Origin of the sequence: Streptomyces parvulus, from assembly GCF_014648855.1 — a bacterium.
In the GTDB taxonomy this organism is placed as follows: domain Bacteria; phylum Actinomycetota; class Actinomycetes; order Streptomycetales; family Streptomycetaceae; genus Streptomyces; species Streptomyces parvulus.
Genome location: NZ_BMRX01000007.1, coordinates 399,809 through 441,010, shown reverse-complemented (window position 1 = coordinate 441,010; position 41,202 = coordinate 399,809). Strand labels below are relative to the sequence as shown.

The window sequence follows — 41,202 nt, the reverse complement described above, 5'->3', positions numbered from 1 at the left end:
GGGAAGTTGTGCCCGGTGTCGACGTGCAGCAGCGAGAACGGCACCGGCGCCGGCGCGAACGCCTTCAGCGCGAGGTGCAGCATGAGGATGGAGTCCTTGCCGCCGGAGAACAGGATCACCGGCCGCTCGAACTCACCCGCCACCTCACGGAAGATGTGCACCGCCTCCGACTCCAGAGCGTCGAGGTGGGAGAGGGCGTAAGGGCTGTCGGTGCCCTCCGCCCGGGTCGCCACGGTCGTCGTCATGCCAGTCCCCTTTCGGTGAGCAGGGCGTGGACCGCCGCGGCGGACTCCTGAACGGTCTGGTGCTGCGACTCGATGCGCAGGTCGGGCTTGGCGGGCTCCTCGTACGGGTCGTCGACGCCGGTCAGCCCGGTCAGCTCACCCGCGGCCTGCTTGGCGTACAGGCCCTTGACGTCCCGCACCGAGCACACCTCGACCGGCGTGGCCACGTGCACCTCCACGTACGGCGTGCCGTTCGCCTCGTGACGGGCGCGGACCGCGTCCCGGCTGTCCGCGTACGGGGCGATCACCGGCACCAGCGCGGTGACGCCGTTGCGGGCGAGCAGTTCGGCGACGAAGCCGATGCGCTGCACGTTGGTGTGCCGGTCCGCACGGTCGAAGCCCAGGCCCGCGGAGAGGAACTCGCGGATCTCGTCGCCGTCGAGCAGCTCGACGCGCCCGCCCTCCTCGCGCAGCCGGCCGGCCAGCTCGTGGGCGATGGTGGTCTTCCCGGCGCTGGGCAGGCCCGTGAGCCAGACGGTGGCTCCGGTCGTCACGTGGTTCTCCCTGAAACTCGATGGTCCGGTGGTCGTCATGTCAGCCGTGCAGTCCGCACTCGGTCTTGCTGCGTCCCGCCCAGCGTCCGGCGCGGGCGTCCTCGCCCTCCAGCACCCGGCGGGTGCAGGGCGCGCAGCCCACGGAGGCATAGCCGTCCATCAGCAGCGGGTTGGTGAGGACGCCGTGCTCGTCGACGTACGCTTGCACATCTTCCTGTGACCACTTGGCGATGGGAGAGATCTTCACCTTCCGCCGCTTCTCGTCCCAGCCGACCACGGGCGTGCCCGCGCGGGTCTCGGACTCGTCCCGGCGCAGGCCGGTCGCCCAGGCCTGGTAGCCGGCCAGGCCCTCGTCCAGCGGCTTGATCTTGCGCAGCGCGCAGCACAGATCGGGGTTGCGGTCGTGCAGCCTGGGCCCGTACTCGGCGTCCTGCTCGGCGACGGTCTGCCGCGGGGTGAGCGTGACGACGTTGACGTCCATCACGGCCTCCACCGCGTCCCGGGTGCCGATGGTCTCCGGGAAGTGGTAACCGGTGTCGAGGAACACGACGTCCACGCCGGGCAGGGCGCGGGAGGCGAGGTGGGCGACGACGGCGTCCTCCATCGAGGAGGTCACGCAGAAGCGGTCGCCGAAGGTGCCGGCCGCCCACTGGAGGATCTCCAGGGCGGAGGCGTCCTCCAGTTCGCGGCCCGCCCGCTCGGCCAGGGCCTTGAGTTCGTCGGTCGTGCGCTCTTCCCGAACCGGGGTCATATCGGTTCCCCTCCCGTGGAGTTGGGCTGAAGTCCCCGGGTCAGCAGCCCGAGGAACTTCAACTGGAATGCGCGGTTGCACGCCGCGCATTCCCAGGCGCCGTGTCCCTCCTCGTGCGGACGCAGGTCCTCGTCGCCGCAGTAGGGGCAGTAGAACGGCGCGGCACGCTCGCTCATGACAGGGCCTCCTCGGAGGCGCGGGCCGCCCAGGTGGCGAAGCGCTCGCCGTCCTCGCGCTCGGCCTCGAAGCGCTTGAGCACCCGCTCCACGTAGTCCGGCAGTTCCTCCGCCGTGACCTTCAGGCCGCGCACCTTGCGGCCGAAACCGGGCTCCAGGCCGAGGGCGCCGCCCAGGTGCACCTGGTAGCCCTCGACCTGCTCGCCCCGGTCGTTCAGGACCAGCTGGCCCTTGAGACCGATGTCCGCGGTCTGGATGCGGGCGCAGGCGTTGGGGCAGCCGTTGAGGTTGATGGTGAGGGGCTCGTCGAAGTCCGGGAGGCGGCGCTCCAGTTCGTCGATGAGGGAGGCGCCGCGCGCCTTGGTCTCGACGATGGCCAGCTTGCAGAACTCGATGCCGGTGCAGGCCATGGTGCCGCGCCGGAAGCTGGAGGGCCGGGCGGTGAGGTCGAGCGCGTCCAGGGACTCCACCAGGGAGTCGACCCGGCCCTCCTCGACGTCGAGGATGATCATCTTCTGCTCGACCGTGGTGCGGACCCGGCCCGAGCCGTGCGCCTCCGCCAGGTCGGCGACCTTGGTCAGGATCGTGCCGTCCACGCGGCCGACGCGCGGGGCGAAGCCGACGTAGAAGCGGCCGTCGCGCTGCCGGTGGACGCCGATGTGGTCGCGCCAGCGGCTGGTGGGCTCGGCGGGGGCGGGACCGTCGGTCAGCTTCCGCTCCAGGTACTCGTCCTCCAGCACCTGGCGGAACTTCTCCGGGCCCCAGTCGGCGACCAGGAACTTCAGGCGGGCGCGGTTGCGCAGGCGCCGGTAGCCGTAGTCGCGGAAGATCGAGATGACGCCCTCGTAGACGTCGGGCACGTCCTCGATCGGCACCCAGGCGTTCAGCCGCACGCCCAGCTTCGGGTTGGTGGACAGGCCGCCGCCGACCCACAGGTCGAAGCCCGGCCCGTGCTCGGGGTGGACCACGCCGACGAACGCCACGTCGTTGATCTCGTGCACCACGTCGAGGACCGGCGACCCGGAGATCGCGGTCTTGAACTTGCGCGGGAGGTTCGAGTACGCGGGGTTGTTCAGGACGCGGCGCTTCATCTCCTCCAGCGCCGGCGTGCCGTCGATGATCTCGTCCTCGGCGATGCCCGCCACCGGGGAGCCGATCATCACGCGGGGTGTGTCGCCGCAGGCGGTGACCGTGGACAGGCCGACGCCCTCCAGGCGGTTCCAGATCTCGGGCACGTCCTCGATCCGGATCCAGTGGTACTGGACGTTCTGCCGGTCGGTGATGTCGGCCGTGCCGCGCGCGAACTCCTGCGAGATCTCGCCCACGACCCGCAGCTGCGCGGTGGTCAGGGCGCCGCCGTCGATGCGGACGCGGAGCATGAAGTAGCTGTCGTCCAGCTCCTCCGGCTCCAGGATGGCCGTCTTTCCGCCGTCGATGCCCTGCTTGCGCTGGGTGTAGAGACCCCACCAGCGCATACGGCCGCGCAGGTCGCCCGGGTCGATCGAGTCGAAACCGCGCTTGGAGTAGATCGTCTCAATACGTGTCCGTACGTTGAGACCGTCGTCGTCCTTCTTGGTCTGCTCGTTGGCGTTGAGCGGGGTGAAGTGACCGGCTGCCCACTGGCCCTCGCCGCGGTGACGGCTCACCTTGCGGCGGGGGGTCGCGGCGGCAGGCTTCGGCGGGGTGGCGGCCATGGTGTGACACGTCCTTCAGGGCAGACGGAAAGCGGCTCTGGCCCGCGCGGGGGCGCATGGGCAGGCATGCGCGGCGGTGCGCGGGCGGAGGCTTGTGCGGGGAGATCCGGTAGTGCTGGAGTGGGGCTCTCAGCGGCCCGGACAGATGGCGCTGGACATGCGGCCGAGGTCGACGTGCCGCCGACTCACCAAGGCAATTCCAGTTCCAGGCATGACGGAAGACTGGCACGGCGTTCTGGACACAGTCCAGCTTAATCCAGAATGTGGACACCCCTGTCTCGTCTGACGAGACAGGGGTGTTGTGGATCACAGCGGCGGCCCGTCCGGGCCGCGGCCGGCGCTCAGGCGGGGAAAGCCCCAGGCCACGGGCCCGGGGTGGCCACGTCGGCCTCCTCCTCGACCTTGGTGTCGAAGAGGCGGAAGCCCCGGCGCCGGTAGTTGTCCATGGCGTGCTCGCCGTCCTTGCTGCACGTGTGCAGCCACACCCGTTCGGTCGTGGCCAGCCCGGGCCAGCGCTCCGCCAGGTCCCACGCGCGGGCGGTGCCGAGGGAGAGGAGGTGGCCGCCGATGCGCCGGCCGCGGAACGCGGGCAGCAGGCCGAAGTACTCGATCTCGACCACTCCGTCGTCGCCGGCCGCCAGCTCCACGAAACCGGCGGGCGTACCCCGGTCGTAGGCCACCCAGGTCTCGACGCCGGGCCGCTCCAGGTGTTCCCGCCAGCGGGCGTGGCTCCAGCCGAGCCGGTCCGTCCACCGGATGTCGCCGCCGACCGAGGCGTAGAGGAAGCGGCTGAACTCGGGGGAGGGCACCGCGGAGCGGACGATCCGCACGTCCCCCTCCGGGGCGGCGGCCGGCAGCAGGTCGGTGGGGGCCGTCTGCTCCAGGGACCACGTGGTCACGGCGATGTTGGTCATGCCGGTCAGGGAACCATCCGGCCCGCGGGTCTGTCGATCCCGGCCCCGGCGGCGCGGACCCGCCGGTCCCGGCCCCGGGTGGCGCGGACCCGCCGGTCCCCGCCCGGGTGGCGCGGGGCCGTCGCCACCGGCCCCGCCGCGCGGATCAGTCCAGCGCGTCCTCGATCGAACGCAGCGGCAGGGCGAACAGCATGCTGCCCGACTGCGACCAGACCTCGCCGGTCCGCGCCCAGTAGGACAGGGAGCCCGCCTGCCCGCTCCAGCAGCGCTGCGAGCCGTCGGAGCCGCACTCGGTGGCCCGGGCGCCCTCCGTGTCCTGGCGCCACAGGGTGCCGCGTCCGTCGTGGCCGCCGGCCGTGCGGTCCAGGTACCAGTCCGCGCGCGCGGCGCCCGCCGGGCGGTGCGACAGCACGCCTCCGACCTCGGCCGCCCCGGTCTCGTACGCCTCCACCGCGTCCACGTGGCCGGCCGTGTCGGTGGCGGGCAGGCCGCCGCGGTCCGGGTCCGTGCTCAGCGGGTAGCGCCACAGCCGGGTGGGCCGGTCGCCGTCCGCGGCCACCCGTTCGCTCGCCACCAGGGTGGCGGGGGTCGTGCCGCGGTCCAGGGAGATCGCGCCGGGCCGCGCGGCGCCGGCGGTGTCGGGCAGCCGGTACGAGGCGACCGCGGGCAGCACGTACCGGTGGCCGGCCGCCGCCCAGCCGCCCGGCACCCGCCCGACGGCACTGGCCGCGGTGGTGGCGCGCTGGACGCGGTCCATCTCGTACACGTACAGCGCGTCGCGGTCCCCGGCGGCGGTGGTGACGAGCAGCTTGTCCTGGTACCAGACCATGCCGGTGACCGGGGAGGCGAGCCCCCGGTAGTCGTGGCCGCCGTCGACCGGTACGGCGAGGAGCGCCGAGGTGTAGGAGAGCCGGCCGGGGTCGTCGGCGTCCACGAAGGAGACCCGGGCGAGACCGCCCTGGGGGGTGCCGTCGTCGCGGCTCCAGGCGGACAGGACGACGCGGTGGGCGCCCCAGGTGCCGTCCTCGTCGGCGTCCCCGGAGGTGGTCACCGCGCCGGGGAGCCAGCCCTCGGTGTCCGCCCGGTCCCAGCAGTAGGCGCGGGTGGCGGCGGGGGAGACGGGCAGCGCCTCCCGCTCGCCCGCGGTGCAGTCGGCGGCGTCACGCAGGGTGCGGTCCGCGGAGTCGAGCACGGCGTCGACACCGACCGGTTCGCCCATGGCGCCGGAGAGCCGTTCGAGCCAGGGTGCGGGTACTCGGTGCTCCGTCAGCCGCAGGGCGTCGGTGTCGGCGGCGGAGGTGAGGGGCTTGAGGGAGCCGGGGTCGTCGGCGACCGTGGCCTGCGAAGCGCTGATCAGCGTGGCGGCGCCGGTCAGGGCGAGGGCCGCCCCGGTCAGGGCCGCGCGCAGCGCCCTGCCCCGCCTGCGCCTGCGGTGTCTGCCGCGATGCTTCATGGAACCTCCACGGACACCGGACCAACTGCGCTCGGCGATGGACGCGTTGACCGACGAGCGGATGGGACGGTCCGTAGAGGATGCTACGGCAGCCGGCGGGTTCCGCGGACGCGGACGCTGCAAATATGCGAAATCGCCCCGCGTTTGCGGCCAACCGGGCGCCGTGCCGGGCTCGTAGGGACGCGGGCGCCGGCCGGAAGGGGCGGTCGCACCCCCCAAGGGGCGGTCGCACTCCCCCCAAGTCACCCCCGGGTCAAGGCACGCCCAGCGCCGCCCGGCCCTCCCGCACCGCCGGTGCCGTGGAGTGGGGGAGCAGGTCGGCGGGGTCGGCGGGGAGTAGGACCTCCACCTCCGCGTCCTCGCAGAAACGATACGGCCGGTGCTCCAGGTACGGGCCCAAGTACCTGCGCACACGCGACATCTCCGCCCGTACCGTCACCGTACGGGCCGGGTCGCCGAACACGTCCTCGGCCAGGCCCGCCGCGCTGCGGCCACCGCGCTGGACGGCCAGCAGGTACAGCAACTCGGCGTGCCGGGGGCTCAGTTCCCGGGTCCACTCGCCCGCCCCGCCCAGCACCCGCACCGACCAGCGGCGCGCCCGGCCGAGGTCCAGCACGATCCGGGCGGCACCCGGCGGCACCCGCCCCTCCGCGGCGCGCACCAGCCAGCCCCCGGCCAGCGGCTCCACGGTGCACGTCCCCACCGCCGGCAGCCACCGCGGCTCCGGCCCCGGCGACCTGGGCAGCGCCACCCGGTCCACGTACGGCATCCCCGTGACCGCCGCCGTCCAGCCGTCCCCGTCCGTCACCAGCGCCCGCCCCTCCAGCCGGGCCAGCACCGGCGCGGCCACCGCCCGCAGCCGCTCCAGCGAACGCACGTGCAGGTCCCGCAGCCGGGCCTCGGCGAGCCTGGCCACCGAGGCGACCCAGGCGAGCGTCGCCGGGTGCATCGTCTCCAGCGGCCCGCTCACGTCGACCACGCCGAGCAGCCGCCCGCTGCGCGGATCGTTGATCGGCGCCCCCGCGCAGGTCCAGTTCGCCTGGGACCGCACGAAGTGCTCGGAGGCGAAGACCTGTACGGGCCGCCCGGTCACCGCCGGCGTCCCCACGCCGTTGGTGCCGACCACCTCCTCCCGCCAGTCCGCGCCGAGTTCGAACCCCAGCCCGTCGGCCCTGCGCAGCACCGGCGCGCTGCCCTCGCGCCACAGCACCCGGCCGTCCTCGTCGGCGACCACCATGATGTGGTGGGCGACGTCCGCCACCGAGAGCAGTCCCTCCCGCAGGACCGGCAGCACATGCCGCAGCGGCGAGGCCTCCCGGCGCCGCCGCACCTCCTCCGGTGCCAGCAGCCCGGAGCGGACGTCGTGCTCGGGATCGACGCCGCGGCGCAGCAACCGCTCCCACGACTGCTCGATCACCGGCCGGGGCGCCACCGGGGCCTGTCCGCCGGAGAGCCTGGCGGAACGGACCTCGCTGAGCATCCGGGCCGCCCGCGCCGTGTCCACGGCGGCGAACTGCGTCACGTCCATCGGCGAGAGCGCCACAGATCCTCGTCCTCCCGGAAGGCGGATGTCCTCCCTCTCATGGTGACCGCTTGCCCGCCGCCGCGCGGGCACAGTCCGCACACGGCCGACCGCGAGTTGCAACCCCCTGCAACCCTGGTGGACGGCCGCGCCGGTGTCCAAACTTGAACCACGCCGCTCCGTGCGGCGTACGCGGCCTGAACAGGCCCGTGTGGCGGGGGTGGTGCCGTGTCGGCGCAGCACCACCTCCGCGCCGCGTGACCCGATCAGGCCGCGGGCCGCGCCCGTCGCACCACCGACGCCAGGTCCAGGGTCGGCGGCAGCGTCCCGAAGGCCGCGCCCCCATCGCCGCCCAGCCGCGCGGCGCAGAACGCGTCGGCGACCTCCGGCGGCGCGTACCGCACCAGCAGCGAGCCCTGGAGCACCAGCGCCAGCCGCTCGGCCAGCAGCCGCGCCCGCCCCTCGGCGGACGCCAGGTCCGCCAGCTCCGTCAGCAGGCCCCGGATCGCCGCGTCCAGGCGGTGGTCGGCGCCGCGTGCCAGGCCGACCTCCGTCAGGTAGGCGTCCATGGCCAGCGGCTCCCGCCCCAGCGCGCGCAGCACGTCCAGCGCCTGCACGTTGCCGGCGCCCTCCCAGACCGAGTTGAGCGGCGACTCGCGCACCAGCCGGGGCATGCCCGACTCCTCGACGTAGCCGTTGCCGCCCAGGCACTCGGCGGCCTCCACCACCAGCGGCGCGCACCGCTTCGTCACCCAGTACTTCGCCGCGGGCACCGCCAGCCGCAGCAGCGCCCGCTCCCGCTCGTCGCCCGCCTCCGCCGCGTCCTGGGCCGCCGCGAGCCGCAGCCCGAGCGTGGTCGCCGCCTCCGACTCGACCGCGAGGTCGGCGAGGACGTTGCGCATCAGCGGCTGGTCGGCCAGCTTCGCGCCGAAGGCCTCCCGGTACTCGCAGTGGTGCACCGCCTGCGCCACGGCCTGCCGCATCAGCCCCGCCGAACCGAGGACGCAGTCCAGCCGGGTGGCCGCCACCATGTCGATGATGGTGGGCACCCCGCGCCCCTCCTCGCCCACCCGGCGGGCCCAGGTGCCGTCGAACTCGACCTCGGCCGAGGCGTTGGACCGGTTGCCCAGCTTGTCCTTGAGGCGCTGGAGCAGGAAGACGTTGCGGGTGCCGTCCGCCAGCACCCGCGGCACCAGGAAGCAGGTCAGCCCGCCCGGGGCCCGCGCCAGCACCAGGAAGCCGTCCGACATGGGCGCCGAGCAGAACCACTTGTGCCCGGTCAGCGTGTACGCGCCGTCCTCGGCCAGCGGCCGTGCCGACGTGGTGTTCGCGCGGACGTCGCTGCCGCCCTGCTTCTCCGTCATGGCCATCCCGAACAGCGCGCCGGCCTTCAGCCGGGCCGGCCGCAGCCCGCGGTCGTACACCTGCGAGGTCAGCCGCGGCTCCCACTCGGCGGCCAGCTCCGGGTCGGTGCGCAGGGCCGGCACGGCGGCGTGGGTCATGGACAGCGGACAGCAGGTGCCCGCGTCCACCTGGTTCCACATGAGGAAACCCGCCGCGCGCCGCACGTGCCCGCCCGGCCGGGTCCAGGCCGCGGTCAGACCGGCCGCCACGCCCTTGCCGAGGAGCCGGTGCCAGGCGGGGTGGAAGTCCACCTCGTCGACGCGGTGGCCGTAGCGGTCGTGGGTGCGCAGCACCGGCGGGCCGGCGTCGGCCTGGACCGCCCACTCCCGGGACTGGAGCGAGCCGCAGCTGCGGCCCAGGCCCGACAGCTCGGCCAGCGCCTCCTCGCGCAGCTCGGGTGCCAGGTGCCGCTCGACCGCGGCCGTGAGGACCCGGTCGCCGGTGAAGACGTCGTGGCCGACCAGCGGCGGCGCCTGATTCGTCACGGTGTGGGTGCTGCCTGCCATGACGGTGAACCTACCGTGCCGGGGACCCGGGCGGAGCCGGCACCGTCCTGCGGGGCTCCGCGGATGAGTGCCGCCCCCGGCGGCGGATACCTTTAGGTCGTGCAGCCAGCAAGTGAATCCCCCGAACGGCCTTCCGGCCGGCTTCATCGTGCCCGGGTCCTGTACCGGAACGTCTCCAAACGCAGGACCGCCTGGCTGCTGCTCAAGGACACGGTCAACTCGTGCATGGAGTACCGCATCCTCGGCCTGGCCGCCGAGGCCGCGTTCTTCACGCTGCTGTCGGTGCCGCCCCTGCTGCTGAGCCTCCTCGGACTGCTCGGCTACGTCGACTCCTGGATCGGCGCGGACACCACGGAGAGCCTGCGCAACAACATCCTGGACGCCTCCCGGGCGGTGCTCTCCGAGAAGGGCGTCAAGCAGATCACCGAGCCGATCCTGGACGACGTGATGAAGGGCGGCCGGCCCGACGTCATCTCCATCGGCTTCCTGTTCGCCCTGTGGTCGGGCTCCCGCGCGGTGAACGTCTTCATCGACACCATCACCGTGATGTACGGCCTCGACGGCGTCCGGGGCATCGTCAAGACCCGGCTGATGGCCTTCCTGCTCTTCCTGGTGGCGCTGCTGATCGGGTCCGTCGCGCTGCCGCTGATGGTGGCCGGGCCGGACGCGGTGGTGCGGATCGTGCCCTGGTCGACGACGGTCGTGCAGGTCCTGTACTGGCCCGTCGTGATCCTGCTGTCCGTGGCCTTCCTGACGACGCTCTACCACGTGTCCGTTCCGGTGCGCTCCCCGTGGATCGAGGACGTGCCCGGCGCCCTGGTGGCCCTCGCCATGTGGGTGCTCGGCAGCTTCCTGCTGCGTATCTACCTCACCAGCACCGTCGAGGGGCCCACGATCTACGGCTCGCTGGCCGCGCCCGTCGCGGTGCTGCTCTGGATCGGTGTGTCCGCCTTCGCGGTGCTCGTCGGGGCCGCGGTCAACGCCGCCATCGACCGCGTCTGGCCGGCCGCGGCCACCGCCGCCGCCCGCGAGGCCAACGAACGGCTGCGCCAGGCCCAGGTCGCCGACTACGTGGCCCGCGCCGCCGCCAACGGCGAGTCCGACCCCGACATGCCCTCGGAGTTCCCGGAGCGCTGGTCCCGTTTCCTGCCCCCGGAGGACGTCACGGCCCGCCTGCGCACCCACGGGAAGAACCCGCCCCCGGCCAACCACGACAAGCCCGAGGCCTCGTGAGCGGTGCCGGGTGCGGGCATCCCGTCACGGGCGGCCGTGCGGTCACTCCGCCGCCGGGAAGGCCTGCTCGGTCCAGATGGTCTTGCCGGACTGGGAGTAGCGGGTGCCCCACCTCTGGACCAGTTGCGCCACGATGAACAGGCCGCGCCCGCCCTCGTCGTCCTCGCCGCTGTGACGCAGATGCGGTGACGTGTGGCCCGCGTCGGCGACCTCGCACAAGAGGGTGCGGTCCCGGATGAGGCGCACCTGGATCGGTCCCTCGGCGTATCTGACGGCGTTGGTCACCAGTTCGCTGGCGACCAGCTCGGTCGTGAAGGACAGGTCGTCGAGGCCCCAGTGGTGCAGTTGCCGGGTGGCCAGGTCCCGGACCCGGCCCGCGGCGACCGGTTCGGCGGGCAGTTCCCACTCGGCGACCTGCGACGTGTCGAGTTCGCGGGTGCGGACCAGGAGCAGGGCCGTGTCGTCCGCCGTCGAGCCGCTCGGCACCAACTCCGCGAGGGCGCGGTCGCACAGCTCTTCGAGGGGCGCGTGCCGGTCGCCGAGTACCCGTCCCAGGGTGTCGAGGCCGTGATCGATGTCGTGGTCGCGGGCCTCGACCAGGCCGTCGGTGAAAAGGGCCAGCAGGCTGCCGACCGGGAGTTCGGTCTCCAGGGACTCGAAGGGGAGGCCGCCGAGCCCCAGGGGCGGTCCGGCCGGCAGGTCCGGAAAGGCCACCCGGCCCGCCGGGTCGACGACCGCCGGCGGCAGGTGCCCGGCCCTCGCCATGACACAGCGTCGCGAGACCGGGTCGTAGACCGCGTACAGGCAGGTCGCCCCCGTGGTCACATCCGCGTGGTCGCCGGCCGGCCCGCCCGGCCCGCCCCCCTGCTCCTCCGCCGACTGCGCCACCAGGTCGTCGAGCCGCGACAGCAGCTCGACCGGATCCATGTCCATCTGGGCGAACGCGCGCACGGTCGTACGCAGCCGTCCCATGGTGGCGGCCGCCTGCAGGCCGTGACCGACCACGTCCCCGACCACGAGTCCGACTCGGGATCCGGAGAGCGGGATGACGTCGAACCAGTCACCGCCGACGCCTGTCACGTCGTCCGTCGGCAGGTACCGGTGGGCCAGGTCGACGGCGGACGTCTCGGGCAACTGCTGCGGCAGCAGCTGGCGTTGCAGCGCCAGGGCGGCGATGCGTTCACGGGTGTACCGGCGGGCGTTGTCGACGGAGACCGCCGTGCGGGCGACCAGCTCGTCGGCGAGCGCGACCTCACCACCGTCGAAGGTGGCCGACTCGGCGTCGCGGACGAAGGTGACGAGGCCCAGCAGGCCGTTGCCGGCCCGCAGCGGTACGACGAGGGTCGTGTTGTCGAGCACGAGCCCGCCCGAGGAGAGGCTGCGGTCCTGCGGCGAACCCGAGGGGTACTCCACGGGCGAGCGGGCGGTGCCGGCCTCCCCGGCGCCCGCCCCGTCGGCCGAGCGGCTGGAGACCCGCACCAGAGGCATGGCCGCGGTGCCGCTGGTGGCCGGTACCTCGCCCTCCAGGACCATCCGCGCGAGGTCGACCGTGACCGTGGAGGCGAACGCCGGTACCGACACCTCGGTGATCTTCTCGGCGGTGACCACCACGTCGAGGGCGGTTCCGATCCCGCGGCCCGCCTCTACGAGCAGCGCCAGCCGCCGCTGCGCCCGGTACCGGTCGGAGATGTCGAAGGCGTCCTCGCACACGCCGACGACTCGGCCGTCGGCGTCCTGGAGCCGGTAGTAGGCACAGGACCAGAGGTGCTCCGTGTCCGGATCGCTGGGCGGGCGGCCCTGGAAGTGCAGGTCGAGATAGGGCTCACCGGTCTCCAGCACGTGACGCATCACCGCGTCGAGCGTGGGCGGATGCCCCTTGGTCACGAATCGTCCGTCGGAGTACAGCTCGTCGGCCCGCAGGCCGCGGAACTCGGCGAACGGTCGTCCGATCTCCCGTTCGAAGGCCGTGTTGCACCAGGTCAGGCGGAGATCGGCGTTGTAGATGGCCAGGCCGACGGGGGACTGGGTGGCCAGTCCGTGCAGCAGCGCCAGCCGTGAGTCCCAGAGCCGGAGATCCTTCAGCTCGGTCGCGACGAGGACGCGCACGGCCGTTCCGGCGCCGGGCAGCGGGCACTCGTCGACGGCGACGATCGTCTCCGTGCCGTCCCGGCGCAGGGCGACGCGTACGTCGTTGCCCCGGTACTGGGGCAAAGGAGACGGAGGAGGGGGAGGCGGGGGAGGGGACGGCGTCGGGCCGGGCGGCAGGAACGTGGTCAGGGGACGGCCGACGATCTCCCGCGACCGGTAGCCGAACAGCCGCTCCGCGCCGAGGCTCCATCCGATGACCGTGTTCCGCGCGTCGGTGACCACCGTGGCCGCCCGGGTGACGTCGAGAGGGCCACGAAAGTCAGCACCCTGGTCCGTATTCCATGCGCTCATGGCGCCACACCAGCCCCGTTCGTCCCCTACAGAATCCGCCGTCTCCCCGGCCGGCACAACCGCAGCACCCAGCTCCGGGGAAGGCGTACGGCGTCGGCCCGCAGGTGCACCGCACCGCGGCGTAACCTGGCACCCGTGTACGCGGAACGCGCTTCGCGGCTGGCCGGCGCGGTGGTGTGGACGAACACCCCCGCGGGACCGCGGCCGGGACGGGTGCTGCCGGACGGTTGCATGGACCTGCTCTGGCACGACGGCCGGCTCCTGGTCGCCGGACCCGACACCCGCGCCCACCTCACCGAGGCCTCCCCGGCCCCCTGGGCCGGCGTCCGCTTCCCGCCCGGCACCGCGCCCGCCCTCCTCGGCGTCCCGGCCGTAGAGCTGCGCGACCGGCGCGTCGACCTGACCGACCTCTGGCCCGCCGCCCGGGCCCGGCGCCTGGCCGCCCTGGTGAACGCGGCCGGCGACCCGGCCGAGGGCCTGGAGCGGGCCGCGCTGTCCCGGGCCGCCGAGACGGCACCCCCCGATCCCCTGCTGCGCCGGATCGCGGCCGCCCTCGACGCGGGGCGCCCGGTCGCCGCCACCGCCGACGAACTCGGCATCGGCGCCCGCCTGCTGCACCGGCGCTCCGTGGCGGCCTTCGGCTACGGTCCCAAGACCCTGGCCCGGGTCCTGCGCCTGCAGCGCGCCCTCGCCCTGGCCCGCGCCGGCACCCCGCTCGCCGAGACGGCCGCCCGCACCGGCTTCGCGGACCAGGCCCACCTGACCCGCGACGTACGGGAACTGACGGGCGTCACACCCGGCGAACTACTCGGCTGAGGCGGCGGGCCCCAGCGGCGCGAACAGGTCCACCCCGTGTCCGTCGGGGTCCCCCAGTACGGCGTACCGCTGGCCCCAGTCGGCGTCCCACGGCTTCTTCTCGCCGTGGCAGCCGGCCGCGGTCAGCTCGGCGTAGAGGGTGTCGACCTCGGCGGGGGTTTCGCACAGCAGGGCGAGGGAGTGGCGCCCGCCCCCGGCCGGCGGCTCCCAGCCCGGCATGAAGGAGCGGACGGACTCCTCGGTGTCCAGCAGCAGCCTTACGCCGCCCGGCAGTTCGGCCTCCGCGTGCGGCTGCCCCTCGCAGCCGTCGGGGAACGCGAAACCGAGCCGGCGGTAGAAGGCCACGGAGGCGGACATGTCGGAGACGACGAGGCCGATGGCGTTGAATCGTGCGGTCATGACGTCACCGTAGGCGCGGGGCGCAGCCCGGGTCTTGAAGGAATCGGACACGGCGGGACACGGCCCCGTTGGCTCAGGAAGTCCTCAAGCCGCTTGATCCGGACGGGCCGTGGCGTCGACGATGACCGCATGTTCGGACGCGGCAAGACACCGGAACTCAACGTACTCGTCCTGCGGGACGCCGACGTCGTCGCCCACGGGATCCGCCAGGCCCTGGCCACGGCGACGCCCGAGGAGCGGCCCGGCCTCGAGGCGGCCGTCGCCGTCGCCGAGCGGGCAGCCGCCGCCTCCGATGCGGAACTGCGCGCCCGCTGGGTCCACGAACGCCTCGCCGAGGCCGGCCACGAGGGCCCCGTCGACTCCGTGGGGGCCGTCAAGACCCTGCGCGAGGCGGCCCCCGGCCTCTCCCTGCTCGCCGCCGTGCAGCTCACCAAGGACGCGGCGGCGCACCGGCCCTGAGGGGTGGCCGGTGCGCCGGGCGGGCGCGGTTCAGTCGTCCTGCCGGACCACGCACAGCGCCCAGATGATGAACGCCGACATCGCGATCACCACGATCGACCAGACCGGGTAGTAGGGCAGCGACAGGAAGTTCGCGATGAGGACGAGCGCCGCGATGCCCACGCCGACCACCCGCGCCCACAGCGAGGCGCGGAACAGGCCGAGCGAGACGAGCACCGCGGCGATGCCCAGCGCGAGATGGATCCAGCCCCAGCCGGTGAGGTCGAAGCGGAACACGTACTCGGGCGTCGTGACGAACACGTCGTCCTCGGCGATCGCCATGATGCCCCGGAAGATCCCGAGCAGGCCCGAGATCATCAGCATCACGCCCGCGAAGGCGGTCAGCCCGCCGGCCATCGCCCCCCGGGTCGTGTGCGCGCGTGCGCCGTGGGTCGCGGTCATCGTGCCTCCTCGCGTCCGGCCGGGCCGGAGCCGCTGAGCACCAGCTCCTTGGCCCTGCGGAACTCCTCGTCCGTGATGTCGCCGCGGGCCCGGATCTCGGAGAGCCTGGCCAGCTCGTCCACGCTGCCGCTCCGCCCGCGCCCGCCCCCCGCCGTCTTGCGGATGTAGTCGTCGATCTCCTCCTGCCGCGCCCGCGCGTGGGCGTGCTCACGCCGGCCCATGCCCTTGCCCCGGGCGATCACGTACACGAGGACCCCGACGAACGGCAGGACGATGACGAACACCATCCATCCCGCCTTGGTCCAGCCACCCAGTTCGTCGTCGCGGAAGATGTCGGTCACGATGCGGAAGAGCAGGATGAACCACATGATCCACAGGAAGAACCACAACAGCGACCAGAAGACGCTGAGCAGCGGATAGTCGTACGCCAGAAACACCTGTCCGTCCATGTCCACAGTCTCGGAGCGGCGCGGGCCCCCCGGATCACCCGCCGCGGGTGATCCGGCACGGCAGCCGCCGGCGGTGTGATGGCAGCGTGGACGAACCGGTGAACGAGGGGACGGGCCCCGGCCCGCCCACGGGGCCGGAGCCCCGGCGCAGGCGGGCGACGGCCGTGGCCCTCGCGCGGGCGGCGGGCGTGACGACGGGCCTCTTCCTCGCCTACTACCTGCTGCCCCTGGACGAGCGGCCCACGGCCGCCACCTGGGCGGCGTTCGTGTGCGGCCTCGTCGCGGTCGTCCTGGTCTTCCTGTGGGAGCTGCGGGCCATCCTGCGCTCCCCGCACCCCCGGCTGCGAGCCGCCGAGGCGCTGGCCGCCACGGCCGTGCTCTTCCTGGTGCTGTTCGCGGCGTTCTACTACCTGCTGGAGCGGGCCAGCCCCGGGACGTTCAGCGAGGCCCTGACCAAGACCGACTCGCTGTACTTCACGCTGGCCACGTTCGCCACCGTCGGGTACGGCGACATCGTCGCGCGCTCGCAGACGGGCCGGCTGGTGGTCATGATCCAGATGGCGGGCGGCCTGCTCCTGGTGGGTGTGGCCGCCCGGGTGCTGGTGGGCGCCGTGCAGACCGGTCTGCGGCGGCAGGGCCGGGAGACACCGCCCGACTGACCCGGGCGCCGATCGCAGGAGGGAGGCGGGGCGATGCGCTACGAGATCCGCGTGGACGGCCATCTGTCGACCGCGCTGGCCGGGGCCTTTCCCGAGCTGGAGCACGTGGAGATGGGCGGCCAGACGGTGCTGTACGGAGCCGTCGTGGACGAGGGCGAGCTGTACGGGCTGCTCGACCGCTGCCAGTCCCTCGGCCTGCGGGTGCTGGAGCTGCGCCAGCGCCCGGTGTGACGGTCCGGCTCACAGCAGGTGCAGCTCCCGCGCCCGTCGTACGGCGTCCGAGCGCCGGTTGACGGACAGCTTCCGGTAGGCGTTCTTCAGGTGGGTCTTGACCGTGTTCACCGAGATGAACAGGTCGGCCCCGATCTCCTCGTACGACATCAGCCGCGCGACCCCGCTCAGCACCTCCCGTTCCCGCAGGCTGAGGTCCGGGACGACCGGTGGGGCGGGCGGCGGCGCGGGCGCCGGGTCCAGCAGCGGGCGTATCCACGGGCCGGTGTCGAGCAGCGGGCGCCGCAGCCGCTCGCGGCGCGCCTCGCGCACCGCGTGTTCGACGAGCCGGCGCGCGGTGCCGGTGTCCCCGGCGGCATCGGCGGCCCGCGCCCTGAGCAGCGCGGCCCGCACCCGCACCGCCGGACCGGGGCCGCCCCGCGCGGGGAGCGCGTCGAGCCGTCTGAGCGCGGCCTCGGGGAAGCCCGCGGCGTACTGGACGCCCGCCGCCTCCACCGCGCACATCGCCGGGGACGGCGGCACCCTCCGCAGCAGGGCGCAGGCCGCCCCGCGGTGCCCCTCGGCCTGGTGCGCGGCGGCGGTCAGCACGGTGCGGTGCGCCTCCAGCCACGGTGAGGCGGTCACCCCGGGCACCGGCCGCCGCAGCGCGTCGAGGGCGGCGCGGGGCCGGCCGCGGGCCAGCAGCAGCCGGGCCCGGGTGGTGGCCCCGAAGCCCGCGCACACCGGGTCCCGCACCGCCTGCTCCCCGCCGTCCGCCGCGTCCAGCCACGCCTCGGCGCGTTCGAGTTCGTCGCGTTCCACGGCCACCGCGGCGAGCACCACCAGGGCGATGCCCGATCCGCACCCCGCCGGCAGGCTGAACCGCCGCCGCAGCGCCGTGGCCGCCAGCGCCCTGTTCTCGGCGGCCGAGGGGCGGCCGTCGAGGTAGTCGAGCAGGGCGAGGTGGCCCAGCGCGTCCTCGCGGGCCGGGGCCGTCGCCGCCCGTTCGCCGCCGCCCGCCACGGCCGCGAGACCGGCGCGCGCCTCGTCCAGGTGCCCGGCCCACAGCAGGGTGCAGCCGACGTGCGCCCGCAGCAGCGCCGGCACCTCGGGATGTTCCTCCCGCAGCCCCTGCGGCACCTCGGCCAGCAGCCGCCCGGCGTCCCCGGCCGCGGTGGCCGCGTCCCCGGGCGAACCGGTGAGCCGCGCCGCCAGCGCCCGGAGCAGCGCGCCGCACATGCGGGTGGCGGCCGGGGTGTCCACGGGCAGCGCCCGCTCGGCGTGGCGCAGATGGGCGAGACCGCCCTCGGGGTCGGAGCGGGCCAGCCGGCTCGCCGCGCGGACCAGCTCGGCGGCCGGATCGGTGGCCGTGGCCGGCATCCGCGCGAACAGCGCCGCGAGGTCGGGGGAGCGCAGCCCGGTGAAGAACTGGCCGACGGCGAGGTCCCCGAGCAGGGCCCCGGCGGTGAACTCCCAGTCGTCGGCGGCGGCCCCGTGCCGCAGGGCCTCGGTGAGCCGCCCGTGCCGCCGCAGCCAGCCCGCGGCCCGCCGGTGCAGCTCCGCCTCCAGACCCGGCAGCCGCTCGCGCAGGTGGGCGCGGAGGATCTCCCCGAACAGCGGGTGGAGCCGGTACGAGACGTCCCCCAGGTACTCGACGAACGCGTTCTGGCGCCGCAGCCCGGCCAGTACGGACTCGGCGTCGCGGCGCCCGGTCAGCGCGTCGGCCAGCCCGGGCGGGAAGTCGCCGAGCACGCTGACCCGCAGCAGCAGGCCCCGCGTGCCGGGACTCTGCCGGTCGAGCACCTCCGCCAGCAGGAAGTCCGCGACGGCCGAGTGCCCGGCCTCGAACTCCTTCAGGTACCGCTCCGGGTCCGCGCTGTCCCGGGCCGCCAGCGCGCACAGCCGCAGCCCCGCGGCCCAGCCGCGCGTGTGTTCCACCAGCCCGAGCGTGGCGTGCCGGGGGAGCTCCAGGCCGTGCAGGCCGAGCAGTTCGGCGGCCTCGTCGGGGGTGAAGGCCAGGTCGGCGTTCCTGATCTCGGTCAGCTCACCGGAGGCCCGGTAGCGGTGCAGGGGCAGGCGGGGTTCGTTGCGGGTGACCAGGACGAGGCGCAGCCCGGGGCCGGCGTGCCGCAGCACGAACTCCAGCTGCGCCGAGATCTCGGGGTCGCTCACGCGGTCGTACTCGTCCAGCACCACGGTCACCGGCCGGTCCCGCTCGCACAGCGCGCCGGCCAGCCGCGCGGGGAACAGGGCGTCGGCCCGGTCCCCGCAGGCGGGCGCCCCGACCTCCGGCGGCACGGACTCCCCGGCGCCGTGCAGCGCCTCCAGCACGTACGCCCAGAACGTCCCGCTGCCCTGGTGTCCGGCGTCGTTGGTGAGCCAGGCGACGGGCCGCTCCGCCCGGGCCGCCCAGTCGGCGGCGAGCAGGGTCTTCCCGGCCCCCGCGGCACCGCTCACCAGCGTCAGCGGGGTGTCCAGGCCCGCGTCCAGCCGCCGGGTCAGGCGCCCGCGGCGCAGGAACGTGGGGGGAAGCGCGGGCACCGCCGTGCGGGTGCGCAGGAACGGGGCCGCGCCAAGATCGTGCGCCGGCGCCACCGGCTCGCGACCACTCCGCCTCTCCCAGGCCATGGCCAGCACCACCTTCACCGCTCCGCGAGAAGCGCGTCCGCCTCTCAGCATCGCAGCGTTCCCACGGTGCGGCGCGCCGAGGGAGGAGCCGCGGCGGGCGCTATCCGGCCGGCACGCCGCTCTGCTCCGCCCTGCGGATGCCGGCCGCCACGCGGGAGCCGGACTCCCGGCGGGCGGCCCGGCGCAGCAGGGGCACGGCGAGCAGGAAGCCGAGGACGGCCCAGGCGCTCAGGACGAGGGCGACCATGGGCAGCTCCCAGGAGCCGGCCGCCTCGGCGGCGCGGGCGCTGTCCGGCAGCAGCGCCGAACGCAGGCCCTGCGCCATCCACTTGAGCGGGAAGACGGAGGCCGCCTGCTGGACCGGCACCGGCAGCGAGGTCAGCGGGAAGACCGCACCGGAGGTGAACAGCAGCGCCATCGCGGGCAGCATGATCAACGCCAGTGCCTCGCGCGGGTTGGGCAGCACCGCGCCGATCGCCGCGCCCAGCGGCACGACGGCGAGGAGCCCGAGCATGGTGACCCACAGCAGCGTCACCCAGCCCGCCGGGCCCTGCGGCAGCGGCCCGTCCACCAGCAGCGCGGCGAGCGCCAGGAGGACCGCCAGGGTGGCGACGGTCGTGACGACCACCAGCAGGGACTTGGCCACCAGGTAGGCGTGGATCCCGCCGGGCGTCGCGCGCAGCCGCAGCAGGGCACCCTCCTCCCGCTCCGTCACCAGCATCTGCGGGAGGTTGAGCAGCCCCACCTGGAAGATCAGGTACGCCGCGAAACCGGCGAGCACCAGGTGGGCCATCGGCGTCCGCGTGCCGGGCACGTCGTCGCCGACGAGACCGGCGACGACCAGCGCCACCACCACGTTGCCGAGGTGGCCGGACATCTCCTTGGGGTTGCGCAGCAGGTGCCGCAGTTCGATGCCGCCGCGCAGGAGCCCGGCCCGCCAGGGGGTGCGGACGGCGCGGCGCTGGCCGTCCTGCGCCGGGTGCGTCTCGGTCATGCGGCCCGTTCCTCGCTGTTCGTGTTCCCTTCGGTGCCCGCGGCCGCGTCGTCCGGGCGGTGCACCATGTGCAGGTACGTGTCCTCCAGCGTCGGCCGGCGGACCTCCAGGCCGGCGATCGGGCCGCCGGCGTCGCGGTGCAGCTCCCAGACCAGCCGCGAGGGATCCGCGGTGCGTTCGCGGCGGGGCGTCCCGTCGGCGGCGGTCCACCGGACCTCGGCCCGCGCGGCGGCCCCCCGGGCCAGTTCGGCGGGCGTGCCGTGGGCCCGGATGCGGCCGCCGACCAGCATGGCGATCCGGTCGGCGAGCCGTTCGGCCTCGACCAGGTCGTGCGTGGTCAGCAGGACGGTGACGCCCTCCTCACGGGCGAGCCGCTCGACCAGCAGGTGGAATTCGTGGCGGGCCTCGGGGTCGAAGCCGGTGGTGGGCTCGTCCAGGAACAGCAGCTCGGGGCGGCCGACGATGCCGAGCGCGACGTCCAGCCGTCGGCGCTGGCCGCCGGACAGCCGCTCCACCTGCCGGCCGGCCTGCTCGGTGAGGCCGACCAGGTCCAGCAGCCCGGCCGGGTCGCGCGGGTCGGCGTAGTACGCCGCGAAGTGCGTCAGCAGTTCGGCGACCCGCCAGCGGCGGTGGTCGCGCCAGGACTGGAGGACCAGCCCGATCCGCGCCCGCCAGGCGTCGTCGCCCCGCTCCGGGTCGCTGCCGAGCACGCTGACCTCGCCGCCCGAGCGCCGCCGGAAGCCCTCCAGGATCTCGACGGTGGTGGTCTTGCCCGCGCCGTTGGGCCCGAGCAGGGCGAGGACCTCGCCGCGGTGCACGTCCAGGTCGACGCCGTGCAGGATGCCCACGGCGCCGTAGGCCATGGTCAGGCCGCGGGCGCGGACCACGGGGGCGGACGACGCGGTCATCGGGCCGCCTCCGCCGGACGGGAGTCCCGCCTCTCCGCGCCGTCCCCCTGCGGCCCGGCGCCCTGGACGATGGCCCGGAGGGCCGCCACGTGCCCCTCGAAGGCGGTGCGCCCCCGGTCCGTCAGCCGCACCCGGGTGCGCCGCTTGCGGCCGGCACCCTCCTTCTGGATCTCCAGGTACTCGGCCTCCTCCAGCGTGTGCAGCTGCTTGGAGAGCGCGGAGTCGCTGAGCGAGAGGCTGTCGCGGACGAACGCGAAGTCCGCCCACTCGGTGGCGGCGAGCAGGGCGACCACCGACAGCCTGGTGGCGGGGTGGATCAATTCGTCGAAGCCGCTGGGTACGCTCATCGGCCCGCCTCCGCGCCCGCGCCGCGGCCGCGCAGCGTGCCGGTCGCCCAGCGGTTGGCGGGGCCGACGAACAGCACGAAGACGGCCGCCGCCGCGGTCGCCTGGATCACGCTGCCCGCCAGCGGCTCCAGCGGCCGGGCCAGCCGCCCGGTCAGCACCGTCACCCCGCCGACCAGCACCGCGCCCCCGGCGAAGGTGGCCAGCGAACGCCAGTCGTAGCGGGAGTGGTGCAGCCGCACCCGGCCCCGGTTGGTGTGCGTCACGACCATCCACGCCAGCAGCGCGAGGTACGCGACGGCCGCGAGCGCGACGCCCCACGGGGGCGGCTCCAGGCCCTGGGCGGCGAGGAAGAGCCACATGAGCCCGGCCGTGCCGTACGTCGTGCGGGGCCCGCCGGACGCGGATCGCTCGACCTCGTCGTACACCCGCTCCTGCGGCACCCGGATGCGCTGGAGGTCCCGCCATGCCTGTTCCGCGTTCACCGGTGCGCCCACGGCCACCGCCTCCCCTTCCACGTCCACGCTTTACTTTCCTGCCGGGAAAGTTACTCTTGACTTTCCCGGCGGGCAAGTCGGGAGAGGACGGAGGGAAGAGGCCATGCAGAAGGACCCGCTCATCGTCGAGGACCTGACGCTGCTGATGTTCGACGACGCGTCGGGCGCCATCGCGGGCGCCGGGACGGTGTACTACACCCAGGGCGGCGCCGTGCTCGTCGAGCTGGCCCAGGCCGGGCGGCTGCGCGTCGACCGGCGCGACGTGGGCATGGACGGCGTGCGCGTGCACGCCGTCGCCGGGGCCCCGCTGTCCGACCCGGTGCTCCGCGAGGCCCACCGGAAGGTCTCCGCGCGCACCCGGGGCGTCAACACCCTCCTCATCGAGATCGGCACCGGCCTGCGCGAGACGGTCCTCGACCGGCTCGTCGAGCGCGGGATGGTGCGCCGGGAGCGCAAGAAGGTACTGGGCCTGTTCCCCACGACGTCGCTGTCCGCGGCCGACACCCGGCACAAGCAGGCCGTGCTGGAGCGGGTGCGCGCCGTCCTGGTGGACGAGGAGGAGCCCGACGCGCGCACGGCCGCCCTGATCGGCCTGCTCTCCGCTAGCGGGACCCTGCCGAGCCTGCACCGGGTGATCCCCTGGTCGGGCAAGGTCTACCAGCGGGCCAAGCGGCTGGAGCAGGACAGCTGGGGCGCCGAGGCGGTGAACACGGCCGTACTGCGCACCCTGGCCGCGGTCACGGTGGGCACCGTCACGGCCGCCACGACCAACTGAGGCCGCCCGCCGCCCAGCGGCGCATCACTCCGCGTAGGTGACCACGGTGTCCAGACCCGCCTGGCGCAGCACCCGGTGGACGGCCGGGCGGGCACCCCGGACCGTCAGGCTGACCGGCTCGGGCGCTCTGGTCACCGCCCGCATCAGCGCGTACGCGGACGCCAGGTCGATGTTCTCCAGGCCGCTCATCTCCAGGGTCCAGTCCGTGGGCTCCCGCAGCCGCGGGTCCATGACCAGTTCCTCCAGGACCTGGAGCGCGTGCGAGTCGAGGGTGCCGGCGAAGGCCAGCACCGCGTGGTGCCCGCCCGCCTCGGCGATCCATACGGGCGCGTTCTGAGTGGAGCGATGAGGGTCGAGGGTCACGACGGCCTCCTGCGCAGTGCGGCGTGCGTGGCCTCCATTGTCCCCCAGCCGCGCCGAAGCGGAGGGTCCGGAATAGACACGGCCGCGGTGACGCTGTGCCATGAGCGGTACGGGAGTGCGGCGAAGGGCTGGTGGGCACATGACGGCAGACCGGACGAAACCCGAGGTCAGCACGGTGTACGGGGCCGTGCGGGGCCGGTACGAGAACGGGATCGCCGTCTTCCGCGGCATCCCCTACGCCGCCCCGCCCTTCGGTCCGCTGCGCTTCCGCCCGCCCGCTCCGCCCGAGCCCTGGGACGGCGTGCGCGACGCCGGATCCTTCGACCCCACGGCCCCGAAACCGCCCTACTCCGAGGCCTTCGCCCAGTACCTCTCCGACCCGGCGATCCCCGGCGAGGACTGCCTCAACCTCAACGTCTGGACCCCCGAGCCCGGCCCCGGCGCCCGGCTGCCCGTCCTGGTCTGGCTGCACGGCGGCGCCCTGACCAGGGGATCCTCCGCGGTACCCGTCTACGACGGCGCCACCTTCGCCCGGGACGGCGTGGTCTGCGTCTCGGTCAACTACCGCCTCGGCGTCGAGGGCTACGGCCTCTTCCCGGATGCCCCCGCCAATGCCGGCCTGCGCGACCAGATCGCCGCCCTGGAGTGGGTGCGGGCGTCCATCTCGGCCTTCGGCGGCGACCCCGACCGCGTGACCGTCGCCGGTCAGTCCGCCGGCGCCATCAGCACCGGCGCCCTGCTCGCCGCGCCCCGGGCCCGGGGCCTGTTCCGCCGGGCGGTGCTCCAGAGCGGCGCGCCCGAGGCCGCCGACCGCGACAAGGTGCGGCGCATGGTCCGCCGGATGGCCGCCCGGCTCCGGATCCCCGCCACCGCCGAGTCCTTCGCGGCCGCCGACCGCGCGCAGTTGCTGCGCGCCCAGGCCGAGGTGGGCCGGTTCAGCAGCCCCGTGCTGGGCGGCCCCGCCTTCGGCATCGTCGTCGACGGCGACGTGATGCCCCACGACCCGCTGGACGCGCTCGTCGACGGCGACGCGGCCCGCGACGTCGACCTCATGATGGGCTGGACCCGCGACGAGTACCGCCTCTGGCTGGTCCCCGGCGGCCTCCTCGAACGCGTCGACCGCCTCGGCGCGGTGGCCCTCGCGGGCGCGCGCGCCCGCTGCCACTGCGGCAACGAGGTCGTCCGCGGCTACCGCGCGGCCCGCCCCGACGCCGGTGCCGCCGAGACGGTGGGGCAACTGGTCACCGACCACCTGCTCCGCGTCCCGCTGCACCGCGTGGCCGACGCGCGGCCCGGCTCCTCGTACGTCTACGAGTTCGCCTGGCCGTCCACCCTCCCCGGCCTCGGCGCCTGCCACGCGCTGGAGCTGGGTTTCGTCTTCGACTCGGGCGACTCCCCGGACTCCCGCAAGCTCGCGGGCGAGGGCGCCCCGCAGGCCCTCGCGGACGCCATGCACGGCGCGTGGGTCCGCTTCGCGGAATCCGGCGACCCGGGCTGGCGCGCCTGGGACGCGACACACCCCGTCCAGGTCTTCGGCGAGGGCGAGCCCTACGTGGCGTACGGGCCGCGCGACGCGGAGTTCGACCTGTGGAAGGCGGACGTCACCATGCGAGGAATGCGGACCAGGCGGTTGGTGCGACGGTGAGGTGCGGGTTGGTGTCGTCGGGGGACGTTTTGGAGTCGCGGATGTGGATGGCGGTGGGCTCGGTGGCGACCTCTACGCAGTTGCCGCCTTCGTCGCCGCTGTAGCTCGACTTGAACCACCGAAGTGCGGTGCTGCTCATGGCTCCCCCAGGAGACGGTCCAGCAGATCCCTCGTGTCCTCGGGTGTGAGGGCCTGTGACCGCAGCATCGCACATTTCTGAGTGAGGATCCCCACCTCGTCGGGGTCGGCGATCAGTTGGCTGCCACGCTGGTTCTCCGTGTAGGCAAGCCGCTGGTGATCCGGGGTCTCCAGCAGTACGAACGAGCCGTTCAGGCCCGCGTGGCTTGTGCGGTCCTGAGGAAGGACCTGGAGCATGAGGCCCGGCAACTCCGAGCATCGTCGGAGATGTCGAAGTTGCTCGATCCAGACCTCTCGGCCGCCGATCGGCGCCCGCACGACCGGCTCCCAGACAACGAAGCACGTGATCGGAGGGACCTTGCGGTGCAGGATGCCCTGTCGATCGATACGTGCCGCCGCAAGGCGGGCGATCGTGTCCTCGTCATAGAACGGCACGCGACTGCGGAACACCGCCCACGCGTACGCCTCCGTCTGAAGCAGCCCCGGCAACACCTGGTTCTCGTAGGACGAGATGACGATGGCCTCGCGCTCCCGGTCCAGGAACTCCTCCGCCCACAACGGAACGAGGTCCACCTCGGGCATCTTGCTGAGGGCGATGGACAACGCGCCTTTGGTGTCGAGGAGTTGGTCCAGTTGCTCGGCGAGATCCGGCTTCAGCGGGCGTCGGCCCTGCTCGATCGAGGCGATCTGCTGCTCACCGATGACGAAGCGCTCGCCCAGTGACCTCTGGGTGTGGCCCGCGGCCTGCCGGTAGAGGGCGAGCAGCGCACCCACCATCTTCATCGCGGAGGCGTTCCTCCGTGTCGTCGTCCCCATGAGGTCGAACTCCCCACCCACGCCCGTACGTCCACCGTCGCGCGCCCGTACAGACCGGCCGTACGGCCCTGCGCACTGTCCCAGTGTGACCACGGAGCGTGACCCTCGTCACGTGAACACCGAAACTCACCCCCCGTCCCCACGCGAGCGCTTCTACCGCCGTGAGCGCCGTTCCGTCCCGGCCGCGAGGGCGTTCGCGAGGCAGGCACTCGCGGAGTGGGGTGTGGACGAGAGGGCGGACGACGTGCTGCTGTGCGTGAGTGAACTGGCGACCAACGCGCTGGTGCACGGCGCGCCGCCCGGCCGGGGCTTTCTGCTGCGGCTGGAGCGCTGCGGAGACGGCGTACGTGTAGAGGTCCACGACAGCGGGGACGGCGTGCCGGCGATCCCGCGGTCGGAGGTGCGGGAGCCTGGCGAGGGCGGGCGCGGCCTGCTGCTCGTGTCGGAGCTGGCGGACAAGTGGGGGGTGGGGGAGCGGGATCCCGGCAAGGTGGTGTGGTTCGAGGTGGGGGCAGGGCAGGGCGGGTCAGGCGGCCTGGTCCCAGTCCTCGGCCGGCAGGTCGTTGTGCCCGTCGCCGGGCGGCCGGCCCCTGCCCTTCTCACGCAGACGCAGGATGCCCCAGGCGAGCGCGGCGGCAGGGGTGAGGCACCAGGGGGCGGGCCAGGCGAGGGACCACCATGCGGCGCCCGGCTGGAAGAGCGCTTCGACGCCGGCGGTGACCATGGCGAGACCAAGGCTGCAGCACATCAGCAGACCGGCCCGCTGGACGGCGGTTCTGCGTCTTCCGGGCGCGCTCATGGCGATGGGGTCCTTTGCAGCGGGGGCGGTTGCCGCGGGCTGGGGGACCACGCATGCGGGGCGCGGTAAGTGTGCATGGTGTGAAGGCGGGTTCGCAGCAGTGTTTGGCGCTCAACCATTGCTCTTGGACAACTTTCCAGGCGCGGCAACGGGCAGTGACGGACGCGAAGCCCTTGGCTACCGGGGTGAGTGGGGAGATCGAATCAGGTCTGAACCTGGCCGAAATACGACTACAGCGGACCGCTTCTTGCGGCAAAGAGTCCACTTCGTTCATTTCCAGCCAGGTTCTCCCCGAAATTCGACGACGGAGCCGTGAATTCCGCCCCAGAGATGAGGGGTTGACCCACTTTCGTCCCGATATGTCGATGTGAAGCGGCGGGGCTCATTGCGGCCGGAATGGATATGCGTTTCGGGGAGAGAGTCGGCTGGCTCCCAGGACTGCCTGCCCTACTCGCTGCCAAGGGGTTGGAGCCGGTCGCGCGGGGGCACCGGGGAGGACGGTCGGGATCGCGCCGCGCCTCGTAGGATCAACGCATGGTGGCCTTTGTACCGTCGTTCATCTGCTTCATCTTGTTCTGTGCCGGCCTGGTCAGAGATCGCCGCCGAGTGAGCAACGCGGTCCTGCTGGGCCTGTCCGCCGTCTTCGCCGTGCTCGCGCTCCTCTGGCATGTGGCCTCCGAGCGGCCCCAGTTGGGCCGCGACCTGGCCGTCGCGCTGCTGACCCTGGCGGGCGTGGGGGTCGTCACGCTGGCGTGGTTCCTCATCGCCAACGGGGTCAGCATGGTCCGCAAGGAGGGCAGGAGCCTGGCGAACCTGCTCTCCCTGGGGGCCGGCACAGCCCTGGTCGCCCTGCTCGCGTTGCTGATCACGGCGCTGGTGCTGCACACGCACACGCTCGTGGTCGTCGCGGCGACGGCGGTGGCGCTCGCCGGATACGTCGCCTTCCTGTTCCTCTGTTTCCTCGTCTACGGAAGTCTGTACGGGCGTCTGCGCATCCGGCGCCGGGCGGACTACGTGGTGGTCCTGGGCTCGGGCCTGACCGGCGGCACGACCGTGCCCCCGCTGCTGGCCGGCCGCCTCGACCGGGCCCGGAAGGAACACGCACGGCTGTCCCGGAGGGGCCGGCGCCCGGTCCTGATCACCTCGGGAGGCCAAGGTCCCGACGAGAAGCTGCCCGAGTCCCACGCGATGGCGGACTACCTGGTCAACCAGGGTTTCCCCGCCGACCTGATCGAACGCGAGGACCGCTCGACGACCACGGACGAGAATCTGACGTTCAGCAAAGCCCTGATGGAGCGGGGGAATCCGGACTACCGGTGCGTGATCGTCACGAACAACTACCACGTCTTCCGCGCGGCGATCACCGCCCGCCGCACGGGCGTCCGGGGCCACGTGATCGGCGCCCCGACCGCCGCGTACTTCTGGCCGAGCGCCATGATCCGCGAGTTCGTGGCCCTCCTCGTCGCCTACCGCCGCACCAACGCCGCACTCTTCCTGCTCGTCCTGCTGAGCGGCCTGTTCATCTGGTGGCTGGGGTGGCCGTCGCCGGGGGCCGTCACGTAGGAGTCGAGGCCGAGATACAGCACCCTCGGCCCAGCGCCGCTGTCGGACGTCACCTCATCGGCCACGCGCTGTGCCGCGGGCAGAGCACGGGCTCATGGTGCGGGCTGCTCTTCGAGCCCACCGAGCCGGAGGAGTTCCCGGAGATCGCCAAGCTTCGCCGGCGACAGTGTTCCCGCCCGTTCGACCAGGTCTTTCCGGTGCAGGGTGACCAGCCACGTGCAGGGGATGAGCCCGGGGCGGGGGAGCGCGACCCGCAGCACGCCTTCCACGGGCAATCCCTCAGGGGCACCTACTGCCAGCTCGGCGGCGACTCCGCCGAGTTCGACGCCGGCGGGAGCGACGACCTGCATCGCCCGGAACTCCGGCCCTTCTCGCGAGAGCAGTACGACGGGCCGCCGCCCGTCGACCTCCGCCCACCAGACTTCGCCACGCTGCACAGGTCCTCCTGTCATAGAGCGGTGGATGGGCTCTGCGAGGCATCCCCGTTCGACGGCCTCGGCGCACCCACTGTGCCTTGGCCTGATGCCCACCAGGTCATCACCCGGTAGGCCATCGCTTGCGGCTCTGATGGATGAGGGGAGAGTCCGAAGTGATCCTCCAGCTCATGCCGCAGGAACTCGCCGATCTCCACCTGGGCTGCGCCGCCCCGGAGGCGCTGAAGGAGAGGAGCGAGCATGCAGTCGTACTCGTCCTGAACTGCATCGGCGACGCCGATCGGATCCCACTCATTGAGCAGATGCCGCAGGCCGTTCTCGGTGACGTCGGTCTCAGGTCGCATCGCTCCAGGGTGTCACCCCGCAACATTGCGGTGCCGCCTGAATCGAGGTGGGTCGGTGAGAACGGCGCATCACTACAGTCAGGAGCCGCGCAGCGTCCCTGTTATCGTGCGCCGATGCCGACCATCAGACAGATCCAAGTGACCTTCGACTGCGCGGAACCCGCGCGTCTCGCCGCCTTCTGGTGCGAGGTGCTGGGGTACGTCGTGCCGCCGGTCCCGGAGGGCTTCGCCACGTGGGAGGAATACCACCAGTCGCTGCCGCCCGAGGAGGAGCTCTACTTCGCGATCACCGACCCCTCGGGTGTGGGTCCCCGCCTGCTCTTCCAGCGAGTCCCCGAAGGCAAGGTCGTCAAGAACCGGGTGCATCTCGATGTGCGGGCCGGCACAGGGCTCGTGGGTGACGAGCGCCTGGCCACGCTGGAGGCCGAATGCGCACGGTTGATGGCGCTCGGCGCGACACACGTGCTGACCCAGCGCGCCGACGGCGTCAACGAGTCGTGCATCACGATGCAGGACATCGAGGGCAACGAGTTCTGCCTCGACTGATTCTTCTCCGCGGCCACGCGCTACGCGCATCGCGGTGTTCCTGCTTTTCCTGGTCGCTCTCGCGGCGTTCGTCACCCTCTGGTGGCGCGAACGCAGAAGTGCCTCTCGCTGACGGGACGTTCCGCGGGGAGGGTTGAACGGGCGCGGCCCCGGCGACGCGCGCACCGCCCCCGCCCGGTGGACCGGGCGGGGGCGGTGTTCAGGGCCGGTGGCGGAGCCGCCGGGCCGGGGCGAGGGAGCAGAGGACTCAGATGATGCTCACGCCGTAGGCGGCGAGTGCCTCGGTGACCGGCTGGAAGAACGTCGTGCCGCCGGAGGAGCAGTTGCCGCTGCCGCCCGAGGTCAGGCCGAGCGCGGTGCTGCCGGAGAACAGGGCGCCGCCGCTGTCGCCGGGCTCGGCGCAGACGTTGGTCTGGATCAGGCCCGAGACGATGCCGTCGGCACCGTAGTTGACGGTGGCGTTGAGGCCGGTGACGCTGCCGCCGTGCAGGCCGGTCGTGCTGCCGCTGCGCTGGACCGACTGGCCCACCGAGGCGTTTCCGGCGCCGGTGATCTCCTGGTAGGAGCCGTTGTAGAGGTAGACACGGCCGTCGGCGGCGGCACCGTTGGAGTGCCGGATGATGCCGTAGTCGTTGCCCGGGAAGCTGGACCCGGCCGTGGTGCCGATGGACCAGGAGCTGCCGATGTTGGTGCAGTGACCGGCGGTCAGCGCGAACTTGGTGCCGGCGCCGTCCTGCACGTTGAAGCCGAGGGAGCAGCGGGCTCCGCCTGTGGTGATGGCCTCGCCGCCGGCGATGAGCTTCGAGAACGTGCCGGGCGTGTGCTTGACCACGAGCGCGTCGGCGTTCTCGCCGGCCTCACTCCTGATCTTGGCTATCTCGGCCTTGCTGACCGTGCTGTCGACCGTGACGACGACCTTGCCCGACTTGGCGTCGGTGTACCACGCGGTGCCGCCGACGTCGGCGGTGCGCACGGCGGCGGTCGTCTGGTTGAGCTCGGCGGCGCTGAACGTCTCCGGGGCCGGCTGCGCCGACGCGGTGGCGGCGGGGACCGCCAGGGCCGCCGCGGCGGCGAGGCCGGTGGCCATGGCGACCAGTCGTGCGCGTCTCGGAAGGCTGTGGGGGTGGGAGAGTCGCACTGTGAATCCTCCAGGTTGTGGGGAACCGGGGAGAAGGCGCTGGGTGGGCGCCTCATGACACACCATCAGGACACACCGCGATCACTGGCGTGGCCCTGACAAGCGCTTGCACCCCATGCTGTAGAGAGCGACGCGTCTGCGCAAGACCCCCGGACGGGACCGGCCCGCGGCAGGAGTGCGGCGAGACGAGATTCCGTGGGCGTGTCCCCCGTGGATCGGGGGCATGCGCAGGACAAGGCAGCCAACCGTCCGGGTCAAGGGGTGGCTGTGCCGAATCCACGTGCGGAGGTGCCGCGATGACGCATGCCCTGGTGTTGAAGACGTTCCCCGCGGGCTCGCCCCGCGGCTCCTGGCCGGCCGAGGAATTCGCCTCGCACCTGCGGGCGCAGGGCCAGACGGCCGAGGTCGTCATGGACCTCGCCGCCGACGCCTTCCTCGTCGTCGCCCCCACCTCCACGGCCCGCTCGGACACGCGCGGGGACGAGGCGGAACCCCTGCGCTCCGCGGCCTGACAGGCCCCCGGCGGCACCGGTCGGCCCGTCCGTCCGGCCCGGGGATCCGGCCCCTGCGCGGGTACAGTGTGCCGGTGGAGAGGATTGTGTGAAGGAACGTACCCATGAGACGCCCGGTGCGCCGTCCGGCTGGTGGCGCCACCTGCACGAGCTGTGGCTCGCGGCCGTGCGTGCTCAGGACGTCACCATGCTCGCCACGCGCGTCTACTCCGCCCTGTCCGAGGTGCCCGGAGCCGCCGCGGTCGTCGGAGCACGCTGGGCGGGGCGCGAGACGAGCTACCTCCGCCGCTGGACACCTGACTCCGACGAAACCGTCACCTGGTACCCCGCCGCCGCCGACTGGCCCGGAGGAGCCGTGCCGCCCCCCGTCGGAACGCCCGGCGAGCCGCCCCGCGTGCGCCGCCGCGATCCGGACACCGTCGCACCGCTCGTCGCACCCGCCCTGCGCGGGACCGGCGCGGTCACCGTCCTGGAGTGCCTCTTCCCGCTCGGGACCGACGACACCGCGGGCCTGTGGATGGCCCTGGACCACTCGCCGTCCGAGGACGAGGAGCGGGAGCTGCGCGAGCGGCTGCACCAGGTCGCCGACATCCTCATGGTCAGCAACCGGCGCATCCTGGAGGACGAGGTCCACGAACGGCGCCAGGCCCGCGACGCCTTCCTCGCCGAGGCCTCCCTCCAGATGGACGAGAGCCTGGAGGTGGAGGAGACGCTGCGCCGGGTGGCGCGCCTGGCCGTGCCCGCCGTGGCCGAGGGCTGCGCGGTCCACCTCCTGCGGCCGGACGGCGGCCTCGAACCCGTGGCCACCGCCCACGTCGCCGCCGACGCGCAGGCCTGGCTCGGGGAGGTCGCCCTGCACGACGCCTGGCTCGCCGAGCGGCTTCGGCAGGTCGCCGGTCAGTCCCGGGGGCGGGTACTGCGAGGCGGCGACCTCAGCGGCGGTCCCTTCGGGCCGGACGCCGTGGGCGACGGCAAGACCATCCGGGCGCTGAGCGTCAGCCCGCTGCGCGCCCGCGGCCGCGTCCTCGGCACGCTGACCTTCCTCTACCACCGCGACGACACCAGCCTGGCCGACCTGCCGACCCTCGCCGACCTGGCCGGCCGGGCCGCGCTCGCCATCGACACCGCCACCCTCTACGCCCAGCGGCGCCAGCACGTGGAGACCCTGCAGCGCCAGCTGCTGCCCCGCGTCCTGCCCGAGGCGCCCGGGGTGCTGCTGAGCGCCGCCTACGAGGTGGGCGACCCCAGCCTGGACGTCGGCGGCGACTTCTACGACGCGGTGGTGGCCGGCGACCGGATCTCCCTGTTCATCGGCGACGTCTGCGGCCGCGGGGCCGAGGCGGCGGCGTACACCGCGCTGGCCCGGCACACCCTGCGCACGCTGCTCACGGACGGCATGGCTCCCGAACGGACCCTGGAGCGGCTCAACGGCGCGCTGGTCGAGGAGGGCGCCGCCCGCTTCGTGACCGCCCTGGTGGTGACCCTGACGCCCGCCGCCGGGGGCGGCTGGGACGCCGACATCGCCGGCGCCGGGCACCCGTGGCCGCTGGTCCGGCACGCCGACGGAACCGTGGAGGAGCTGCCCGCCCGAGGACTGCTCCTCGGCGTCGTGCCCGGAGCCGAGTACGCCCCGCACCGGGTCCGGCTCGCGGACGGCGACGCCCTGGTGCTGTTCACCGACGGACTCACGGAGGCGAGGGCGGCGGACGGCACCTGCTTCGAGGATCTGCTGCACGACGCCGTGCGGGGGATCGGACCCGTCGACGAACTCTCGGCGCGGCGGCTCGTCACCGCCGCCTCCGACTTCCGCGAGATGGGCGACGACGACACCGCAGTACTGATCGCGCACCTGAGGGGACGACCGTGACGCAGGCACACGCACCGGGCAAGCGGCTGGACAACGGCCGGGTCCTGGTGGTGGAGGACTCGCAGGAGGACGCGGAGGCGATCGAACGGGCCCTCACGCGCAGCCATCCCCAGCTCCGCCTGGAGTTCCTCGACCGCGGCGACGGAGTCGTGGACCGCCTGCTGGCCGAGGACGAGGTGCCCGGCATCCTGCTGCTGGACCTGAACATGCCCGGCCTGAGCGGTCACGCGGTGCTGCGGGCCATCCGGGCGCGGACGGAACTGGCCGAGGTCGCCGTGGTGGTCTTCACCTCGTCGACCGCGCCGCCCGAGGTCGACGCCGCCTACGCGGCCGGAGCCGACAGCTACATCTACAAGCCGCTCAACTTCCACCTGTTCCGTACGGTCCTCAAGGGCGCGCTCGACTACTGGCTGGAGGCCAAGGGTCAGCCGCCCGCACCGCCGGCGGGCTCCTCGCCCAGCGTGAAGTAGAACGCCGAACCCTCGCCCGGCTCGCTGGTCAGCCAGAGCCGGCCGCCGTGCCGTTCCACGATCCGCTTGACCACCGCCAGCCCCACACCGGTGCCGCCGCCGCGCTCCCGCGGCCCGTGCAGCCGGCGGAACAGGTCGAAGACCTCCTCCTGCCGGTCGTGCGGGATGCCGATGCCGTTGTCGCGGACCACCACCGCCGGCCCGGCCCGCCCCGACCCCGGGGGCACGACGTCCTCGACGCCCACCTCCACTGTGCGGTCCGGCCGGTCGGCCGCGTACTTCGCGGCGTTGACCAGCAGGTTGAGCAGAATGTCCTGGAGCCGGTCCGCGTCGGCGTGGACCCGCGGAAGGGCCCGTGGCCGCACGACCCGCACCCTTTCCTCCTCCAGGCGCGGACCGGCCACCTCCAGCACCGCGTCCAGGACGTCGTCGAGGGCGACGTCCTCGCGTCGCAGGCCGGCGCGGCCCATCCGCGCGTAGTGGAGCAGCGAGTTGAGCAGGTCGTCCATCCGGGCGGCGAGCCGCTGCATGGTCTCCAGCCGGCGCACGCTGGTCCCGTCGAGGTCCTCCCCGGCGTCCTCCAGGGTGAAGGTGGCGGCGTTGGCGATGCCGCGCAGCGGCTCCTTGAGGTCGTGGGCGGCGACGTGCGCGAAGGAGTCGAGGTCCAGGTTGGTCATCCGCAGCTCGTCGTTGAGCTTGTCCAGGTCGTCGGCGTGGCGCAGGACCAGCTCGGTGAGCAGGCGGCCCATCTCCACCGCCGCGGCCCGCTCCCGCGCCGTCCACGGCAGACTGCGGCCCCGGATCATCGAGCGGTAGACGGCGCCCGAACCCCGCGGCGTCAGGCGCTCGCCCTGCGGACCGACGAGCACCGGGTGCGCGGGGTCGGCCGCCCACTCGCGGGGCGTCGGGCGCTCCCGCCGGAACCAGGCCAGGTAGTCGCCGCCGCGTCCGACCGGCAGCAGCAGCACACCCGCGGGGCAGCCCTCCACCGGCGGGGCGTCGTCGCCGGCGGCGAGCAGCTCCGGCAGCCGGTCGGTGGACCACACTCCGTCGGGCGTCGCGTGGGCCGCGTAGGCGCCGAGGGTCCGGACGACCTCCTCGGGGACGGGCAGGCCGCCCGTGGAGGCGCGGCCGGCGCGCATGAACAGGACGCCGTCGGCGCCGACCAGCTCGCGCACCGCGCTCTCGTGGCGCAGCAGGGACGCGTCGACGTCCTCGTCGAGCAGCCCGGCGACCGCGGCCACGTCCCGGCCCGAGCGCTCCAGCGCGTCGGCGCGGTGCCGTTCCGCGATGGCGGCCAGCTGCATGGAGAAGGCCGTGCCGAACAGCTCGCACGCCGACCGCACCTCCGGGGCCAGCGTGCGCGGCTCCGCCCCGTGGCAGGCGATCAGACCCCAGAGGCGGCCCTCGCGCATCAGGGACACCGACATGGAGGAGCGGACCCCGATGTTGCGCAGGTACTCCAGGTGGAAGCCGGAGACCGTGCGCAGCGCGGCGCCGGACAGGTCGAGCGGGGTGCCCGTGGCCGGGCGGCGCTCCGGACGGAGCCGCGCCGTGGGATCGTCGACGTCCCGGATGACGCGGATCCAGTTCTCCTCGTACAGGCGCCGGGCCTGGGGCGGGATGTCGGTGGCCGGGAACCACAGGCCGAGCCACGGCTCCCAGCCCTCCCGGACGTCCTCGGCGACGACCTCGCCGGGGCCGTCGGTGCCCTCGAAGCGGTAGGCGACGACCCGGTCGTATCCGGTCAGCCGGCGCACCTCGGCCACCGCCGCACGGCAGCAGTCGAGCACCGTCTCCGCGGAGCGCAGGCGGCGCAGGGCGCGGCGGACCTCCTGGTAGAACGCGGCGAACCGGAAGGCGTCCTCGGCGTCGCGCGGCTCGAACTCCAGCACCACCAGGCCCTCGCGGCGGTGCACCGACAGGTCGAAGCCCGCCCGGTGCCCGGCGGCACCGGCCGTCACGGGCAGCGTCACGGCGACGGAGTCGCCCTCGGCCGACGCCGCCACGGCCTCCGCCCAGTCGTCCTCCTCCAGTACGGCGGTGACGTGCCGGCCCACCAGGCCGTCGGCCGGCGCCCCCAGCAGGCTCCCGGTGTTCTCGGCGGCGGTGTCCACCAGACCGCTCTCCGGGTCCGCGGCCAGCAGGGTGCCGTGCGACTGGACGCCCCCCAGCTGGTGGATCCGCTCCCGCACGCACACCGAGAGGTCGAACCCCGTCCCCGCCGACGCCTCAGCCGATTTGGCCCGATTCGACAACCACTCGTCCGTCATGACTCGATCATGCCCTACGGCCCGGCCACGCAGCCCGAGGCGGTACGCCACCCCCCCGCCCCCGGACGGGCCGCCCGTCACCCCACCGCCAGCGCCCCCGCGACGGACGCGATCGTGCCGGGCCCCACCCGGCAGCAGCCGCCGACCAGACGGGCGCCGGACGCCTGCCAGGACCGCACCCGCTCCGGGGCGAAGGAGGAGCGCCCCCGCCAGGACCGGGTGCCGGCGTCCCAGGTCTCCCCGCTGTTGGGATAGGCGACGACCGGCTTGCCGGTGACGCGGGCGGCGGTCTCGACGGCACCCGGCACGTCCTCGGGGACGCAGCAGTTCACGCCCACCGCGACCACCTCGTCCGCGTCGGCGGCCGGTGCGAAGGCCTCCTCCAGAGGCTGCCCGGCGCGGGTGCGGCCGCCGGCAACCGTGTACGACAGCCAGGCGGGCACGCCCAGACCGCGCACCGCCCGCAGCAGCGCCGCCGCCTCGTCGGCGTCGGGGACCGTCTCCAGCGCGAGCACGTCCGGGCGCGCGGCGGCCAGCACCTCGAGCCTCGGGCGGTGGAAGCGCTCCAGCTCGTCCCGGGTCAGGCCGTACCGGCCACGGTACTCGGAGCCGTCCGCGAGCATCGCGCCGTAGGGTCCGGCGGAGGCCGCCACCCAGAGCGGGCGGTCCGTGCGCGCCCGGCGTGCCGCGTCCCGGGCCAACTCCACCGACAGCGCCATCAGTTCGGCCGCACGGTCGCGGTCGAGGCCGCGCCGCCCGAAGGTCTCGAAGGTCGCCTGGTAGCTCGCCGTGATCGCCACGTCGGCGCCCGCCTCGAAGTACGCGAGATGCGCCTCGGTGATCGCTCCGGGCGCCTCGGCGAGGAGCCGCGCCGACCACAGCCCGTCGCTCAGGTCGTACCCGGCGGCCTCCAGCTGATTGGACATCCCGCCGTCGAGCACGAGCGGGCGGCCGGAGGCGAGGGCGGCGGCGAAGGGGCTGGTCATGTCACGAGGCTAGGGGGTGTGTGACGGCGGTGCCTGTCCCCCGTGCGAGCTACGGCCAGGTGTCCACCCCGGGGGGACGATCCGGCGTCGCCGGATCCGTAGCGTCCTGAGCGGCCCGGGACGACCCGGTCGCGGGCCTCTGCGAAGGAGTCCCCGTGAGATTCGTCCGGCAGTTCCTGACCGCCCTGGCGGTGTACGCGCTGGGCGGGTTCGCCGTCGGCGCCGTGCGGGAGAACGACTGGCTGATGCTCGTCGTCGGCCTGGCGGCGGCGGCGTGCGCCGTGCTCGGGTACGCCTGGGTGGTACGGCGCACCGAGCGCCGGCCCGCCCTCGACGTCGCTTGGGAGGGTGCCGCCGCCAGGGCCGGCTGGGGCACGCTGATCGGCGCGGGGATGTTCGGCGCCGTCATCGTCAACCTGTTCGCCTCCGGCCACTACGAGGTCGACGGCCTCGGCTCGGTGCGGGGCGCCCTCGGCCTGGTGGGCTTCATGGCGGCCGCCGCCGCGATGGAGGAAGTGGTCTACCGCGGCGTCCTGTTCCGCGTCATCGAGGAACACGTCGGGACGTACGTCGCGCTGACCCTGACCGGCGTCCTCTTCGGCCTCTCCCACCTGCTCAACGAGGACGCCACCCTCTGGGGCGCCGTCGCCATCTCCATCGAGGCCGGCTTCATGCTCGCCGCCGTCTACGCCGCCACCCGCAGCCTCTGGCCGGCGATCGGCGTGCACTTCGGCTGGAACTTCGCCGCGGCCGGCGTCTTCAGCACCGAGGTCTCCGGCAACGGCACCAACCAGGGACTTTTGGACGCCGCCACGGACGGACCGAAGCTGCTCACGGGCGGCGCGTTCGGGCCCGAGGGCAGCGTCTACGCGGTGGGCTTCGGAGCGCTGCTGACCCTCGTGTTCCTGTGGCTGGCGCACCGGCGCGGGAACGTCGTGCCGCCCGGCGCCCGGCGGGCGGCACGCGTCGACGCCGCCGCTACACTGCCCCGGTGATCGCTCGCCGAGGGGTGCCGGAGCTGCCGGAACGGTGGCGGCGCCTGGACGTCATGGTCCGCGATCTGCCGTTCGCGGTGCTCCTCCTGATCGCGTCCCTGCTGCCCGCCCTGCGGGGCAACGGCACCGAGATCGGCGGCCTGCCCACCCGCCCCGCCGACGTGCTCGCCGGTGCGGCGGCGCTCCTCCAGTGCCTCCCGCTCGCCGTGCGCCGCAGGTGGCCGCACGTCTGCCTCGCCCTCGTGTCGGCCGGTTTCGCCCTCGACCAGATCCGCGGCTACCACCTCTTCGCCGGCACCGCGCTGCCCGTGGCCCTGCTGAGCGCCGGCTCCTACCTGGAGCGGTACCGGCGCACGACCCTGGCCCTCGCCTCCGCGGCGTTCGTCGCGCTCTCGGTCGAGCTGTACCGGCGCGGGCCGGGCGAACCGGCCGCCGAGTTCGTCACCTTCTACCTGGCCCTGGCCCTCGCCTGGGGCATCGGCACCTGGATGCGCTCCGCCCGGGCCGCCGAGGCCGAACGCCGGGTGCGCGTCGCCGAGGACGCCCGCGACGCCGAACGCGCCCGCATCGCCCGCGAACTGCACGACGTGGTCACCCACCACGTCACGGCGATGGTCGTCCAGTCCGAGGCGGCGCGGTACCTGACCGCCGACCCCGACCGGCTCGACCGGACGCTGGCCGCGGTCGGCGACACCGGCCGCCGGGCCATCACGGACCTGCGGCACCTGCTCGACCTGCTCGACCCGGACCACGGCACCGACCGGGGCACGGAGCCCAGGACACCGCCCGTCGGCCGGGTCCTCACCCTCGTGGAGCAGACCCGGCGGGCCGGGCAGCCGGTCGAGTTCACCGAACGGGGCACACCGGCGGCCGCCACCGGCAGCGCCGACCTGGTGGCCTACCGCGTCGTGCAGGAGGCCCTGACGAACGCGCTCAAGTACGACCACGGCGGCCGGACCTCGGTCCTCGTCCACCACGGCGAACGGGAGATCACGGTGCGGGTCGGCACGGACGGCACGGGCACGGGCGCCGCGTCCCCCGGCGGCGGCGGACGCGGCCTGGCCGGACTGCGCGAACGGGTCGGCGTCCTCGGCGGCGACTTCAGCACCGGCCGGCCGGCGGGCGGCGGATTCGTCGTCGAGGCCCGCATCCCGGCCGGGAGTCCCTCGTGAGCACCCCGGTCCGCGTCCTGATCTGCGACGACCAGGCGATGATCCGCGCCGGCCTCGCCACGATCGTCGACGCCCAGCCCGACCTGGAGGTGGCGGGCGAGTGCGGCGACGGCCGGGCCGCCGTCGACCTCGCCCGCGAAGTACGCCCGGACGTCGTCGTGATGGACGTGCGGATGCCGGTCATGGACGGCATCGAGGCCACCCGGCTGCTGGCCGGCGCCGGGGTGGAGCACCCGGTGAAGGTGCTCGTGGTGACCACGTTCAACCTCGACGAGTACGTGTACGAGGCGCTGCGGGCGGGCGCCAGCGGGTTCCTGCTCAAGGACGCGCCGCCGGACCGTCTGCTGCACGGCATCCGGACCGTGGCCCAGGGCGCGGCGCTCCTCGACCCCGACGTGACGCGCCGCCTCGTCGGCCGGTACGCCGCCCGCATCCGGCCCGTCGGCGGCCCCGCCGGGAACCTCCCGCTCACACCCCGCGAGACGGAGGTGCTGCGCCTCGTCGCGGACGGCCTCTCCAACGGCGAGATCGCCGCGGCCCTGGTGATCAGCCCCGAGACGGTCAAGACCTTCGTCTCCCGCATCCTCACCAAGCTGGACCTGCGCGACCGCGTCCAGGCCGTGGTGTTCGCCTACCGCCACGGCCTGGTGACCTGACGCGCCCGATCAGGTCCGCAGCCGGTGGCGCATCTGTGTCAGGCGCCGGTCGAAACGGAAGTTGTACCAGGTCAGCCAACCGACGAACGCCACCGCGAGAGCCAGGGTGAGGCTGCCGGCGGTCACGGAACCGGAGACGAACGCCAGGACGGACGTACCGAAGAAGATCACGGCCAGCATGGGGAGCGCCCACCAGCGGTTGCGCCGCAGCCGGTGCTGACGGGAGTCCACCAGCGCGGCCATCTCCCGGCGCCGCTCGGGGTCCCGGGGCGGCTCCCCGCCCTTCAGGATCCGGCGTTCCATGGCCGGTACGTCCTCGCTGTCGGCGCCGGTGTCCCGGGCGTCGGCGCGCCTGCGTCGGCGGACCAGGAACACGATCCACACACTCATCAGCGCGGCCCCGATCACCGCGGACGGCCACGAGTCGAGCCCGCGCGTGATCAGACGGACCACCACGCCCGCTGCCAGCGCGAGCACGCCGATCACCGACAGCTTGTCCCACCAGCGCCGCTCGTAAGCCCCTTCGCCCCGCTCGGATCTGTTCATGGTCGCCTCTCGGTCGGTCGGATCGGGGGGTGACGTCACGTGTGCGTCCGGATACCCGCCCCTCGCCGGTGAACACTTCGGCGGCCACCGAACCAACCGGCCCATAACGTCGGGCACATGAGCGACTCGCACACCGCCCCCGCGCACCCCGCGTCCGCCCCCGCCGCCCTCGTCACCGGCATGGTCGAGCACGTCCTCGCCCTGGCCGCCACCTGGACCCGCTGGGACGGCGAACCCGTCCACGTCGACGGGCGCACCTACACCCCGCACAAGGCCGTCCGGCGGGTCGCCGACCACCTGGTCGACCATCTCGCGGAGATGGAGGCGCGGTTGGCGGGCCGGCCGACCGAGCCCGACCACTGGCACGCCTCCGCCACGACCACGGACGCGGACCGCGCCCCCTTCACGCCGGACGACCTGGACGAGGCCCGCAGCCGCCTCACCCGGCTCGCCCGGATCTGGGCCGACCGGCTGGACGCGCTCACCCCGGGGCAGCTCGACGACTCGCCCGGCGAGGGCTGGACCTTCCGCGAACTCGCGCGCCACCTGGGGGAGTCCGTGTACTACGCCGACGCCGTGGGCGACCTCTCGTGACCGCGTTCGCCGCCCTGCACCGCCCCGGCACGCCCCTCCTGCTGCCCTGCGCCTGGGACCACGCCTCCGCGTTCGCCCTCGCCGGGCAGGGTTTCCCGGCCGTCGGCACCACCAGCCTCGGCGTCGCGGCGGCGAACGGCCTGCCCGACGGGGCGTCGGCGACGCGCGACGAGACCCTGCGGCTGGCCCTCACCCTGGGCTCGGGGCCGTTCCTGCTGACGGTGGACGCGGAGAGCGGTTTCGCCGACGACCCCGACGAGGTCGGGGAGTTCGCGCGGCAACTGGCGGCGGTGGGCGCGGTCGGCGTCAACCTGGAGGACGCGCTGGGCCCTCCCGGCCGGCACGCCGCGAAGATCGCCGCGGTCAAGCGCGCGGCGCCCGGTCTGTTCGTCAACGCCCGTACGGACATGTACTGGTCGGGGGACGGCGACCCCGGGGAGACCGTGCGGCGCCTGGACGCCTACCGCGAGGCGGGCGCCGACGGAGTCTTCGTCCCCGGCCTCACCGACCCCGCCCGCATCGCGGAGCTGGCCGCGCGCTTCGACATCCCGCTCAACGTCCTCCTCTCGCCCGCCGGCCCCGCCCTCGCCCACCTCGCCGACCTCGGCGTGGCCCGCGTGAGCCTCGGTTCGCTGCTGTACCGCAGGGCTCTGGGCGCCGCCCTGGAGACGGCGGCCGACATCACCGCGGGCCACCCACCGCGGGGCACCGCACCGGCGTACGCGGACGTGGCGGCGCTGAGGGGTGCCTAGTCCGCGCGCGGCCAGTTCTCCAGCGCGACGTGCAGTGCGTCCACCGCCCGGTCCCAGGACGCCTGGACCGCGCGTGGGGCGCCGAAGCCGCCGGTGGCCTCCAGGGCGCAGAAGCCGTGGAAGGTGGCGCGCAGCAGGCGTACG

General features: G+C 73.8%; 47 protein-coding genes and 1 pseudogene (1 of these 48 running past the window's edge). 18 read left to right on the top strand and 30 right to left on the bottom strand.

Annotation, left to right across the window (positions count from 1 at the left end; all coding sequences use genetic code 11):
• The 10 genes from IE108_RS16265 to IE108_RS16225 all read right to left on the bottom strand — a co-directional run.
• Window positions 1–245, bottom strand: a 245-nt coding sequence (locus IE108_RS16265; protein ID WP_189397665.1) for a phosphoadenosine phosphosulfate reductase domain-containing protein, incomplete at its 3' end; no start/stop codon positions are given.
• Window positions 242–778, bottom strand: coding sequence for an adenylyl-sulfate kinase (cysC, locus tag IE108_RS16260; protein ID WP_064730399.1), 537 nt, complete (start codon window positions 776–778; stop codon window positions 242–244). The genes cysC and IE108_RS16265, both read right to left, overlap by 4 nt.
• Window positions 779–818: 40 nt before the next feature.
• Complete coding sequence (locus tag IE108_RS16255) at window positions 819–1,529, bottom strand: phosphoadenylyl-sulfate reductase (protein ID WP_064730400.1); 711 nt, start codon at window positions 1,527–1,529, stop codon at window positions 819–821.
• A complete protein-coding gene (locus IE108_RS16250; protein WP_064730401.1) occupies window positions 1,526–1,705 on the bottom strand; it encodes a hypothetical protein in 180 nt (59 codons plus the stop codon). The genes IE108_RS16255 and IE108_RS16250 overlap by 4 nt, the downstream gene beginning before the upstream one ends.
• A complete protein-coding gene (gene sirA, locus IE108_RS16245; RefSeq protein ID WP_064730402.1) occupies window positions 1,702–3,399 on the bottom strand; it encodes a sulfite reductase SirA in 1,698 nt (565 codons plus the stop codon). Before sirA ends, IE108_RS16250 begins: the two co-directional genes overlap by 4 nt.
• 129 nt (window positions 3,400–3,528) lie before the next feature.
• Window positions 3,529–3,612, bottom strand: a complete 84-nt coding sequence (locus tag IE108_RS35335) for a putative leader peptide (protein ID WP_309475039.1) — start codon at window positions 3,610–3,612, stop codon at window positions 3,529–3,531.
• A 128-nt stretch (window positions 3,613–3,740) separates the two neighbouring features.
• Entirely contained in the window at window positions 3,741–4,313 is a 573-nt protein-coding gene (locus IE108_RS16240) for a GNAT family N-acetyltransferase (protein WP_064730403.1), read from the bottom strand.
• A 145-nt stretch (window positions 4,314–4,458) separates the two neighbouring features.
• On the bottom strand, window positions 4,459–5,766 hold the full coding sequence (locus IE108_RS16235; protein ID WP_064730404.1) for a hypothetical protein: 1,308 nt from the start codon (window positions 5,764–5,766) through the stop codon (window positions 4,459–4,461).
• A gap of 253 nt (window positions 5,767–6,019) precedes the next feature.
• Complete coding sequence (locus IE108_RS16230; protein WP_064730405.1) at window positions 6,020–7,309, bottom strand: GAF domain-containing protein; 1,290 nt, start codon at window positions 7,307–7,309, stop codon at window positions 6,020–6,022.
• Between the two features lie 245 nt (window positions 7,310–7,554).
• A complete protein-coding gene (locus IE108_RS16225) occupies window positions 7,555–9,198 on the bottom strand; it encodes an acyl-CoA dehydrogenase family protein (RefSeq protein WP_064730406.1) in 1,644 nt (547 codons plus the stop codon).
• A 99-nt stretch (window positions 9,199–9,297) separates the two neighbouring features.
• Between IE108_RS16225 and IE108_RS16220 the strand changes: the two genes are divergently transcribed.
• The gene (locus IE108_RS16220; protein WP_079163701.1) at window positions 9,298–10,431 is read left to right on the top strand and encodes a YihY/virulence factor BrkB family protein; all 1,134 of its coding nucleotides are present in this window, start codon (window positions 9,298–9,300) and stop codon (window positions 10,429–10,431) included.
• A gap of 42 nt (window positions 10,432–10,473) precedes the next feature.
• On the opposite strand, the gene IE108_RS16215 is transcribed toward IE108_RS16220, so the two are convergent.
• Complete coding sequence (locus IE108_RS16215) at window positions 10,474–12,870, bottom strand: SpoIIE family protein phosphatase (RefSeq protein WP_064730407.1); 2,397 nt, start codon at window positions 12,868–12,870, stop codon at window positions 10,474–10,476.
• A gap of 135 nt (window positions 12,871–13,005) precedes the next feature.
• On the opposite strand from IE108_RS16215, the gene IE108_RS16210 reads away from it, so the two are divergent.
• Window positions 13,006–13,686 (top strand): helix-turn-helix transcriptional regulator, encoded by a 681-nt coding sequence (locus IE108_RS16210; RefSeq protein ID WP_064730408.1) that lies wholly within the window; start codon window positions 13,006–13,008, stop codon window positions 13,684–13,686.
• Here IE108_RS16210 and IE108_RS16205 read toward each other — a convergent pair.
• On the bottom strand, window positions 13,675–14,085 hold the full coding sequence (locus IE108_RS16205) for a VOC family protein (protein WP_079163856.1): 411 nt from the start codon (window positions 14,083–14,085) through the stop codon (window positions 13,675–13,677). The genes IE108_RS16210 and IE108_RS16205 overlap by 12 nt on opposite strands.
• Window positions 14,086–14,214: 129 nt before the next feature.
• Between IE108_RS16205 and IE108_RS16200 the strand changes: the two genes are divergently transcribed.
• Complete coding sequence (locus IE108_RS16200) at window positions 14,215–14,544, top strand: hypothetical protein (RefSeq protein WP_064732022.1); 330 nt, start codon at window positions 14,215–14,217, stop codon at window positions 14,542–14,544.
• 30 nt (window positions 14,545–14,574) lie between these two features.
• Here the strand turns inward: IE108_RS16200 and IE108_RS16195 are convergent, their stop codons facing one another.
• Together IE108_RS16195 and IE108_RS16190 are read right to left on the bottom strand one after the other, a co-directional pair.
• Window positions 14,575–14,985 (bottom strand): DUF7144 family membrane protein, encoded by a 411-nt coding sequence (locus IE108_RS16195; protein WP_064730410.1) that lies wholly within the window; start codon window positions 14,983–14,985, stop codon window positions 14,575–14,577.
• Window positions 14,982–15,434, bottom strand: coding sequence for an SHOCT domain-containing protein (locus tag IE108_RS16190; RefSeq protein WP_064730411.1), 453 nt, complete (start codon window positions 15,432–15,434; stop codon window positions 14,982–14,984). Before IE108_RS16190 ends, IE108_RS16195 begins: the two co-directional genes overlap by 4 nt.
• An 86-nt stretch (window positions 15,435–15,520) precedes the next feature.
• Between IE108_RS16190 and IE108_RS16185 the strand changes: the two genes are divergently transcribed.
• Both IE108_RS16185 and IE108_RS16180 read left to right on the top strand, forming a co-directional pair.
• Window positions 15,521–16,093, top strand: a complete 573-nt coding sequence (locus IE108_RS16185; RefSeq protein WP_107420310.1) for a potassium channel family protein — start codon at window positions 15,521–15,523, stop codon at window positions 16,091–16,093.
• A 33-nt stretch (window positions 16,094–16,126) separates the two neighbouring features.
• The gene (locus IE108_RS16180) at window positions 16,127–16,324 is read left to right on the top strand and encodes a DUF8691 family protein (RefSeq protein WP_064730412.1); all 198 of its coding nucleotides are present in this window, start codon (window positions 16,127–16,129) and stop codon (window positions 16,322–16,324) included.
• A gap of 9 nt (window positions 16,325–16,333) precedes the next feature.
• Here IE108_RS16180 and IE108_RS16175 read toward each other — a convergent pair whose 3' ends face one another.
• From IE108_RS16175 to IE108_RS16155, 5 genes are all read right to left on the bottom strand, one after another.
• Window positions 16,334–18,931 carry a winged helix-turn-helix domain-containing protein gene (locus IE108_RS16175; protein WP_064732024.1) on the bottom strand — a complete coding sequence of 866 codons (2,598 nt, stop codon included), beginning with the start codon at window positions 18,929–18,931 and terminating at the stop codon, window positions 16,334–16,336.
• A 100-nt stretch (window positions 18,932–19,031) separates the two neighbouring features.
• A complete protein-coding gene (locus IE108_RS16170) occupies window positions 19,032–19,925 on the bottom strand; it encodes an ABC transporter permease (RefSeq protein WP_064730413.1) in 894 nt (297 codons plus the stop codon).
• Window positions 19,922–20,833, bottom strand: coding sequence for an ABC transporter ATP-binding protein (locus IE108_RS16165; RefSeq protein WP_064730414.1), 912 nt, complete (start codon window positions 20,831–20,833; stop codon window positions 19,922–19,924). Before IE108_RS16165 ends, IE108_RS16170 begins: the two co-directional genes overlap by 4 nt.
• Complete coding sequence (locus IE108_RS16160) at window positions 20,830–21,180, bottom strand: transcriptional regulator (RefSeq protein ID WP_064730415.1); 351 nt, start codon at window positions 21,178–21,180, stop codon at window positions 20,830–20,832. The genes IE108_RS16165 and IE108_RS16160 overlap by 4 nt, the downstream gene beginning before the upstream one ends.
• Window positions 21,177–21,701: a hypothetical protein gene (locus IE108_RS16155; protein ID WP_229851869.1), complete on the bottom strand. Its 525-nt coding sequence runs from the start codon at window positions 21,699–21,701 to the stop codon at window positions 21,177–21,179. The genes IE108_RS16160 and IE108_RS16155 overlap by 4 nt, the downstream gene beginning before the upstream one ends.
• Window positions 21,702–21,777: 76 nt before the next feature.
• Here IE108_RS16155 and IE108_RS16150 point away from each other — a divergent pair, with 76 nt between their 5' ends.
• On the top strand, window positions 21,778–22,449 hold the full coding sequence (locus IE108_RS16150) for a GOLPH3/VPS74 family protein (protein ID WP_064730416.1): 672 nt from the start codon (window positions 21,778–21,780) through the stop codon (window positions 22,447–22,449).
• A gap of 24 nt (window positions 22,450–22,473) precedes the next feature.
• Here the strand turns inward: IE108_RS16150 and IE108_RS16145 are convergent, their stop codons facing one another.
• Window positions 22,474–22,812 (bottom strand): STAS domain-containing protein, encoded by a 339-nt coding sequence (locus tag IE108_RS16145; RefSeq protein ID WP_064730417.1) that lies wholly within the window; start codon window positions 22,810–22,812, stop codon window positions 22,474–22,476.
• Window positions 22,813–22,951: 139 nt separating this feature from the next.
• On the opposite strand from IE108_RS16145, the gene IE108_RS16140 reads away from it, so the two are divergent.
• Window positions 22,952–24,457: a carboxylesterase/lipase family protein gene (locus IE108_RS16140; RefSeq protein WP_064730418.1), complete on the top strand. Its 1,506-nt coding sequence runs from the start codon at window positions 22,952–22,954 to the stop codon at window positions 24,455–24,457.
• Here IE108_RS16140 and IE108_RS16135 read toward each other — a convergent pair.
• A complete protein-coding gene (locus IE108_RS16135) occupies window positions 24,414–24,596 on the bottom strand; it encodes a DUF397 domain-containing protein (protein WP_079163703.1) in 183 nt (60 codons plus the stop codon). The two genes, IE108_RS16140 and IE108_RS16135, sit on opposite strands and share 44 nt — an antisense overlap.
• Window positions 24,593–25,411 carry a helix-turn-helix domain-containing protein gene (locus IE108_RS16130; protein WP_064732026.1) on the bottom strand — a complete coding sequence of 273 codons (819 nt, stop codon included), beginning with the start codon at window positions 25,409–25,411 and terminating at the stop codon, window positions 24,593–24,595. The genes IE108_RS16135 and IE108_RS16130 overlap by 4 nt, the downstream gene beginning before the upstream one ends.
• Window positions 25,412–25,523: 112 nt before the next feature.
• Here IE108_RS16130 and IE108_RS16125 point away from each other — a divergent pair.
• A pseudogene (locus IE108_RS16125) lies at window positions 25,524–25,922 on the top strand (ATP-binding protein); the annotation flags it as partial.
• Window positions 25,923–25,937: 15 nt separating this feature from the next.
• Here IE108_RS16125 and IE108_RS16120 read toward each other — a convergent pair.
• Window positions 25,938–26,210 (bottom strand): hypothetical protein, encoded by a 273-nt coding sequence (locus tag IE108_RS16120; RefSeq protein WP_064730419.1) that lies wholly within the window; start codon window positions 26,208–26,210, stop codon window positions 25,938–25,940.
• Window positions 26,211–26,744: 534 nt separating this feature from the next.
• On the opposite strand from IE108_RS16120, the gene IE108_RS16115 reads away from it, so the two are divergent.
• Window positions 26,745–27,773, top strand: coding sequence for a YdcF family protein (locus IE108_RS16115; RefSeq protein WP_064730420.1), 1,029 nt, complete (start codon window positions 26,745–26,747; stop codon window positions 27,771–27,773).
• A gap of 92 nt (window positions 27,774–27,865) precedes the next feature.
• On the opposite strand, the gene IE108_RS16110 is transcribed toward IE108_RS16115, so the two are convergent.
• Both IE108_RS16110 and IE108_RS16105 read right to left on the bottom strand, forming a co-directional pair.
• Entirely contained in the window at window positions 27,866–28,210 is a 345-nt protein-coding gene (locus IE108_RS16110) for a putative type II toxin-antitoxin system PemK/MazF family toxin (RefSeq protein WP_079163704.1), read from the bottom strand.
• 11 nt (window positions 28,211–28,221) lie between these two features.
• Window positions 28,222–28,551 (bottom strand): hypothetical protein, encoded by a 330-nt coding sequence (locus IE108_RS16105; protein WP_079163705.1) that lies wholly within the window; start codon window positions 28,549–28,551, stop codon window positions 28,222–28,224.
• Window positions 28,552–28,665: 114 nt separating this feature from the next.
• Here IE108_RS16105 and IE108_RS16100 point away from each other — a divergent pair, with 114 nt between their 5' ends.
• A complete protein-coding gene (locus IE108_RS16100; protein ID WP_064730422.1) occupies window positions 28,666–29,097 on the top strand; it encodes a VOC family protein in 432 nt (143 codons plus the stop codon).
• 247 nt (window positions 29,098–29,344) lie between these two features.
• On the opposite strand, the gene IE108_RS16095 is transcribed toward IE108_RS16100, so the two are convergent.
• Window positions 29,345–30,235 carry a S1 family peptidase gene (locus IE108_RS16095; protein WP_079163706.1) on the bottom strand — a complete coding sequence of 297 codons (891 nt, stop codon included), beginning with the start codon at window positions 30,233–30,235 and terminating at the stop codon, window positions 29,345–29,347.
• Window positions 30,236–30,531: 296 nt separating this feature from the next.
• Between IE108_RS16095 and IE108_RS16090 the strand changes: the two genes are divergently transcribed.
• The 3 genes from IE108_RS16090 (at window position 30,532) to IE108_RS16080 (ending at window position 33,084) form a co-directional block, all read left to right on the top strand.
• Window positions 30,532–30,747 (top strand): DUF8839 family protein, encoded by a 216-nt coding sequence (locus tag IE108_RS16090; RefSeq protein ID WP_064730424.1) that lies wholly within the window; start codon window positions 30,532–30,534, stop codon window positions 30,745–30,747.
• Between the two features lie 88 nt (window positions 30,748–30,835).
• Complete coding sequence (locus IE108_RS16085) at window positions 30,836–32,614, top strand: PP2C family protein-serine/threonine phosphatase (RefSeq protein WP_064730425.1); 1,779 nt, start codon at window positions 30,836–30,838, stop codon at window positions 32,612–32,614.
• Entirely contained in the window at window positions 32,611–33,084 is a 474-nt protein-coding gene (locus IE108_RS16080) for a response regulator (protein ID WP_064730426.1), read from the top strand. Before IE108_RS16085 ends, IE108_RS16080 begins: the two co-directional genes overlap by 4 nt.
• Here the strand turns inward: IE108_RS16080 and IE108_RS16075 are convergent.
• Together IE108_RS16075 and mmuM are read right to left on the bottom strand one after the other, a co-directional pair.
• Window positions 33,039–35,357: an ATP-binding protein gene (locus tag IE108_RS16075; RefSeq protein ID WP_064730427.1), complete on the bottom strand. Its 2,319-nt coding sequence runs from the start codon at window positions 35,355–35,357 to the stop codon at window positions 33,039–33,041. The two genes, IE108_RS16080 and IE108_RS16075, sit on opposite strands and share 46 nt — an antisense overlap.
• 77 nt (window positions 35,358–35,434) lie before the next feature.
• Complete coding sequence (mmuM, locus tag IE108_RS16070) at window positions 35,435–36,343, bottom strand: homocysteine S-methyltransferase (RefSeq protein ID WP_064730428.1); 909 nt, start codon at window positions 36,341–36,343, stop codon at window positions 35,435–35,437.
• A 155-nt stretch (window positions 36,344–36,498) separates the two neighbouring features.
• Here mmuM and IE108_RS16065 point away from each other — a divergent pair, with 155 nt between their 5' ends.
• The 3 genes from IE108_RS16065 to IE108_RS16055 are packed head-to-tail and all read left to right on the top strand — an operon-like array spanning window position 36,499 to window position 39,166.
• Window positions 36,499–37,338 (top strand): CPBP family intramembrane glutamic endopeptidase, encoded by an 840-nt coding sequence (locus IE108_RS16065; RefSeq protein ID WP_064730429.1) that lies wholly within the window; start codon window positions 36,499–36,501, stop codon window positions 37,336–37,338.
• Window positions 37,335–38,510 (top strand): sensor histidine kinase, encoded by a 1,176-nt coding sequence (locus IE108_RS16060; RefSeq protein ID WP_064730430.1) that lies wholly within the window; start codon window positions 37,335–37,337, stop codon window positions 38,508–38,510. Before IE108_RS16065 ends, IE108_RS16060 begins: the two co-directional genes overlap by 4 nt.
• Window positions 38,507–39,166: a response regulator gene (locus IE108_RS16055; RefSeq protein WP_064730431.1), complete on the top strand. Its 660-nt coding sequence runs from the start codon at window positions 38,507–38,509 to the stop codon at window positions 39,164–39,166. Before IE108_RS16060 ends, IE108_RS16055 begins: the two co-directional genes overlap by 4 nt.
• A gap of 9 nt (window positions 39,167–39,175) precedes the next feature.
• Here the strand turns inward: IE108_RS16055 and IE108_RS16050 are convergent, their stop codons facing one another.
• Window positions 39,176–39,712, bottom strand: a complete 537-nt coding sequence (locus tag IE108_RS16050; RefSeq protein ID WP_064730432.1) for a hypothetical protein — start codon at window positions 39,710–39,712, stop codon at window positions 39,176–39,178.
• 117 nt (window positions 39,713–39,829) lie between these two features.
• Between IE108_RS16050 and IE108_RS16045 the strand changes: the two genes are divergently transcribed.
• Both IE108_RS16045 and IE108_RS16040 read left to right on the top strand, forming a co-directional pair.
• The gene (locus IE108_RS16045; protein ID WP_064730433.1) at window positions 39,830–40,306 is read left to right on the top strand and encodes a hypothetical protein; all 477 of its coding nucleotides are present in this window, start codon (window positions 39,830–39,832) and stop codon (window positions 40,304–40,306) included.
• Window positions 40,303–41,058, top strand: coding sequence for an isocitrate lyase/PEP mutase family protein (locus tag IE108_RS16040; protein ID WP_064730434.1), 756 nt, complete (start codon window positions 40,303–40,305; stop codon window positions 41,056–41,058). Before IE108_RS16045 ends, IE108_RS16040 begins: the two co-directional genes overlap by 4 nt.
• Here IE108_RS16040 and IE108_RS16035 read toward each other — a convergent pair.
• Window positions 41,055–41,202: the 3' portion of a TetR/AcrR family transcriptional regulator gene (locus IE108_RS16035; protein WP_064730435.1), read on the bottom strand. 425 nt of this gene lie beyond the right edge of the window; the window shows 148 of its 573 coding nt (coding positions 426–573); its start codon lies off the right edge, out of view; the stop codon is at window positions 41,055–41,057. The genes IE108_RS16040 and IE108_RS16035 overlap by 4 nt on opposite strands.

What these genes read in the sequence shown, in the direction of transcription:
- IE108_RS16255 (WP_064730400.1), bottom strand. Translation starts at nt 1,529, where the DNA reads ATGACCCCGGTTCGGGAAGAGCGCACGACCGACGAACTCAAGGCCCTG.
- IE108_RS16250 (WP_064730401.1), bottom strand. Translation starts at nt 1,705, where the DNA reads ATGAGCGAGCGTGCCGCGCCGTTCTACTGCCCCTACTGCGGCGACGAG.
- sirA (WP_064730402.1), bottom strand. Translation starts at nt 3,399, where the DNA reads ATGGCCGCCACCCCGCCGAAGCCTGCCGCCGCGACCCCCCGCCGCAAG.
- IE108_RS35335 (WP_309475039.1), bottom strand. Translation starts at nt 3,612, where the DNA reads ATGCCTGGAACTGGAATTGCCTTGGTGAGTCGGCGGCACGTCGACCTC.
- IE108_RS16240 (WP_064730403.1), bottom strand. Translation starts at nt 4,313, where the DNA reads ATGACCAACATCGCCGTGACCACGTGGTCCCTGGAGCAGACGGCCCCC.
- IE108_RS16235 (WP_064730404.1), bottom strand. Translation starts at nt 5,766, where the DNA reads ATGAAGCATCGCGGCAGACACCGCAGGCGCAGGCGGGGCAGGGCGCTG.
- IE108_RS16225 (WP_064730406.1), bottom strand. Translation starts at nt 9,198, where the DNA reads ATGGCAGGCAGCACCCACACCGTGACGAATCAGGCGCCGCCGCTGGTC.
- IE108_RS16215 (WP_064730407.1), bottom strand. Translation starts at nt 12,870, where the DNA reads ATGAGCGCATGGAATACGGACCAGGGTGCTGACTTTCGTGGCCCTCTC.
- IE108_RS16205 (WP_079163856.1), bottom strand. Translation starts at nt 14,085, where the DNA reads ATGACCGCACGATTCAACGCCATCGGCCTCGTCGTCTCCGACATGTCC.
- IE108_RS16200 (WP_064732022.1), top strand. Translation starts at nt 14,215, where the DNA reads ATGTTCGGACGCGGCAAGACACCGGAACTCAACGTACTCGTCCTGCGG.
- IE108_RS16195 (WP_064730410.1), bottom strand. Translation starts at nt 14,985, where the DNA reads ATGACCGCGACCCACGGCGCACGCGCGCACACGACCCGGGGGGCGATG.
- IE108_RS16190 (WP_064730411.1), bottom strand. Translation starts at nt 15,434, where the DNA reads ATGGACGGACAGGTGTTTCTGGCGTACGACTATCCGCTGCTCAGCGTC.
- IE108_RS16180 (WP_064730412.1), top strand. Translation starts at nt 16,127, where the DNA reads ATGCGCTACGAGATCCGCGTGGACGGCCATCTGTCGACCGCGCTGGCC.
- IE108_RS16175 (WP_064732024.1), bottom strand. Translation starts at nt 18,931, where the DNA reads ATGGCCTGGGAGAGGCGGAGTGGTCGCGAGCCGGTGGCGCCGGCGCAC.
- IE108_RS16170 (WP_064730413.1), bottom strand. Translation starts at nt 19,925, where the DNA reads ATGACCGAGACGCACCCGGCGCAGGACGGCCAGCGCCGCGCCGTCCGC.
- IE108_RS16165 (WP_064730414.1), bottom strand. Translation starts at nt 20,833, where the DNA reads ATGACCGCGTCGTCCGCCCCCGTGGTCCGCGCCCGCGGCCTGACCATG.
- IE108_RS16160 (WP_064730415.1), bottom strand. Translation starts at nt 21,180, where the DNA reads ATGAGCGTACCCAGCGGCTTCGACGAATTGATCCACCCCGCCACCAGG.
- IE108_RS16150 (WP_064730416.1), top strand. Translation starts at nt 21,778, where the DNA reads ATGCAGAAGGACCCGCTCATCGTCGAGGACCTGACGCTGCTGATGTTC.
- IE108_RS16140 (WP_064730418.1), top strand. Translation starts at nt 22,952, where the DNA reads ATGACGGCAGACCGGACGAAACCCGAGGTCAGCACGGTGTACGGGGCC.
- IE108_RS16135 (WP_079163703.1), bottom strand. Translation starts at nt 24,596, where the DNA reads ATGAGCAGCACCGCACTTCGGTGGTTCAAGTCGAGCTACAGCGGCGAC.
- IE108_RS16130 (WP_064732026.1), bottom strand. Translation starts at nt 25,411, where the DNA reads ATGGGGACGACGACACGGAGGAACGCCTCCGCGATGAAGATGGTGGGT.
- IE108_RS16120 (WP_064730419.1), bottom strand. Translation starts at nt 26,210, where the DNA reads ATGAGCGCGCCCGGAAGACGCAGAACCGCCGTCCAGCGGGCCGGTCTG.
- IE108_RS16115 (WP_064730420.1), top strand. Translation starts at nt 26,745, where the DNA reads ATGGTGGCCTTTGTACCGTCGTTCATCTGCTTCATCTTGTTCTGTGCC.
- IE108_RS16105 (WP_079163705.1), bottom strand. Translation starts at nt 28,551, where the DNA reads ATGCGACCTGAGACCGACGTCACCGAGAACGGCCTGCGGCATCTGCTC.
- IE108_RS16100 (WP_064730422.1), top strand. Translation starts at nt 28,666, where the DNA reads ATGCCGACCATCAGACAGATCCAAGTGACCTTCGACTGCGCGGAACCC.
- IE108_RS16090 (WP_064730424.1), top strand. Translation starts at nt 30,532, where the DNA reads ATGACGCATGCCCTGGTGTTGAAGACGTTCCCCGCGGGCTCGCCCCGC.
- IE108_RS16075 (WP_064730427.1), bottom strand. Translation starts at nt 35,357, where the DNA reads ATGACGGACGAGTGGTTGTCGAATCGGGCCAAATCGGCTGAGGCGTCG.
- mmuM (WP_064730428.1), bottom strand. Translation starts at nt 36,343, where the DNA reads ATGACCAGCCCCTTCGCCGCCGCCCTCGCCTCCGGCCGCCCGCTCGTG.
- IE108_RS16050 (WP_064730432.1), bottom strand. Translation starts at nt 39,712, where the DNA reads ATGAACAGATCCGAGCGGGGCGAAGGGGCTTACGAGCGGCGCTGGTGG.
- IE108_RS16045 (WP_064730433.1), top strand. Translation starts at nt 39,830, where the DNA reads ATGAGCGACTCGCACACCGCCCCCGCGCACCCCGCGTCCGCCCCCGCC.